Source organism: Shewanella sp. 10N.261.52.F9, from assembly GCF_041471165.1.
Classification (GTDB): Bacteria; Pseudomonadota; Gammaproteobacteria; order Enterobacterales; family Shewanellaceae; genus Shewanella; species Shewanella marinintestina.
In genome coordinates, this window is record NZ_JBFRNX010000032.1 from 1 (window position 1) to 57,671 (window position 57,671).

Sequence of the window (57,671 nt, forward strand, 5' to 3'; positions counted from 1 at the left end):
CGACCTTGGCCACTAAACACCGTTACTGTTAATGGGTCATTGTCGGCATCAGCAATCAGCCCGGCTGTCACTAAATCAATCGTCACTGGCGTATCGCTAGCCGTTGCTTGTGCGTAATCACTGGCTGTTGGCACATTATTAAGCACTAACGGGTTAGCATCATCAACATTGATAACGATACTCGCTAACGCCACACCGCCCTGGCCGTCACTCACCTCATACACCGCGCTGTCTGTGCCAATGAACCCATTTGGCTCATAATTAACGATGTTACCGCTTAAACTAAAGCGAGTACTGTCGCCCTGATTAATACCAGTCACTCGCACTGTACCGCCATCAGCGTCCGCAATTGAAGCGTTCAAATCAATCGCCAAAGCTGTTTCACTGTCTGTATTCGCCAGCACATTTTGCGCCGTAGGCGGCACATTATCCGTTACATTAATCGCAACCAAAATACGGTCTATTGTTGTACTCTACACCACCATCAGTTAATTTTCCTTTTGCAACGACCTCTGCTCCCATTGCATCAAAAAAAGGAGTTAACTCGCTAAAGAAGCACTTTGCGAAAAGGTTCTTTGGTAAAATATCGACTGAAAGAATAGCATCTAAAACTATATAGTTATGGTACATGAAAATATTTTTAGAGGAGCTATAACTTGTTAATATATACAAGGACTCCCCTTTCGGGAATTAAATATCTTGCTTGTTTTTGCTCGATAATGTGCCTTTAATAAAATCATTATCTACAATAATATACAAAAAATGGCCGAGCATAGCGCCAGTTTGCGACTTAAATTCATAAAGCCCAACTTTATCAACCTCTGAGTGCATTCTAGATAGCTCTGTAGGAGTTACTTCTACGTCATTGAATTTCTCTATGTAGTCACAATAAAACTCTAATCGTTCCTTAGGCACGCCCTCATAAAAGTTAACTATGACCTCAGGGCTGCTTACTCCGTATGGGTTATCACTATCTGAAAAATTGTCTTTGTAACGTTTTGACAAGACTTTATCGAGTCTACCGGATTGATTTTTGTCATCACTATAGAGCTTATTAAAGTCATCTAAGAAGTCGAAAAAAATGAGTAGCGCAATTTGTTTCCGGTTTGAAGGTTTAGTGTGACCGTTCTCCCAGCGAGACAATGTTATTTCATCAAGAGAGCTAAAGGACTCATGGACAGTTTGAATACGAGTGACCAGTTCAGCTTGTGTATAATTCATCCTTTCGCGATATCGCTTTATATAATCACCAAACATAGTTCATCCTCCGTTCAAGTTAAACCTGAGCATAAGTCGTTAATAAACTGTTGCAAACAAATCATTACAGTGCCTTTAGTGACTAGCAAAGCTAGCCATTATTAACTCTTTTCAGCTCAAGTCAATATGAGCAATTTCCGTTGTCTGAGCACAAAATTGGTAAATACATAGCGATGCATAGGCGGTAAGCTAAGTCCTCCCAATGTTACAAACTCTACGAGTTGAGCAAGAATGCCTATACTCAAGCTGTTGTTTAATTATATTTAAAAAGTCCGCTTAGCACATTAAAACCACAAAAAATAATAAATGCTATGTTGGTTACCTGCTTTTCAAAAGAAAATAGCGTTAGACATGAGAGAAGTGAATTACTTTTGGGCGGCACATGGAAAACGAACTATTTGCACACTTTGTTAGAGATTATAGAAAACGTAACAATTTAACTCAAAATCGACTGGTCCAAATCGTTACATCAGCCTCTGATGAGTTTTATGGCTTAGATACAGTAACCATAAGCCGGTGGGAAAATAACGTTACCAGCCCACAACTTTATCGAAAACTCAAAGTCGCAGATATTTTGGGGGTTGATTGGTATTCCCACACACTAGATAAACTGGATTTAAATAATGATAAACACATAGAAAATGATGATATTTTTTCGACCATAAAGGAAAAAATACCTTTAATGATCAATATTGATGAAGCTAGCTTTATAAATATAAGTGATCTTTCCGAACTAAAGGGTAAAGCGATTTGGCAAAGTATCAATGAGTTTATTTTCAAATTAAAAGAAGATTACTTTATCAATTTGGATTCTAGCGTTACAACATCTCTATACCTAAGCAATACTGGGCTTACAGGATACTACTCGGTTTGCCTAATGTGTAATAGGGATTTTTGGCAATATTTAGGGGAATCAAATCACCTACTTCCTCTTGTAAGTAATTGCAAAAATGATGAATGCAAGGATTCGTTGATTATTGGTGGTTACTATGGTCTCACTAAAAGCGTCAGTATTATTTGTCTTGCCACAATGATTAACGAGATTGTCAACTTAAATGTAAAGAGAGTCGCAATCATTTGCAAAAGTAAGCAACAGAAAGTAATTGCTGAAAACCTTGGTTTCAAAGAGTACAAAACAAAATCTGAATGTAATTTAGGAAAGTTTTTAAGCATTATGTACGCCGAAGTTGATCTTTTAAAATCATCGGGTCTTTTTTATCAATTGTTTATAAAAAAACAATTTCTTTAGAGGTTTACGTATGTTCAATATACTCATAATCGAAGACGATGATTTTATCAGAAATGTTTACCAAGCCTCGCTTGAAAATTTATCAAATGACATTACCGTTTATTGTGCAAACAATGGTGAAGTAGGTATTGAGCTATTAAAAAACATAAAGATTGACTTTATCATTCTAGATCTAATGATGGAGAAAGGAGATGGTGTTTATGTATTAAGGAATCTATCATCAATTGCCAACTCTCCATCAGTGATACTTTGCAGTTCTGTAGAAACTGGAATGCTATCCTCTATTAGTGAATTAGCAGCGATGTACAATGTAAATATACTCGGCATGGTGAAAAAGCCAGAATTACCAATTACATTAATTTACAATGCCATTACTGAGTCTAAAGGTTCTAGTAATATAGATGATGACATAAGCGATAAACATGATAAAACAGAGTCATCATCGCTTTTAGACATAAAGGAATATGTTCACAACAACCTTAATACTGCTTTAAGTGTGTTTTATCAGCCACAAATATGTTTGAAAAGTAAAGGTATTGTTGGTTTCGAATCTTTAGTCAGGTTGATGCACCCTAAATATGGTGTATTACTTCCTTATCAGTTTTTACCTTATTTGGACTCCGACGAGTTTGAGGAGCTTACATGGCAAGTCGTTAATAAAACCTTTAGACAACAAAAGTTGTTGAGAAAAAAAGGTTACAACCTTAATAGTTCAATTAATATACCACCGAAGATAATGGAAAATATAACATTTCCGGAAAAAATTCAAAAACTGGCGTTAAACTATGACTTGCCGCAAAAGTCGATTGTTTTAGAAATGCTAGAAGGAACAAATGTTGACAATAAAACATTATTAGATGTCTGTACAAGGCTTAGATTAAAAGGTTTTAACCTATCTATCGATGACTTTGGTGAAAATCAATCATCTTTTGATAGATTTAAACGTTTTCCTTTTAATGAAATTAAGATAGACCGTAAGTTTATAGTTAACCTAACTCAAGATGATAAAAAAGTTGCTATCGTAAGTTCATTAATAAAGCTAGGAAAAGAACTAAACATTCCTGTGATAGCCGAAGGTGTAGAGACTGACAAGGTGTTAGAAAAGTTAACTAATTTAGGATGTGACTTGGTCCAGGGCTATCTCATTTCTCCACCGGTAAATGACATAGAATTCATTGAATTACTGAATGCAATATAAGGAATTTGGAATGAAAGCAACTAGTATTGAATCTATAGTTAATAACTTTTCTGAAGTAACAAGTATAGATGATAGAGTAATATTAGCTGAGTTATTTAATCTGTATTTTATTACATTATTAGATGATTACTCCAAACTAACTAATGCACTTAACGATGACGATATAAACTCAATATCAGCCGTTAAACATAAGATGATTGGCGCAACCAACACAATAGGGATAGAACCAATACTTATTTTTTTGTCCCATGATAATGAATATTTGCAGGCTAACATTGTTCATTTGGAATGCTTAATAGATCAATACACAACTCTATTTAAGTTACATTTAGAGAACGTTTAGGCGAGGTCAGATGAAACTAATCAATATTTTCAAGAAAGTAAAGATGTCTCTCGGGGTATCCCTTATTCTGTTGATTTTTATAACATTCTATCAATTCCTGTCGCTACAAGCGCAAAACAACAACATAAAAATTCACTACAAGGTTATTGAAAAGGCCCGAGGTATATACAAGTTACGCCATGAACTTGAAGATGGATTGAACAGTCATTCTGTGAGTATTGATAAAGTTGAGAAGAACCTAGGACAACTCAAAACGATAGAATTCAATAGCCGTGAAAGACTCTTTTTGAGTAATGAAATATTGTCTTCTGTTTCATCGCTTAACAATGAAATAAAAGACCTTAAAGTGACAGCACTATTGAAAATAGCCTCATTCAAAGAAACACAGAGAGAAAGGGATAAAGAAAAATCCAGAATGATCTCTAGTGCTAAAAACACATATAAAAAAGCACTTTTTTTAAACAGGCTTGAAAACCGTTCTTATGAGAACGTAAATGGAATTTTATTATTTATATCAAACATCAGACAGTTAGACCGAGAATATCAGCTAATAGATAACAAAGAAGAAATTCAAAAGGTTAGGTCTGAAATTGATATCCTTTTCAAGAATGCGCTCACATTAGTCGGAAAGCAAGATTCTAGTGCTCAAAAAGGTTTATGGTTAGAAACAAAAAATGAGCTAAACCACTTCAGATTACATTTGAACTATTTTGTAACTAAGAATGAAAATCTTAAATCTGAAAAGATTGAACTCGTTTCCTATATCGAAACAACATCTGCAAAATTTAAGCAATCTGTAGATACAATACAGCGATTACTTGAAGGACGAAGTAACCTTATTCAGCTACTCACTTATCCATTATTAATCCTAGGATTAATATTTATATTAAACACAGCAATATTAATATCAATTTTTAAAAAGTTAAACGTACAAAAAGAAACGTTAAACATTAAGACTGAAGAAAAATCCAAATTTTTAGCTGCCATGAGCCATGAGATCCGAACGCCTTTGAATGGTGTTATTGGCACAGTTGAGTTAATTAAAGACAATAAAATTTCTGATTATCAATTGAAAATAATAAAACTTTCTAGCCAAACACTAAAAAATCATATTGATAACATTTTAGATATATCAAAAATCGAATCAGGAAATATGGAAACCTCTTCAACCACTAGGCTATTAAGTAGTGTATTTCAAGATCTTAAGATAATGCTAACTCTACTAGCAAAAGAAAAAAATTGTGATATTAAAATTAGAAACAGTATTTTTCAAGATGACATAGAGCTAACTCTAGACCATGTAAAATTAAAACAGATACTGATTAATATTGTAAGCAATAGTATTAAGTATGGAGATAATTTCAAATCAGAAAAATTTGTAGAGATAGAATACTATTATGTTTTAAAAAACAACCATATTGGCGAACTATTTATAAAAGTAATCGATAATGGTGTAGGAATGAATCAGGCGGAAGTAAATTATTACTCAAAGCCATTTAAACAATTTTCAACTAACTATGATATTGCAAGTTCTGGGTTAGGGGCAAATGTAGCAAAGGAATTTGTACATCTAATGAACGGCAGCTTTTCAATATCTTCAGAAAAGTTTATAGGGAGCGAAGTTAATCTAGTATTGCCTTTTGTTATCAAACAGGCCCATGAAGCGGTAAGCGATCTAGCTCAAACTAAAAAGAAAGAGTTAATTACCGCTACCATTAAGAAAAAGGTACTCACTATCTTGATTATTGAAGATCATCCGTTTAATCGCTACGTGTTAGAACAACAGCTTATGCAGTTAGGACACCAATATTTAAGTGCAGACAATGGGGTTGAAGCCGTTGATTTAATATCAAAAAGTAAGGAAATCGATTTAGTCATTACTGATATCAATATGCCAGAGATGAATGGTGTCGAATTTGCTCATTACGTAAGAGAAGAATTAAAGCTACACACACCGATTATTGCGCTAACAGCAGATGCGCTGAAACATGATCATGAAATATTTTTGCAAAACGGTATACATAGTGTTCTGACCAAGCCTATCTCGGCAACAGAGCTTAGTGAGGCGATACAAGAACATACTAAATAGTCAACACCGCACCATAAAACCAAATTAGATTTTATGGTGCTGCTAAGCACAAATAACTTATATTACGCGTAAATGGCTAACGTTATTTGGTAACTGTTTTTATGCTAGTTTTACGTTAATTAGTTTAATTTAACCTCGTTTCATCCAGCCTTGGCCTCCTTTCGGTAAGCATGTAATAAAGGTTCGGTGTAACCAGACGGTTGCTGCTTACCTTTAAAAATCAAATCGCAAGCAGCCCTAAAGGCGATACCCTCAAAACCTGGTGCCATATTGATATATTCACTATCAGTTTGATTTTGCTTATCAACCACTAACGCCATCTTTTTAAGTGATGCCATCACCTCATCTTTAGTGCAAACACCGTGGTGTATCCAATTAGCAAGGTATTGCGATGAAATACGTAAAGTCGCCCTGTCTTCCATCAAACCAACATTATTAATATCAAGCACCTTTGAGCAACCTACGCCTTGATCAATCCAGCGAACCACATAACCTAAAATACCTTGGGCATTATTATCGAGCTCAAACTGCTTTTGCTCGTGAGTCAGTTCGCTCAACTCTTGCATTAAAGGCAGGGTTAATAAGTCATCTAGACTTGCTCGCTTACGCTGCATTAACTCTTGCTGCACATCAGTCACTTTCACTTGATGATAGTGGGTTGAATGTAGAACCGCGCCATTGGGTGATGGCACCCAAGCCGTATTAGCACCCGCTTTGGGATGACCTATTTTTTGCTCTAGCATGGCTGCCATTTCGTCTGGCATCGGCCACATACCCTTACCTATCTGGGCAAGACCTTGTAAGCCACACTCAAGTCCAATATCAACATTCCAGTCTTCATAAGCTTTAATCCATGCTTGTTGTTTCATCACTGATTTTGCAACGAATGGACCAGCTAGCATAGACGTATGAATTTCATCACCGGTTCTGTCCAAAAACCCGGTATTAATAAACACCACTCGTTCACGCGCGGCGCGAATACACTCTTTCAGGTTCACTGTGGTGCGGCGCTCTTCATCCATAATGCCGACTTTGATGGTGTTGCGTGGCAGTTTGAACGCGTCTTCTATTCGGGTAAACAGCTCACAGGTAAATGCCGCTTCTTCAGGACCATGCATTTTTGGTTTAACAATATTTATCGACCCTTTGCGGCTATTACTGCGCTGGTTATTATTACCCTTTAGATCGTGGATAGCTGCAAAAACTGTCACCATGCCATCCAAAAAGCCCTCAGGCACTTCGTCACCGTTTTTATCAAGTACTGCATCGTTAGTCATCAAGTGACCTACGTTACGCACAAACAGTAGACTACGTCCGGGCAAAACAATACTCTTACCGTCTGCGGCGCAATACACTCTGTCGTCGTTAAGCTCACGCGTTATTTTTTTACCGTTCTTATTTAGGTTTGCGCTGAGGTTACCCTGCATCAGACCTAACCAATTACGATAGATCTCGACTTTATCTTCAGCATCAACCGCCGCAACTGAATCCTCACAATCCATAATGGTGGTGACAGCCGCTTCCACCAATAAATCTTTAACCCCAGCCGAGTCGGTTTGCCCAATGACACTTGAGCGGTCAATTTGGATTTCTATATGCAATCCATTATTGACTAGAAGTACTGCACTTGGGCTTGCAGGACCTCCATTAAAGCCGACAAATCGCTGTGGATGCAGTAACCCTGTTTGAGTGCCATCGTTAAATTTAACTTGTAGCTTTTGATCTTCAATAAAGTATTGCGTAACGTCTGCATGAGAACCGACAGCTAAAGGCGCTGCGGTATCTAAATGCTTTTTAGCGAAAGCAATCACTTTAGTGCCGCGGATTGGATTATAAGTTTTGCTTATCTCAGCGCCGTCATCGACAGAAATAGCATCTGTGCCATAGAGCGCATCATATAAACTGCCCCAGCGAGCGTTGGCTGCATTGAGCGCAAAACGGGCATTTTTAACCGGCACCACTAACTGAGGGCCCGCTTGAGAGGTAATTTCAGTGTCAATGTTTTCTGTGGTTATGGCAAACGGCTCACCCTCTTTAACCAAGTAACCAATGTCGGCTAAAAAGGCTTTATAGTCTGACAATACAAATGGTTTGCCTGCGTTACCTTGATGCCATTCATCTATTTGCTGTTGGATCTGTTCACGCTTTTGCAGTAAGGCCCTATTGACGGGACCTAATTGATTAACGATCTCTTCAAACTTACGCCAAAAGATTTGTGAACTAATCCCTGTACCAGGGCAAATTTCACTATCCACTAATTCCCAAAGTGATTTAGCAATTTGTAATCCACCGACTCGGATCCTTGCAGTCATAATATGCCCTTGTTTATCTAATTAGAGAGGTAAGTAATGGCGAACCATTGCCTTAATCCAACTACGTTATCGTTAACTAGCCTATACCACGCCAACATTATTTATGAAATTTATACTATTTATATCCAGCATTCACCATAGTTATCAAAAATGCATTTTTTGCGTAAATAAACAACAACGCTGTAAATTTGTTACTTTAATAAGCCTTCACGACCAAAACTGTCAGCAGTTTGTGTGATCAATTGACGCATCCACTTATGTGCAGGGTTATGCTGTAGTAGTGGGCTCCAGGCCATGGTAAGTGCGATAGGCTGAATGATAAACGGCGGCGGAACTATGCAAACTCGCTCGTTATTCTCGTGCTGCTTTGCCATTTTACTTGGTATGGTTGCGATCAAATCTTGTTGCTCTGCCAACAAACAAGCAGCTTGATAATGGCGAGTGAACACGGTGATGCGTCGCTGTACACCTATTTTTGTTAAGGCCTCATCAACCCAACCTAACCTTTGCACATCGCCTGGGTCCATTCCCACTCCCACACCCATGCCGGTTTTACTGACCCAAACATGATTCGCTTTTAAATAGCTGTCTAATGAAAACTTATCTAGAACCGGATTTGTTTTACTAATCAGACAACTAAAGTCATCACTCCATAACACTTTTTGATGAAACGACTGCGGAATACTATCGAAGCGGTTGATCACCATATCTACTCGACCTTGCTCTACATCGGGGAAGCTCACATCACTTGGGGTCATAATATCGAGGATCACATTAGGCGCTTCAGTACGCAACCTTGCGATAAGTGGTGGGATTAACGTAGCTTCTGCGTAGTCGCTAGCCATGACTCTGAACACTTGCTCACTTTGTGCGGCGTTAAACTCAGCTCGAGGTTGCACCGCTTTTTCTAAGCCAATGATTAGCTCACTAATTGTAGGCTGTAGCTCCTGTGCTCGCTCTGTAGGTGTCATGCCTTGGCTGGTTCTGATCAGTAAGGGGTCGTCAAATAAAGTGCGTAGTCTTTTTAAGCCATTACTCATAGCTGGCTGGCTGATCCCCAGTTGATCTGCCGCCTTTGTAACATTTTTTTCACGTAGCAACACGTCAAGATAAACTAATAAATTCAGATCGATACGAGATATATTCATAAAACAAATACCGGATATAGAAACTATAAATTAGACTTATTTAAACAAATCTTACTAATATTTTCAACGTAATCAATCGCCGCTAATCATATTGTTAAAGGAATAGACACATGACAAATTACAGAACAAACATCGATGAAGCTGCTACCTTGATTAATGGTGAAGGTAGTGCATGGAATGCAATCAACCCAGAGTCTGTAGCCCGTATGCGTCTACAAAACCGTTTTAAAACGGGTTTGGATATTGCTAAATACACTGCAAAAATTATGCGTGAAGATATGGACAACTACGACAAAGACTCGTCGCAGTACACCCAATCTTTAGGTTGCTGGCATGGATTTATTGGTCAGCAAAAAATGATCTCTATTAAAAAGCACTTGCTTACCACTAAGCGTCGTTATCTTTACCTTTCGGGTTGGATGGTTGCAGCACTGCGCAGTGAGTTTGGTCCCCTTCCAGACCAATCAATGCATGAAAAGACATCTGTAGCCTCGCTCATCAAAGAGCTGTATACCTTCTTGCGCCAAGCTGATGCCCGTGAACTCGGTGGTCTATTTCGCCAGTTAGATGCTGCAGCTGAATCAGAAAAAACGGCAATCCAAGCAAAAATTGATAACTTCGAAACCCATGTTGTACCAATTATTGCTGATATCGATGCCGGTTTTGGTAATGAAGAAGCGACTTACCTGATGGCTAAGCAGATGATCGAAGCCGGTGCATGCTGTATTCAGCTTGAAAACCAAGTGTCTGACGTTAAGCAATGTGGTCACCAGGACGGTAAAGTTACCGTACCCCACGTTGAGTTCTTAGCAAAAATCAACGCTGTTCGTTATGCATTCCTAGAACTAGGCATTGATGATGGTGTCATTGTGGCGCGTACAGATTCATTAGGCGCAGGCCTAACGCAAAAGATTGCCGTAACCAATGAAGCTGGCGATTTAGGCGACCAATACAACTCATTCTTACAAGTTGAAGCGGTAGATGCAGCCAATCTTGCTAATGGTGATGTGGTATTTCAGCAAAATGGCCAACTTGTTAAGCCATCACGTTTACCAAACGGCTTATTCCAGTTCCGTGCTGGCACAGGTGAAGAACGTTGTGTACTTGACTGCATTACGTCACTACAAAACGGCGCTGACTTACTGTGGATTGAAACAGAAAAGCCGCACGTTGCACAGATTGGCGCAATGGTAAACAAGATCCGTGAAACCATTCCGAACGCAAAGCTGGTTTACAACAACTCGCCATCGTTTAACTGGACGCTAAACTTCCGTCAGCAAGTTTTCGATTTAATGAATGAAGCAGGTCAAGACGTATCCGCTTATGACCGTGACAAGCTAATGAGCGTGGACTACGACAATACCGAGCTAGCTGTACAAGCTGATGAAAAAATTCGTACCTTCCAAGCTGATGCTGCACGTGAAGCCGGTATTTTCCATCACTTGATTACACTACCGACTTACCATACTGCTGCGCTATCGACTGATAACTTAGCGAAAGAGTATTTCGGCGACCAAGGCATGCTTGGTTATGTAGCCAATGTTCAGCGTAAAGAGATCCGCCAAGGTATCGCCTGTGTTAAACACCAAAACATGGCAGGTTCAGATATGGGTGATGATCACAAAGAGTACTTCTCTGGTGACCAAGCACTAAAAGCATCTGGTAAAGATAACACCATGAACCAATTTAGCTAAGTCGTCATTTAATCTTGAGTTTTTGAAGTGGACTTAAGTATTTAATGAGCTAATTATGAAAGGCCTGCTAGTAAGCAGGCCTTTTTACTATATGTGGCCTCTTCCTACTTAGATTGACGTTTTCCTTCTATAAAAAAGATATTTTAAGGTCTTGTAAAACAATAATTTATTGCAATAAAAATACCCGTCATTCTATTTGTATTGAAATTATTCAAACCAAACATATCACTTAATAACAATTAGATTTGTATTAACCAACAAAATAAATGTTTAACATATTTTATTGGGTTGCAATAAAAACTGTGACTAACTTAACGTTAGTGGCTATGTGTATCAAAACGTATCAATGACTACTTGTGATTGTAGCATGAGGACGTTAGTCTGCGGCGCATGTACCTGTAGCCAGACTAAACCATGCGATTAAATACCTTTTCAATCTTCCCCCAGCTTCACTTATTATGCTTTTTGCTAGTTCTTAGGATTTTTAAACATAGCACTGTTACAATTTTTCTCGATTCACCTAAGTCATTCGCAACAAAGCAAACACCAAATCTAACCGCAAATTGTTGCTTGTCATCAACTAAAAACAACGGTTTCACTCTAGTGGAGCTGGTCGTTGTTATTATGCTTTTAGGGGTTATTACGGTACTTGCTGTGCCTAAGTTTACAGGTTTTGGCCAAGAAGCTAGGATCTCACAACTTAAAAGCTTGGCTGCGAACATAAACAGTCAAAACCAGCTTGTTTACAGCAAAAGTGTACTCGACAATATTGAACAGCTTGAAGGCTGCAGCTATCAATGTGGTGGACACCCTAATTGGGATGTCATGGCTGGAGAATATTTTGTTGATGTTTCCGGAACTCGCCTATACGTGAGTCTAGGCTATCCACTGCCACCACTTTCTTATAGTCCTGCTGTCGAGCCTAATTATAGAATAGCATTTGGCTTACCAGAATCAGACTTTGCGTTCACTCAGGTTTGGCATCATGGTTCAGCAACCGCTATAGTCCCTGCTCAATTGCGCCATAAACTCAATGAAATTAAAGATGGTCGTTTTCAGTGCCATATTGAATATACTTCACCAACACCCACAACGAGGTACAAACTGCAGGTTTACTCACAAAATTGCTAATCTCTACAAATCATTTTGATTAGAGCGAGAAAGCATCACTTTAGTGCGCCCTAAACACAATACTGTGAAACTATATTTCAATGAAAGCAGTTCAGTACAATCTTATTTAGCAGAAGATGTAGCTTAAAAGTTATAAACAAATTACTAAATGAACAATGGCTTATAGTTAAGTGTGAGCTTACGCTCAATAACAAAATAACCTCTTTAAGCCTAGTAAAACGCCGCTTGTTAAGACTAAGAACAATCGATAGTCTTCGCACTTTTGCAAACTCAGACAGATTGTATGCGCGCACAAAACAAGCCTATAAGCGGCTTTACAATAATTGAACTGGTTATGGTCATCGTTATACTTGCGATAATCGCTGTAATCGCTTTACCCAAGTTACTAGCTTTAGGAAGAGACGCACAAATTGCTCAGCTTCAAAATATCGCGAGTAAAGTGAATGCTCAAAGCAAAATGATTTATACAAAGAGCGCGATCGAGAACATCCATACTCTTGCAGGCTGTTCTCTATTTTCTAAACATCCACATTGTCATCGTCTATTTGGTGAATACTATATTGAAGTGGGTGGTACTAAAGTCTTTGTTAGCAATGGCTACCCGCTTGCGCCAATTAAGACCAACAATATCATCAATAATAACTATCGCAGTGCTTTTGGTTTACCTAAGGAGGAATTCCTGATCGCTAGGGCTTCACTTCTCAGTTCCACCACTGCAGTGATCGTACCGATTAAATGGCAGAATAAATTAGCTGATATACGCAATCGACGCTTTCATTGTCATATTGAGTACCGTCAGCCGACTAAACAGCGTGAATACTCAGTCGAAGTGTTTAGCCAAGACTGTTGAACCTAAAATTATAAATAATTGAAAACCAATAAAAAGCCAGAACTAAGTTCTGGCTTTTTATTATATCGCGCAAATAAATGCTTGTTTACTTCTCAGTCCAGCGATCCATCCAACCAAGTACATTGTCGTACCATTGCTCTAAATTGTCTGGGTTTAGGATCCAATGATTTTCATCTGGGTAAATTAATAACTCAGATGGAATGCCATTACGCTGCATGTAAGTAAACGCCGCTAAACCTTGACCATAAGGAACACGGAAGTCTTTTTCACCATGGATAACAAGCATTGGTGTTTGCCAGTTTTCAACATAGTTTACTGGGTTAAACTTCTCATACAGCTCTTTGTTTTTATCGTATGTGCCACCAAACTCAAACTCTGGGAACCAAAGTTCTTCAGTTACGTAGTACATAGAGCGCATATCAAATAAGCCAGCATGGTTAACCAGACACTTAAAGCCGTCATTCCAGTTACCTTGGATCCAGTTCATCATGTAACCACCATAAGAACCGCCCAATGCACAGGCATTATCGCCGTCTAACCATTTTTGCTGCTTAGTCACAGCTGCTAGACCTTTTTGCAGATCTTCAAGCGGCTTACCGCCCCAATCTTGGGTGATTGAATCGGTAAATGCTTGTCCGTAGCCTGTAGAGCCGTGGAAGTCGATCATCACCACACCGTAACCGGCACCCGCCCATAACTGTGGATTCCAGCGACTGCTGAACGAGTTACCAAACGAGCCTTGTGGACCGCCGTGCACTAAGAAGGCAATTGGGTACTTCTCGCCCGCTTTGTAATTAGCAGGTTTGATCCAGTAACCGTAAACCTCTTCGTTATTCCAGCCTTTAAAGCTAAATTGCTGATACTCACCAAACTTAACCTTAGCAAGCTTATCTTTGTTGATGTCAGTAATGCGATTGACGTCCTGACCATCAAGGTTCATGGTGTAAAGATCGCCCGGCTCAACCAATGACTTATGGCTAAAGATAATCTTGTCGTTATTTACACCAACAATGCTGTTGCTACCTTCGTTATAGATAGTCTTTACATCACCAAATTGAGTGTTAACTTCAAAAATAGACACTTGGCCAACATCTTGCGCGGTAACATATAAGGTCTTATTGTCTTTACCAAATGCTAATGAGCTTGGGCTACGATCCCATAACGGCGCCACTTCTTTCTCTTGGCCTGTTACAGTGTCGCGCAGCATAATGCGGTAACGGTCAGCTTCAAAACCGGGCTTCGTCATCGCAAAGTACGCTAAGTAGCGACCGTCAGCAGAATACGTAGGGTGTGCATCCCACGCTTTATTCGCTTCAGTTAAGTTCTCAGCCTTGCCACCAGCCACGCTCACTTTCCATAAATCGTAGTTGGTGATCCAAGCTTGGTCTTTACCTGGTGCTTTAGCGGTATAAACCACATGCTTACCATCTGGCGTAAAGGTTACTTCTTCCATGCCCGAGAATGGCTTAGGCGGCGTTTCAGTATCAAGACCTGCGGTTACATCAACTGCATCAGTGACTTTAGTGCCATTTAATTGGGCGACAAACAGGTGGCTTCTTGAATGGTCGCTCCATGTATCCCAGTGACGCACCATTAACTGTTTATATTCGCGGCCCGTGGTGTCACGCTCAGCGTCTTCGGTAAACTTGTCTTTAGAACAAGCAAGATCTTTACACTCAGGGAACACACGCATGTTCACAACGGCTTGTTTACCATCTTGTGATAATTTAAAGCCTTCAACATCCAGAGGGAAATCGGTAACTTGAATCGCTTCACCGCCATCAAGTGCCAACTTGTAGATCTGACTTGAACCATCGCGCGCAGCTAAAAAATAGATACTGTTATCATTTGGACCAAAGGTCACGCTATGCTCAGTACCGGCTGCACTGGTGATCTGTTTTGCTTGAGCTGTAGAGCTTAAATCTTGCAGATAAAGGTCGGTTGTCGACTCTCCTTCTGCATCAATATTTTTCACGGCATAAACAATTTTTGTGCCGTCATTAGACAATACTGCTGAATGCAGCTTATTCATTTTAACTAAGTCTTGAACGGTAAAAGGCTTTGGAGATGCGGCTTGTGCGCTAAAAACCATGCCTGCAGACGCAAGCGCCATTATGATTGCAGTTTTTTTCATCGTAATTATCTTATTGTTATCGTTAATGGTGGTTATCGTTTTCAGTTCAATTTGTAACACACTGATTTATTTGTCAGTTGACCAGCACATTAGCCAAAATAGAGGGCTTAGGCAATATGCCTAAGCCTTTCTAGCAAAACCGACTGCAACAAATTATTTCAGTCGACTTAACGAATGGGCTAAATAGCAAGCCAAAAATTAAGCTTATCCTTGTAACTTAACCTTCCAAATTGCTGGACCGGTTTCATGGGCATTAACCCCGTCAGAATCAACCGCCACAGTTACGGGCATATCTTTTACATCAAACTCGTAAATTGCTTCCATGCCTAAGTCTTCAAACGCCACAACGCGTGCTTTCTTAATAGCCTTAGAAACGAGGTAAGCAGCGCCGCCTACAGCCATTAAATAACAAGACTTATGTTGTTTTATTGATTCAACCGTTGCAGGACCGCGCTCAGCTTTACCAATCATGCCCATAAGACCTGTTTTCTCAAGCATTAGCTCAGTAAACTTATCCATACGTGTTGCGGTTGTAGGACCTGCTGGGCCAACAACTTCATCACCAACCGGATCAACTGGACCCACGTAATAGATAAACTTACCTTTAAAGTCGACACCCTCAGGCAGACCTTCACCACTTTCTATTAGGCTTTGAATGCGTTTATGGGCCGCGTCACGACCTGTTAGCATTTTGCCGTTCAGCAATAAGGTGTCGCCACTCTTCCACTCTTGCATTTCGGCTTGAGTCACTGTGTTTAAATCAACACGGCGAACACTCTCACCCACTTCCCAAGTGATTTCCGGCCAATCTTCAAGTGAAGGTGGGCTAAGATCCGCAGGACCTGTACCGTCTAAATGGAAATGAACATGACGTGTAGCCGCACAATTAGGGATCATCACAACAGGCTTAGACGCAGCATGTGTTGGAGCAGATTTGATTTTGATATCAAGTACAGTAGTTACGCCGCCAAGACCTTGCGCGCCAATACCTAATTTATTTGAACGTTCAAAAATCTCTAAACGTAGTTTTTCATCTGTGGTCTCAGCCCCGCGAGCTTGTAGTTCATGGATATCAACGGGATCCATTAATGACTCTTTTGCCATTACAGCCGCTTTTTCCGCTGTACCGCCAATACCTATACCCAGCATACCCGGTGGACACCAACCCGCGCCCATTGTTGGTAGAGTCTTCTCTACCCAAGCAGCAATATCATCAGATGGGTTTAACATCACCATCTTAGATTTGTTTTCAGAACCGCCACCTTTAGCAGCAATAGCCACGTCAACATGGTTACCAGGCACCATCTCAACATGCACAACTGATGGCGTATTGTCTTTGGTATTCTTACGGCCACCAGCAGGATCGGCAACAATTGACGCACGAAGTGGGTTATCAGGATTGGTATAAGCGCGACGTACACCCTCATCAACCATTTCCTGTACGGTCATATCGGTTTTATCCCACTGAACGCCCATACCGATTTTAACGAAACAGGTTACAATACCCGTGTCTTGGCATAGCGGACGTTTACCTTCTGCAGACATACGTGAGTTGATAAGAATTTGCGCAATTGCATCTTTAGCGGCAGCACTTTGCTCACGTTCGTAAGCTTCGCTCATCGCATCAACAAAGTCTTTTGGGTGATAATAAGAGATATATTGTAGGGCATCAGCAACGCTTTCAATAAGATCGGCTTGCTTGATTACAGGGACTTCTTTGCTCACAGACACTTCCTTTTTAGCAGACACTTATAAATTGGCTGAAGTCACACGCAATGTTTAGTTGTTCAATTGCTCGGTGTTAATGACTTCAGTCGCCATTAAAGCTCACGTATTTTGTTTTTATTACTTGTGTAAGCAATATGATACTCTTTCGCGAGTTTTAGTTAAACATCACATTTTAGATAGGGTTAATAGATGAACAAATTGACGCAAAAAGCTGTTTTCACCAAGCGTCTTGATTGGAATTTGAGCACAACTGAAGTATTTGCGCTTTTTGAGGATACTCAGTGGGCAATTTTACTCGATTCCGCCAATGCAGATCACTGTGATGCAAAATATGATGTGATCTGTGCCGAACCTATTGCCACTATAGTAACTAAGCTTGAAACAACCACTGTTATTTACTCTCGTAACAGACAGCCCCTTTTTCCTATTGGACAATACAATCAAGCCTGCCAAGTTGAAACTCAGCTATATAACAATACTGATATTTCACCATTTACGCTGTTAAACCAATTACTAAAAGAGCTTTACCCAGAATCTAAAACCAGCTCATTGCCTTTTAGCGCTGGGGCGATGGGCAGTTTTAGTTATGATTTAGGTCGGGGTATTGAGTCTTTACCAATTATCGCAACAAACGATATTGCCTTACCTGAACTCAATGTAGGTTTTTATGACTGGGCGCTTATTTTTGACTATCAGGATAGCTGCTGGCATTTAGTTCATTATCTATCTGAGCAAGCAATGATAGAACTTGAAGTACGGCTGAATAAACTCACAGATACTTTTCAAGATGAATACCTAACTGAAAAAACTAACTGCACATTTAAATTGACTAGTCAGTGGCATAACCAATTCACAAAATTAGAATATCAGCAGCGTTTTGAGCAAGTACAAAAATATCTGTTAAGTGGTGACTGTTACCAGATAAACCTAACTCAACGCTTCAGTGCCGAGTATCAAGGTAATGAATGGCAAGCCTACAAAGCTCTTCGAGAGACTAATGGCGCACCATTTTCAGCGTTTATGCGATTGCCGCAACATGCATTACTATCTATCTCGCCTGAACGCTTTATTCAGCATCAAGATACTAAAGTGCAAACCAAACCGATCAAAGGCACTATGCCAAGATCTAACGAACCAGAGCGTGATATTGAGCTTGCGCAGCAATTACGTATTTCTGAAAAAGATCGTTCAGAAAACCTCATGATTGTTGACCTCCTTCGTAATGATATTGGCAAGGTTGCGGTCGCTGGTAGCGTTTCAGTACCTAGTTTATTCGACGTAGAAAGCTTTCCTGCCGTCCATCACCTAGTGAGTACTGTTACGGCAACGCTAAAACCAGAACTTAGCCCAACCGATTTATTAAAGGCCTGCTTCCCCGGAGGCTCAATTACCGGCGCACCTAAGATCCGTGCCATGTCGATAATTGAGGAGCTTGAACCCTCAAGAAGAAGTCTCTATTGTGGTTCTATTGGGTATATCAGCCAAGATGGCAATATGGATACCAGTATCACCATTCGCACATTAGTAGCAGAACGAGCAATAGTACAAGGCACGAATATAACCACAGGGATCATTCATTGCTGGGCTGGTGGTGGAATTGTCGCTGATTCCAAGCTTGAGTCTGAGTATCAAGAGACATTTGATAAGGTTAGCCGGATTTTACCAGTACTATCAAACATGGATAGTGCTTCATAACTAAAAGCCGTAATGGGTTAATTCTTAGCTGATAAGTTCCACATATTGGCTAGTATCATCAGTACTTACTACATAATAGGAATATAGCAATGGATTTGGCAGAGTTTAGGGCTCGATATAGTTTGAACACTTTGCCAATGCTGGACTTAATCGACGCTAACCCTAGCGACAACAAATTACGCCAAGCAGCTGTATTAATCGCTATATATGAAATCGATAACCAATTACAGCTTATCCTAACTAAACGGCCACCCCATCTCAGAGCACATCCAGGACAAATTAGCTTCCCAGGTGGTAAAGTTGAACATACGGATGCAAATTATCAAGCTACTGCGTTAAGAGAAGCCGAAGAGGAGATTGGTCTGGTAGCCAGTAATGTTGAGGTCATAGGCGCATTACCGGCACATAAAACATTTACAGGCTTTGAAATCACGCCTTTTGTGGCGATTGTTAAACGTAGTTTTGTGCCCGTTATTGATCCCGGTGAAGTCGATGAATACTTTACCGTACCGCTATCTTTCCTATTAAAACAATATAATCGTCATACACAGAGATTTGAGCGCAGAGGTATAAGTTACCCAGTTCACTTCATTCCATATAAAAAGCATTTTATTTGGGGAGCAACCGCAGCGATGATTGATTTACTTTGTAGGCAGCTGAGTCCCAGCCCACGATAAGCCTTATTTATAGATTGCTCTGCTAAGTGATAAATATGAAGAAATCTTGAGTACTCAGGGAATTCACTACACTACAAAGCGAATATACAAACCAGCAGCCAACGAACATAAAAATAATAACGGAATATTTACCCACCAGCCGAGTCTACTATGTTGGGCGATATAGAAGTTAAATGCTAGATTGACAAAACTAAGTCCCGCACAGATCCAAATGATATGTTCTAGTAAAACGGTTTTACTAGGATCCCATTCAAGCCTAATTTCAGCACCATGACTTTGGTAATAACCAATTGCGGTGTCTGGACGCGCTTGGTCAAATAGCATTAGTGCATAAATAGCCAAAGACCAGCCGATTATCGATAGTGCCGACAGTATAAATTGGAACAATTTTGCTCTATTCATGCAAGCCATCCGTAGTTTTTGTCATGATTGTCGTCAGAATAACAATTTAGGCACCAAGATACCCTACTTTCCACTTGAGAAAAGTGTTTATACAGGTAATATAAACCTCCAAATTATTTAAAAAAACGTTTCGTTGGAGAACTAAGCAACAATGAGCATTACATCTGTCGCTTCTGTGTTTAAAGGTGACTTTGCGATTGGTTCGCAAATCACAGTGCGTGGCTGGGTTAGATCCCGTCGCGATTCTAAAGCTGGGATCTCATTCCTAGCTGTTTATGATGGTTCATGTTTCGATCCTATTCAGGGTGTTGTGCCAAATAATCTAGAAAATTACACCAACGAAGTGTTAAAGCTTACTGCTGGTTGCTCTGTTGTAATGACTGGTGAAGTTGTTGAATCTCCAGGCCAAGGCCAAGCATTCGAGATGCAAGTGACTAAGGTTGAGGTTGCTGGCTTGGTTGAAGATCCAGACACCTACCCAATGGCAGCTAAGCGTCACTCGATTGAACATTTACGTGAGCTTGCTCACCTACGTCCACGCACTAACATTATTGGTGCAGTTGCACGTGTTCGTAACTGTTTATCTCAAGCGATTCACCGCTTTTATAACGAACAAGGTTATATCTGGGTCTCTACACCACTTATCACAGCATCTGATACAGAAGGCGCTGGTGAGATGTTCCGTGTATCAACTTTAGATCTTGAGAACTTACCACGTACTGACAAAGGTACTGTTGATTACGGTGAAGACTTCTTTGGTAAAGAGTCTTTCCTAACGGTATCAGGTCAGTTGAACGCAGAAACTTACGCGTGTGCATTATCAAAAGTTTATACTTTTGGCCCTACATTCCGTGCAGAGAACTCAAACACTAGCCGTCACTTAGCAGAATTTTGGATGGTTGAGCCTGAAGTGGCCTTTGCTAATCTAGATGATGCAGCAAAACTTGCTGAAGATATGCTTAAGTACTGTTTTAAAGCCGTACTAGAAGAGCGTCGTGACGATCTTGAGTTCTTTGCACAACGTGTAGAGAAAACCGCTATTTCTCGTCTAGAAAACTTCGTAACCAGTGATTTCGCGCAAATCGATTACTCTGATGCTATCGAAATTCTTAAAGCTTGTGATAAAGACTTTGAGTACGACGTTGAATGGGGTATCGACTTACATTCAGAGCATGAGCGCTACCTTGCAGAAGAGCACTTCAAGGCACCAGTTGTTGTTAAGAACTACCCGAAAGACATTAAAGCATTCTACATGCGCTTAAATGACGACGGTAAAACTGTAGCAGCAATGGACGTTCTAGCTCCAGGGATCGGTGAAATCATCGGTGGCGCACAGCGTGAAGAGCGTTTAGACGTACTTGACGCGCGCCTTGCTGAAATGGAACTGAGCCAAGAAGATTACTGGTGGTACCGTGACTTACGTCGTTATGGCACAGTGCCACACGCAGGTTTCGGTCTAGGTTTCGAGCGTTTGGTATCTTACGTAACAGGTGTTTCTAACATCCGTGACGTTATTCCATTCCCACGTTCGCCTAAGTCTGCAAACTTCTAGTTATTTTTGGCTAACTAAGGTTAGCGTCTAATGATTGTAAAAGCCTCTCATATGAGAGGCTTTTTTGTAGGATATAATCCTGTCAAATTAGGCCGCTAACATCAATGAATAGACTAATCGTTTAATCCTCGGCGAATAAGTAAATTATCAATATTGGGCTGCTTACCTGTGTAGTTGATATAATCTTGCATTAAATCTTGGCTATTTCCTTTTGAAAGAATCGCTTCTCGGAATTTATTACCATTTTCAAGAGAAAGCCCTCCATTACTATCCATATAAGAAAAAGCATCTGCCGCTAGTACTTCTGTCCATAAATAAGCGTAATAACCTGCTGAATAGCCGCCGCTAAAACTGTGACTAAAATAACTGGTTTTATACCTTGCTGGCACCGTCGCATAATCAATACCGTGCTTAGCCAATACTTTATGCTCAAAGTCTGAAACGTTTTCAATCGGCGTGTCTACGCTAATCGAGTGCCACTCAAGGTCAAGAAGTGCAGCAGCAAGGTACTCTGTTGTATCATGGCCTTGATTAAACTTATGTGATTTAAGCACTTTATCTAGCAGCGGTTTAGGGATAGGCTCACCTGTTTGATAATGTTTTGCGTAATGTGAGATAACCACAGGGTTGATATCCCAGTCCTCGTTAAACTGAGATGGGAACTCTACAAAATCTCTTGCCGTAGCAGTACCCGCAACACTTGGGTATTCAACCTTAGAAAACAGCCCATGGACTGCGTGACCAAACTCGTGAAACATGGTGGTTACTTCATCAAAAGTCATCAATGTCGGACTGCCAACAGAAGGCTTTGGAATATTTAGAGCGTTGTAAACAACAGGTCGATTACCTAACAAACCAGATTGAGTTACAAATTCGTCCATCCAAGCGCCGCCGTTTTTACCTGGCCTTGCATAGGGAGCTAAATAGAAAAGACCAATGGAGCTTGCGTCTTTATCGAACACTTCAAATGCCTTAACATCGTCATTCCAAACAGGTAGATCAGGACGAGGCTTGAACTCTATGCCATAAAGCTTATGCATCGCATAGAACAATCCATCATTAAGAACACGATTAAATTCAAAGTAAGGTTTCAACTGGCTTTCATCGAGATCAAATTTTTGTTGGCGTACTTTTTCAGCGTAAAAAGCCCAGTCCCAAGGCTGCAGTTTAAAGCTTGTCCCTTGCATGACTCTTTGTTGTTTGGTGATTTCTTGTTGTATATCTTGCGATTCTAACTCCGCTTTAGCGATGGCCTTTGGTACCAAGGAATCTAAGATCTCAAATACTGCAGCCGGTTTTTGTGCCATCTGATCGGCAACCGCATAAGCAGCCCACGTTTGGTAACCGAGTAATGTCGCTTTCTCCGCGCGAAGTTTCGCTATCTCGATAGCTAAAGGTCCATTAACATCTATCGCGCGATTAGCTGATGCATGCCATATTTGTTGACGTAACTCGCGGTTAGTTAATTGCGATAATATCGGCTGCCTTGTGGTGTTAACGAGGGTTATCATATACCCCGTTTTTCCTGCCGATGTAGCCGCTCGCTTAAGCGCCGCTATATCGTCAACAGAGAGTCCATCTAGCTGTCCAATATCACTAACCATAATCGCGTCATTTTCAAATGACTTGAGAACATTCTGTGAATATTCAGCAGTTTTATTGGCTAGCGCTGCATTGATAATACGAACTCGAGCTTGCTCATCGATGGAAAGCTTAGCGCCTGCTCGAACAAATTTATTATAGTAAATAGCTGTTAGTCGTTGCTGCTCTCGCGTTAATAATTGCTTTTTATAAACAGTTTCAATTCTAGAAAAGAGAGCTTGATTAAGATAAATATTGTCGGTATGCCGCGTCAGCTCTGGAGTAATTTGAGCTTGGATCTTCTGCATCTCATCATCAGAGTTTAATCCTAATAAGCCAAAAAAAATCCGCGAGACTTGATTCAGCTCTTGGCCCGAGGCTTCCATTGCTACAATGGTATTATCAAAATTGGCCAAGGATGGATTATTAATGATCGCATCTATCTGTTCATCATGCAGTTGCATACCCACTTTAAAAGCTGGTAAATAATCACTGTTATTAATTTTATCGAATTGGGGAGCGTGGTCTTGTAACGGACTTGGATAAAGCAACACGTTTTGGATTGGTATTACTGCAGTTTGGACCGCATTAGTTAGGTTTAGCTTCCTAGCCTTAACCGCATCAGTTGACTCTACAGTGCAGCCAGATAATACAAATGACATCCCTGTAGCCAGGGCAATCCCCAGGGTGATATGATTTTTACGCATATAGATCTCCTTCTTTTTTGAGTTATTCTGTCGTTATATTTCTTCTGATTACGCTCTCATAACTGACTCATTAGTAACGGGACACATCATGTATTCCCGTCCTAAAAATCAACTTAAGTAAGAACCCGTTTATGGGTTATTCCAGTGTTTAATGTGTGAAAGGCGTTTGCGCCACTTGTTGAAAATCCAGCGCCATGGTGATACTTAGCGCTGTTATGGTAAGAATTGAAAAACCAAAAACTTGTCTCGCCCACGTCTGTAAGTTAATTCCTTGCCGATAACCTTTTAGCGCCATCGCCAGCCACCATAAGCTGGTAGCACAAGTAACGGCCATAAAGGTTATTCCGGTATACCCAGTTAATGGCAGTAAGCTACTGACCAAAGCAAAAACTGCTATATAAAGCACAATATGCAATTTAGCTGTGGTCATGCCTTTAGCTATGGGTAAAACGGGGATTTTTGCAGCAAGGTAGTCGTCATATCGGAAAATAGCTATCGCATATGAATGCGGCATCTGCCAAAGACTAAACATCACTAACAAGATAACCGCGCCAATATCCAACTTACCTGTAACCGCGCAGTAGCCAACTACTGGAGGCACAGCCCCAGAGAAACTGCCGACTAATGTGCCGTAGACCGAACGACGTTTCATGTACAGGCTATAGAAACCCACATAAACTAGGTAACCGACGGCAGCAAACAATAAAGCGGTTGCATTGGTGAAATACGCCAAAGCCCAAAATCCTGCTACACCAAGTAAGCCAGCCAATGCCAATATGCTACCTAACGACGCCTCGCCAGTAGCAGTCACCCGATTACACGTACGCTGCATTTTTACGTCGATATCTCGGTCAATACAGTTATTCACCGCGCAACCTGACGCTACGACTAAAGACAATCCGATTAGAGTTGCCAGCATCAAGCCCACATTGACATCCCCTTTTGCTGCCAGCAAAAAGCCTCCAGCAACAGAAATTAAATTTCCAAGAATGATCCCAGGCTTAGTGATTTGGACATAACCTAATAGATTCGCCTTATAGCGAGTTAATACAGCTGGTGGCGTAGTCAACGGTGTTGATATCAACTGACTTATATTTTTCATTATCAATTTCTCGCTACATCATCAATGCATTCGCAGCGTAGATAATCCACACTGACAAGCCTACGACCATGACAATAACCAAGGCAGTAAATAGGAATGAGAATGTATTGAGGCGACCCTTTGTCGAAAAATCCAAATGCAAAAAGTACTTTAGATGCACAACGATTTGTACGATAGCCGTTACAAGCACAACCGCAATGGTGATCTGCTTATCAAATGGCGCCTTCATCACCGACCAAAAAGGAATGGCGGTTAAGATGATCGACAGCACAAAGCCGATTAAGTAGGACTTAATCTCCATATAAATTGAATCAACTTGCTCGATATTATTCAACTTTGATTGGCTCATGAAATAACCCCTAATAAATACACAAGCGTAAAGACGCAGATCCAAACAATATCCAGAAAGTGCCAAAACAGACTTAAACAATTTAAGCGGGTAATACTGCGATTATTTAGACCGGTTTTTAGTATTTCGACCATCATAATGGCCATCCAAATTAGCCCAGCAGTAACATGTAAACCATGCAAGCCAACTAGCGCAAAAAATGAGGATAAAAACGCACTCCGCTGGGGACCATGGCCAGCCATAATCAAATGGTGAAACTCATACACCTCCATACCAATAAATACGCAGCCCAACGCAAAAGTCACTAACAACCAACTTAAGGTGGCTATACGCTTATTGCGTTTGGCACAAATAAAAGCGAACCCAAAGGTAATACTGCTAAATAACAGGGAGAGGGTTTCAAATAACACAAAGTTCAATTCAAATATGTCTTTACCTGACACACCGCCATCTGTATTCATGTACAGCACTGCATACGTTGCAAATACTGACGCAAATAAAATGCAATCCGTCATCAAGTAAAGCCAAAAGCCAAACAGTTTTGTATCATCGCTATCATGATGCTCAACCGGATCAGCAGATAACACTTGTTGCGTCATACGCTCCGTTGCGATCTCCATATTCATACAGCCCCCTTTGCTACGGCATCTAAATGCGCAGCCTCAATTGCGGTGATCTCATCACCTTGAACGTAATAATCGTGTCCATTGCTATAAGCTCTAACGAGGAAAACGATAAAGGCGCCCATCAAACCAGCAATAGCTAGCCAGAGAATGTGCCACACAGCAGCAAAACCAGCGGCGGTCAGTGCGAGCGCGATTAACACACCACAAGCGGTATTTTTTGGCATATGGATTGGTTGGTATTGTGCGTAACGCTGGTAAGCGATGCCTTTTTCTTTCATATCTGTAAATGCATCAATATCAGAAACCGTTGGGGTTACTGCAAAATTATAGAACTGAGGCGGTGAAGCTGTTGACCATTCAAGTGTATGCCCGTTCCAAGGATCACCAGTAGTATCAAGGTTTTGCTCGCGGTCACGAAAGCTCACATAGAGCTGAACAAACTGCAAAACAATACCAGCAAAAATGATAAACGCGCCCACTGCGGCAAAGTAGATCCAAAAATTCCAATCCGGGTTATCGGTGTAGCTAATTCGACGTGTCATACCTAAGAAACCAAGGACATACAAAGGCATAAAAGCAACGTAAAAACCAACTTGCCAACACCAGAATGAGGCCTTTCCTAAACGTTCATTTAAGGTAAAGCCCATTGCTTTTGGGAACCAATAAGCAAATCCGGCTAAATAGCCAAACACAGCGCCGCCCACAATAGTGTTATGAAAATGCGCAATCAAAAACAGACTATTGTGCAATACATAATCAGCGCCCGGCAGTGCTAGCAGCACACCAGTCATGCCGCCAATGGTAAAGGTGGTCATAAAACCTAAGGTCCATAACACGGGTACTGTCACTCGGAGACGGCCACGATAAATGGTAAATAACCAGTTAAATAACTTCACCCCAGTCGGTACAGCAATAACCATGGTCATCACCCCAAAAAAGGCATTGACATTAGCGCTAGACCCCATAGTAAAGAAGTGATGTAACCAAACAATAAAGCCTAAAATAGAGATAGCACCGCTCGCCCAAACCATAGACTTATAGCCAAATAAACGTTTTGAGGTAAAGGTCGAAATTATTTCAGAGAAAATACCAAAGGCCGGTAAAATAAGAATATAGACCTCAGGGTGTCCCCATGCCCAAAATAAGTTGATGTACATCATGGCGTTACCGCCACCGGCATTGGTGAAAAAGTGAAAATCCATATAACGATCAAGCGTTAGCATTGCCAACAACGCCGTCAAAATTGGAAATGAGGCCACAATTAAGATGTTGGCCCAAGTGCAGGTCCAAGTGAAAATAGGCATTTGCATCAATTTCATGCCCGGAGCACGCATTTTCAATACTGTGGCAATAAAGTTGACGCCTGTAAGGGTCGTTCCTATGCCGGAGATCTGCAGCGCCCAGATATAATAATCAACTCCGACTCCTGGACTAAATGCCAATTCAGACAAAGGTGGATAAGCTACCCAGCCCGTTTTGGCAAACTCACCTAAACCCAGTGAGATATTGATCAAAACCGCACCAGAGGCGGTGAGCCAGAAACTTAAATTGTTTAAAAATGGGAAGGCCACATCACGAGCACCAATTTGTAGTGGCACCACTAGGTTCATCAGACCAATCATAAATGGCATAGCCATAAAAATGATCATAATCACCCCATGAGCAGTGAAGATTTGATCATAGTGCTCTGGTGGTAAGTACCCCGCCGCGCCGTTAGTGGCAAGCGCCTGCTGGGTTCGCATCATAATGGCATCAGAAAATCCTCTGATCAGCATGACCATAGCCAATACGATGTACATAATCCCTAAACGTTTATGGTCAACAGAAGTGAACCAATCATTCCATAGCACGTTCCACTTTTTATATTTAGTAATAAGACCTGCAATCACAATCCCAATAACGGCTACGGCTGCTAATGTCACCATAATAATAGGTTCGTGATACGGTATAGACTCTAAAGTGAGCTTTCCAAAAATAGACATGGTTACTTTGACTCCCCATGTTTAGCGGGCATATGCCCTGAATGTTGTGACATATCCATGCTGGGTTCCATGTACATATATTGCATAACGATATGGTTGAACATGCCTTTACTCGCGTGGCCATAATATTGAACGGGATTGTTTTCACTCGGTTTAGCCAACAGCTGGTAACTTTGCTCGTCCAGTTTTAGATCATGACCTTTCACCTTAGCAACCCAAGCATCGAACTCTTCAGGAGTCGCTGTGGCTATCGCTTTAAATTTCATTCCTGCGAAACCAGCACCACTGTAATTGGCAGAAATACCATTGAATGTCCCAGCTTCGTTGGCGATTAAATGCAGCTGAGTTGCCATACCCGCCATTGAATAAATTTGACTACCTAGTTGCGGAATGAAAAATGAGTTCATCGCGGTATCAGAAGTTATTTTAAAATTAACCGGAACATTGGCAGGAAAAGCCAATTCATTAACAGAAGCGATCCCCAGTTCAGGGTAGATAAATAACCATTTCCAATTAAGCGAAACCACTTCTACCTCAATGGGCGTAGCTTCGTGTTTTAATGGTTTGTAGGGATCAAGTTCATGGGTGGATACCCAAGTAATGACGCCTAAAATTACAACAATAACTATGGGGACGAACCACACGACAGTTTCTATCAGTGTTGAATGAGCCCATTTAGGCGTGTATATCTCGTGATCTCGACCGTCGCGATATTTCCATGCAAAAAACAACGTCATGAAAATAACCGGAATGACAACAATCAACATTAGCAGCGTGGCAATAACAATGAGGTTTTTCTCATCGATACCTATTTGTCCCTTAGGATCTAACACGCCGCCTGCGCAGCCACTAAGCAATATCGAAAATATTGCCAAAGTCGCTTTACTCAAACTTTTAATAAACAAAGGAAGATTCCTCTAACCTTAAAGCTTTATCTCTCTGTAGACAGGACAACACTTGCACTACAGCATTGGCTATTATCTTTATCACGCAGTTATAGCCATGCTTAATACGCACAGGTATGACCATGTATATTTATGATTTTATTTGATAATAGCTATGTGCTAAAAAACAAAAAGCCAAAGCGACTCTTAATCTTTTATCAACAAATTAAAGGTGTGTTTCTAAATAATAGAATTTACAAACACTGAGAAAAGTAAGGTGGAGCGCGGCAACCGTGTGCGACAGCCACTTGTGAGGAAGTTGGGGCAAGGTGCGTAATTGGCGTTTGCTTGTGGATCAGGAGATCGTTCAGCAGTTTATGAATATAGCGAACGAGGCGCCATAATTGTTCGACAACGATTGGGTTAGTCAGCAGTAAACTGGCAAAACTAACGCCCAAACATTCTAAAATAAAGCTGTCACCTAGCGCGATTAATTCACTAACATCAACCAATGCGCCAAGACTTTCTGAGAATAAAAGTAAAATCAGCCCATTTACAAACAGGGAATAACTAACTTTTTTTACATTAGATTCTTCTGTCAAGCGTGACAATGTCGTAATCCATTGCTGTGAAGAAGTTAATTTCAAACAATATCCTGCTTATTGAGTGCCGTTGATAAATGCGAGCAATTCGTTAATGCACTTGTAAAAATTGCACACTATACAGTCAACATTTCATTATTTAAGAGAGTAAGTACGAATCAAACTCATTAACCGTACCCTCGTAAATGTGGAGAGTAGCAAGAAGCAATCACAAAATGAAAGTCACTTTCTGCTTAAAATGCTTATTTATATTAAATAAACCTTAATAAACACACTCAAGATCCAACTCGTTAACGGATTTAACAAAATAAAAACTACTCAGCTCTCAAAAAAACCGACCAACCAGACCTAGGTCACCCCAAGCAACCAGCACAAGTCGACCACCTCACACTTTAATGAATTAACGCTCAAATAATAGCGCTCCATTACCTAGGCATTTAACAGATTAAGAACTTAAAACGATTTCAGCGACAGCTAAAAATCAATCAAAAATTGTGAGGTACATCACTTATTAAGCAGTTTTGGGTCAATTTGTCTAAGGGGATATTATTTTGATGATCCAGCTCAACTGCTTTAAACCTGCTTTGTGTACTATCCCACAAAGGTCCGTAAAGCTTGACGCATATCAAGAACCATCGCATTTATGAGGCCTAGACTGTTTTGGTTGAGCAAATTCCTTATAAATAAAAAAAGGTTTAACCATGGAAACACATGAAGCCCTTTATCAGCAAGGTTTAGCGCGAATAGAACAACTTCGCCAGCTAGAACCACGTGGTAGTGAAACGCTACAGCAAAAAATGCAACAAAACGGCATAACCCGTCGCGACTTTATGAAATGGAGCGCTGCAGTCACTGCTATGCTCGCTTTGCCATTGCCTTTTAGCACTTTGGTCGCTGAAGCTGCGGAGCTTGCTGATAGAGTGCCACTCGTTTGGTTACACCTCGCTGAATGTACTGGTTGTTCCGAATCTTTGATCCGTACCGATAGCCCCAATCTCGATACCCTTATCTTTAAACATGTTTCACTCGAATACCACGAAACCTTGATGGCCGCTGCGGGCTGGCAAGCAGAAGAAAACCTTGAGCATGCGCTAAAAGCCTATAAAGGCAATTACCTGCTTGCGGTTGAAGGTGCTGTACCAACCGCTAATAACGGTGCCTACTTAACGGTAGGCTGTAAAGGCCATACTGGATTACACATAGTTAAAGAAGCCGCAGAAGGTGCGGCAGCGATTATCTCTGTCGGCACCTGCGCCGCCTTTGGTGGTATTCAAGCAGCAGCACCGAATCCAACTGGTGCCAAAGGTGTTTACGAAGTTGTCGATAAAACCGTGATTAACTTAGGCGGTTGTCCACCGAGTGAAAAGAATATTGTCGGCACACTGATGTACTTCATTATGTTCGGCAAGCTCCCTGCCCTTGATATGTTTAATCGTCCTAAGTGGGCTTATGGGGCGCGCGTACATGATAACTGCGAGCGCCGGGGCCGCTTTGATGCCGGCGAATTTGTAGAAGAGTTTGGCGATCAAGGCGCTAAAGATGGTTATTGCTTATATAAAGTCGGCTGTAAGGGCCCGTACACCTATAACAACTGCCCTACAGAGCGATTCAATCACCACACCAGCTGGCCCGTGCTTGCAGGCCATGGCTGTATTGGCTGCTCAGAGCCAAGTTTCTGGGATGATATGGCTGACTTTGAAAAACCTTTAGGCAGACAATTACTGCATGGTTTAGATGCCACCAGTGACACCATAGGCGCAGTTATTTTGGGTGCCACCGCAGTGGGAATTGGCGCGCATGCTGTCGCCAGTATTTTTGCCAAGCCTGAAGAGGAATAATCATGAGCAAACGTGTAGTAATCGATCCTATCACTCGTATTGAAGGTCACCTTCGTGTAGAAGTCGAAGTTGACGAAAATAATGTCATTCAAAAAGCTTGGTCTTCTTCAACGTTATGGCGCGGTATTGAAGTGATTCTCAAAGGCCGTACGCCTATGGATGTCGGGCTAATCGTGCAGCGTATTTGTGGTGTCTGTACCTATTCTCACTACCGCTGCGGTACTGAAGCCGTTGAGCATGCGTTAGGGGTAAAAATTCCACTTAACGCAAAGTATTTACGTAGCTTGATGCAAACATCCTTGTATATGCACGACCATATTGTGCATTTCTATCACTTACATGGCCTTGACTGGGTAGATGTGGTTTCAGCGTTAAGTGCAGACCCAGCATTAGCCGCCCAAGAAGCAATGAAGTACACCGAAAACCCTATTGCTGCAGGTGAAGGCGATCTCAGAGCGGTACAACAAAGGGTTAAAGGCTTAGTTGAAACCGGCAAGCTTGGTCCTTTTGCTAATGCTTATTGGGGTAATGGAACTTATAAGTTCACACCAGAACAAAACCTCATTGCGCTATCTCATTATCTAAAAGCACTTGAAGTTCAACGCGTCGCTGCAGAGATGCTTGCTATCTTTGGCGGTAAATCACCGCACCCACAATCAATCGTAGTGGGTGGTGTGACGTCTGTCCGAGATATGTTAAGCCCCGCTCGCTTACAAGAGTGGAAACAAAAACATGAAATGGTGCATGACTTCATAATTCGCGCTTATAAAGCGGATATTGTTATGGCTGCAGCGGCATTTGGTAGCGAGCCGAGTGTACTGGGTGGCGTCAATATCAAAAACTTCTTAGCTTGTGACGACTTTTTACTTGGAGATAACCAGTACCTGTTTAACCAAGGTGTGATCATGAATGGCGATCTTGCCAATGTCAGCGATCTTAACCCAGACATGATTAAGGAAGATGCTACCCACGCTTGGTATAAAGCGGATGCACCGCAGCATCCATATGATGGAACAACCGTCCCTGATTACACTGGTTTTGTTGAGCGCGACACCGTATACGGCAAGCTGCCTACCGTTGATGGCGACGGCAAGTACACTTGGGTTAAATCACCGAGATACAATGGGGAACCTGTTGAAGTTGGGCCTTTAGCTTGTCTATTAGTTAGCTATGCCCGTGGCAATCAAGTCGTCGTTGATGCAGTCAATGGCTTACTTGAAGCAACTGGCTTACCCGTTGAAGCACTGTTTACCACCTTAGGCCGTACAGCTGCGCGTATGCTACAGACCGTCATTGTCGCTGAAGAAGGGTTAAAGACTTTCGACGCCATGCTAACCAACATGCAGTCTGATGAAGCGACCTACGTTAAACCTGAGATTGACTCAAGCAAAGAGTATGTTGGCCACGCCATGATTGAGGCGCCGCGCGGCATGCTTAGTCATTGGATCCGTATCAAAGGCGGTAAAGTTGAAAACTATCAAGCAGTCGTACCCACCACTTGGAATGCTGGACCTGTCGACGCACAAGGCAAAATGGGTCCTTATGAAGCATCGCTGATTGGTTTGAAACTTGAAGATCCAACTAAGCCTTTAGAAGTTATCCGCATCATTCACTCTTTTGACCCTTGCATGGCATGTGCAGTACACGTCATGGATTACAAAGGCCAAAACTTAGGTGAATTTAAAATTGATCCCAACGGATTTTAACCAAGGGGGATAGCATGACAACTCAATCTGCGCCCTACCATAGAGAACTGATCTTTGGTGCAGCAATAAGGATATTCCATTGGCTAAGAGCATTAGCCATTTTGGTACTCATCATCACAGGATTTTATATATCCTGGCCATTTTTAGTGGCTCCTGATAACTCTGATGTATTAGTACAAGGCTATATCCGCGCTGCGCATCAAGTTTTTGGTTTTTTACTGGTAGCTATCACCATAGTACGTGCTTATCTATTCTTTTTTGGTAAAAGCGACATCGAACGCCGCTCCTTTAAAGATGTGATGAGTGTAAAGAGCTGGATCACCCAGCTTAAATCATATCTATGGATGGGACATTTAGACAAAGCTGGAGTATATGGCCCACTACAGTTCGTGACTTACCTAGCAATATCTGTCGTTGCATTATTAATCTGCATTACAGGGTTAGTCTTGTATGCCAATGTATATCACGAAGGTCTAGGTGGCTTATTAGCGCCAATGGCTAATTGGTTAACGGCTTTGATGGGTGGATTAGCACCAGTGCGGATCTGGCATCATTACCTCACTTGGGTATTTATTATATTCGTGGTGATCCACGTTTATATGGCTGTTTGGTCCGGCATTCGCTTTAAGCATAATTCTGTTGACTCTATTGTCTCAGGTTACGATTACCATAAGAAAAAATAAAAGGAAAACATGAAGGTATTGCTACTTGGTATTGGCAATGTCCTGTACGCCGATGAGGGCATCGGCGTACACTTCGTCAATTACATCCAAGAAAACTACAACTTCCATCATCCTATCGAACAACTCGATATTTTGGATGGTGGAACACTTGCCCAAGGTTTAATTCCCACTCTTTGCCAATATGACTACCTAATAGTGGTCGACACGGTTAACGCTAATGGCGTAGCACCAGGTGAAGTGTACTTCTTTGATTTTGACAAGGCTCCCGCTGAAATTGACTGGCAAGGCAGCGCTCACGAAGTTGAGATGCTGCAAACCTTGATCATGATGGACATGGTTGGCGACCGGCCTAAAACTTTTGTGCTAGGTATTACACCTACCGTTCTTGAACCCATGACATTAGGTTTAACCGAACAGATCCTTAGCGCCGTGCCATTAATGGAAACCACTTTATTACGCCATTTAGACTCTTTAGGTTTTACTCACCAACGTATTGCACATATCGATATTAACAGCCTTATTCCCGATTCATACAAACGTGGCCTTACTGCAGATGAAGAATATTAGATTTGAGTTTAACTGTAATCGAGAAGTGCCCTTTTATGGGCACCTATGCAACCAATACCTACACAGCGAACAATTTGATCTTTGCATTGGTCAACAAGGCAACCTTTACTTTATTGAAGCCCAAGGTAGACAAACAGAACTAGAAAACCTTGCAGATACCATTGCCAGTGACTTTTTATTGTCAACGTCGCTTGAACAGCCTCAAATACGCGCTATCGAAAATATGACTGGCACTAAAACCTTATTGCCGCCAAGTGTATTAGATTTAGAATATTGCCAACATTGCCAGCCAAAGTTTGCCGACAATCAGTCAGCCAATTTTGGCGATGTTAATTATCCTTGCCAATGCTGCAACGCGCATCTTCGCTTACCTGCATCGCTCAAAGAAATGAAGCTACAAGGGGTTAAAAACCTCGTTTGCCAATTAGAAAAACATGGCGAATTAACCATAGAACACTATGGCATAAAGCAACGCATTAGCTTTAAGCCGATAGCAAAAGACAACACCGAACAACGATCTTGTTTAATGATTTGTAATCCGAATAATCTAAATGCGCATTTTTCGGTGACCAACCAACAAGTGTTAGCCCTATCAAGTATCGAAAAACCACTTATTACAGCACGCCCTATCGCTAAGCACCCTCGCCTAGAGCAAGCCTTATATGAAATTTGTTTTGCTAAATCTCGACTACTATTGGTGATCTGCGAGATCCTGCGGCAAAAAGGTATCGACTTTGTTTATGTCGAAAATAGCGATAACCCACAAATGGTGCAAATAAATGGTCAGTGGGTCGCGCTGAACGCTGCAGTTGCAAACAGTGTTCATCGTTACCCTGCACACAGAGAGCCTTTACATGACAATGCACAGCAATACTCTTTTGACTATATGGGCGAGGTAAGTTGTCTAGCCAAGTGCAAAAACGATGTTATCGAAGTCAAAGTTATGCACGACAAGCAACAGCGAAGCTCCAAACAACAGCAAAGCCAAGATGCTGCTGCGTGCGCGTTACACGCGAGTTGTATTAAGCAGAAAAAGCCAAAACATAAAGCCGTTATCTATTTTAGTGACAAATTTAATAATCAGATTGTTACCTTGGATGACAAACAAAACACCGACCTCTTTTTCGAGTTCCCTGTTTTACCTAATAACGGTTATGAGATTGTCCACCAGCTTGAACTCTCGCCACAAAAGGCCCTAATAGAGAAATTTAAGCAACAGTTTCCCGAAGATTACATCAATCTCTTATCGTTAAAATTAACGCCACCGACAAACAACGTACAAAGCCTTTGGGCGATTGCCGCGATATTCTTGGGAGCTGTGACTGCAAAGCAAGATATAAACACCCTATCTAAGCAGCAATTAAGTGATTATGTGATTGCAAAGGGTATGTGCCACAAAGGTGCTAACGCGCCTAGAATTGACTTCCCACTAACCCGAGGAGAAGCGTTCCGTAGTTTAAATTGGTGCAAAACATTGGGCAGTATTATTAGCTTCCGTCTTGCTGAAGGCGACAATATCGAAAAGCTGGCTTTTGGGATGCATGACTCCCTTGCTGACTTTATCTGTAACTGGATTGAACATCTAGATCAAAACATTAGCATTAAAACGGTATTGTTATCAGGAAGCGGCTTTGCAAATGAGTTGCTAGGACAACGATTATCACTACGACTCGGGAAAAACTTTTTATTGGAGTGTAATCCTGAGCAAGATCTAGAAGGCGTAAACCTTGCTGTCGGTGCGTTATATTTAAAACGCCGTAGGCACTAATGAATGACGCTTAATAACTTAGTCATGCGTCAACGCATAAAGATTACCGGCATCGTTCAAGGTGTCGGTTTTAGACCGTTTGTCTATCGTCTAGCAACTGAGCATCAGCTCTTTGGCAGCGTCTTAAATAATAGTGAAGGCGTAACCATAGAGGTGCAAGGCAATCAAGCCAGCTTAAACGCCTTCATTAAAAACCTTGAGCATACGCCGCCGCTTGCGCGTATCGACAATCTACACATTCAAACTATTGAGACGGAGCATAACAGTAACCAATTTAATATCATCCACAGTGAAACCAATGCCAAAGCCCATGTTGCCGTATCGAGTGATAAATCGACCTGTGCAGATTGCTTCAAAGAGATTAATGATCCGCATAATCGCCACTATCAATACCCGTTCACCAATTGTACAAATTGTGGACCACGCTATACCTTGATTAAGGCTCTACCCTACGATAGAAAAAACACCTCCATGGCGAGTTTTACTATGTGTGATGCTTGTAGCGCTGCGTACGGTGATCCCTTGGATAGGCGCTACCATGCCCAACCTGTTAGTTGCCCTAGTTGCGGGCCACAACTTAGTTTTAAAACACCCACATTAGCCGTTATTGAGAATAACAATAACGCATTGACCCAAGCCGTAAACCAACTAAAAGCCGGCAAAATCCTCGCGATAAAAGGGTTAGGTGGCTACCACCTTGTTTGCGATGCAACCAATACAAATACCATAGCAATACTAAGACAACGAAAAGTGAGGCCTGCAAAACCTTTTGCAGTCATGGTGGCAAGCAGTGACATAGCAGCGGAACTGGTTAGTGGTAATAGAACCGAATGGCAAACGCTGGCAAGTGCTGAACGACCTATCGTATTAATGCAAAAATTGTCAGCGTCACAATCTTTACCCAATGCTAGTCAAACTTGTTCCATCGGAACACTGAGTCCGCTCGTTGCTCCTGATATCGATAGGCTTGGGGTGTTTTTACCCTATACGCCATTACATCAATTACTGTTAGATGCGCTGAAACGTCCACTTGTTATGACCAGCGCCAATTTAAGTGGTGAGCCGATCATCATCAACAGTGAGGAGATAAGTTCAAAGCTAGGACATGTTGTTGACTACATACTCGACCATGACCGCATCATTTTAAATGGCTGCGACGACAGCGTGGTACAGGTTATCAACGACAAGGTACAAGTTTTACGTCTGGCGCGGGGTTACGCGCCTTTGTCGATCCACACACCTAATCCCATTAAACAACAGACTCTCGCCATTGGTGCACAGCAAAAAAATAGTCTCTGCTTTGGTGTAGAGAACAATCTTTTTCTAAGCCCTTATATTGGTGATATTGTTTCTGTAGAAGCTGAAGATTATTTTCATAAGACCCTGGCGACCTTCACCCGCCTATATCAATTTTCCAGCCGGCATATTGTCCATGATCTACACCCTGACTATATAACCAGTCAATGGGCTGCTGAACAGGCGGAATCGCAAACAGCTAGGACTATTCGCTTAACCTCTGTTCAGCACCATTACGCCCATATTCTTAGCGTCATGGCAGCAAACCAAATGACCACACCAGTGCTAGGTTTTAGTTTCGATGGCACCGGACTTGGCGATGACCACACCTTATGGGGTGGTGAAGTCATCTTATGTGATGTGCATGATTACCAGCGTGTAGCACACATCAAACCGTTTCAATTAATTGGCGGCGAGCAAGCAATAAAACAACCTTACCGAGTGTTACTTAGCCTTTTGCTTGAAAAATACTCAAAGCAAGAATTAACACGATTACAGCTGACCCCATTAGTAAACATCAATTCAAACGAGCTCAATAACCTCACTGCGATATGGGCTAAAAACACCAGTATTAAATGTTCCTCTGTCGGTAGATTGTTTGATGCTGTGGCTGTGCTACTTGGCTTAGTAACGGATATTCAATATGAAGGCCAAGCAGGTATATTGATAGAAACAGCAGCTAACCGTGTTGTTGATGAAAATGATATCAATTTTTATCACAGCAAAAATAGCACAGCGAATGACATTAACTACGCTAGCAACAAGCTATCGATGACTCTGCATTGGCAGGCTAAAGATAGCGTCTGGGACGCATCAGATTTGATAGCGCAACTTGTAGACCACGTCGTCGCCGAGCCACTGACCGAGATACGCACCGCGCTGCTTGCTAAAGCCTTTATGGATGCGATTAGCAATATGGTGTGTGATTCTACAAGGCAACTTAATCCGCTTCATTGGCCTAAGCCCCTAGCAGAGCTGAGCCAGCAAAACCACGTTCCCTATCCCATAGTACTAAGCGGCGGCGTGTTTCAAAATCGCTACTTATTATCGCGTTGTGAAAACAAGCTAAAACAACTGGGTTATGAAGTGCTTAGTAGCCACAAGGTGCCAATCAATGATGGCGGTATCGCTTTAGGTCAACTCTGGTTCGGGATCCACAATCCACCGCCAGCGAATCAAAGCGCTTTTACCTAAGATGAAATCGTTAACGTGAGCAATATCACCAGTTAAGCGATTCAAAGCTGATTTACATCAATGTCGACCACATAAGTGTGATCGACAATGAATTCCTATTTCATAAACGGAGTTATTTATGTGCCAAGACTGCGGCTGTTCGATCACACGCCATGATCACCTTTTAACATCGGGGCATTCTCATTCAAAAACCGATGACAACATTGCCAGTAACCCTCAATTAAACGACAAAACGACGCTCTCCGTTATACATAAAATTCTTGATAAAAATGATATAGAAGCGCAACATAATCGCGACCATTTTAACGCCAAAGGGATCACCGCTTTTAATTTAATGAGCAGTCCTGGTAGCGGTAAAACCACTCTACTTGAGCATTTATATCAACATACACAACAGAAATATGCGGTTATTGAGGGTGACTTAGAAACCTCAAGAGATGCCGATAGATTAAAAGCCAAAGGCATCCCTGCTTACCAAATACAAACTGGGGCCGCCTGCCACTTAGATGCCTTTATGGTACACAGTGCGTTACATCATATTGACCTTGACTCTATCGACATTTGCTTTGTAGAAAATGTAGGAAACTTAGTTTGCCCTGCCAGTTACGATGTAGGTACCCACAAAAATATTGTCTTGCTATCAGTCCCTGAAGGTGATGACAAAATCGAGAAATATCCAGTGATGTTCCGCCGTGCTGACTTAGTATTGGTCACTAAAGCAGATTTGATTGAACACTTTGATTTTAGTATTGAAGAAGCAAAAGCCCAACTTCACAAACTCAATCCCAATGTAGAGTTAATGACAGTTTCCGTTAAACAGCCTGAGTCGTTATTACAAGTCACGGACTGGTTATTAACCCAATGCCAAATTCACAGCAATAGCATTAAAGCACCCAATAACCCTATTACGGATAAAGATAAAAGCGGAGCATTAGCTTAATGTGTTTATCAATCCCTTCTCAGGTCGTCGAAATCCACTTAAACGAGCAAGCTGTAACCGTTGATACCATGGGCGTGAAACGCAAAGTCAGCAGCCACTTAATGACTGAGCCGCTAAGTCTTGGTGATTTTGTGTTAATCCATATTGGATTTGTGATGAACAAAATCGATACTGAAGATGCTATGGCTAGCCTAGCTTTGTATCAAGAAATTGTGCAAAAACTCGAAGCTGAAGAGCGGGAGTCCTAATGATAAATCTTAAAGATCTCTATCAAGGCTTTCGCAATCCTGAAGTAATCAAATCACTGGCTACCGAAATAGCCCTGTTAGCAAAGCAGCTGCCAGATAAAATCAATATTATGGAGGTGTGTGGCGGACATACTCACACCATTATGAAATATGGCTTATCGCAGCTTTTACCAGACAATATCGAGTTTATCCATGGACCGGGTTGCCCTGTCTGCATTATGCCTAAAGAGCGAATCGACCACGCGGCAGCACTCGCCAAGAGGCCGAATACTATTTTAGTTACGCTAGGCGACATGATCCGTGTACCGGGATCAAATGGCAGTTTGTCGCAGTTTAGAGCGCAGGGCTGCGATATTCGGCCAATCTATGATCCGCTCGATACCCTCACAATTGCCAAAGAAAACCCCGATAAACAAGTTATTTTCTTTGCTATCGGCTTTGAAACATCTACGCCAATGACGGCGGTATTAGTCGAGCAAGCCGAGCAACAAGCTATCGATAACCTGTTCTTTCATATTAACCATGTGTTAGTCCCACCCGCGATTGATGCAGTGATGGCTGATGAAAAGGTCAAGGTGAACGCCTTCATCGGTCCCGCGCATGTCAGTGTAATTAGTGGTGCAAAAGTGTATCGAAGTGCGGTCGAGCGTTATCATACCCCGGTGGTGATCTCTGGATTTGAACCTGTTGATGTCATGCAGTCTATTTTAATGATTGTTAAGCAGAAAGTAGATAATAGCGCCAAACTTGAAAACCAATATAGCCGTTCAGTCACTGAAGAAGGTAACTTAGGCGCGCAAGCACTGATTGACCGCTACTTAAGCGTCAGGCCATCTTTTCGCTGGCGTGGGCTTGGTCCTATCGCAAACTCAGCATTAATGCTCAAACCTGAATTTAGCCATAGAGATGCCGAGATACTATTTCAGCAAGACCTACCTCATCAAGAGATAGACGATCATAAAGCCTGCCAATGCGGCGATATTTTACGGGGCTTATGTAAGCCAAAAGATTGTAAAGTATTTGGCCGCGGTTGCTCCCCAGAAACACCGTTAGGTAGCTGTATGGTCAGTTCAGAAGGTGCCTGTAACGCTTATTACCGCTATAACGGAGTCGCATAATGCAGAATAACAACGCGAAACAAGTGCAATTAAGTCATGGCGGTGGCGGCAAAGAGATGAACCGCCTTATTAAAGAGATATTTTTTAACGCCTTTGATAATCCAATTTTACGCAGCGAAGAAGATGCAGCAGTATTGCACTTTGACGGCAATCTAGCCTTTACTACCGACTCTTTTACCGTTGCACCACTGTTTTTTGCTGGTGGCGATATCGGTAAGCTTTCAATTGCTGGCACTGTTAACGATCTCGCCATGATGGGTGCAGAGCCACAATACTTAAGTTGCAGCTTTATTATCGAAGAAGGCTTTGCCATCGACAGTTTAAAAACTATCGTTAACAGCATGGCTTTAGAGCTAAAGAAGTCCTCTGCACGCATTGTCTGCGGAGACACTAAAGTTGTACCTAAAGGCTGCGCCGATGGCGTATTTATCAATACCTCCGGTGTAGGACGTATTTTACACACGGGGATCTCAGTAAAAAACCTACAACTAGGCGATAAGATTATCGTCAGCCGTGATGTAGGCCGTCACGGCGCGGCAATTTTGATGGCGCGTGAAGGCTTAGCCCTTGAGTCTGAATTAACCAGTGATTGCGCAACCCTATGGCCAATAGTCGAGCAGCTGATTGCTGCGAATATCGATATTCATGCCATGCGTGACGCAACCCGAGGCGGATTATCGGCAGTGCTCAATGAGTGGGCAAGTGCATCCGAAGTCGGTATTGAAGTCATTGAAGACGCTGTACCTGTATGTGATGCAGTAAAAGGTCTATGTGAATTGTATGGCTTCGAGCCATTTGATCTTGCTAATGAAGGTACCTTTATCCTCGCCGTCCCCAATGCCAGTGTTGAAGCGACACTAGAAATCATGCAGCGCTTTTGTCACTGCGAACAAGCGGTGGTGATTGGCCAAGTGACAGATACCCGCCAAGGTAAAGTCGTTTTACAAACCCCATGGGGAAGCCAGCGCTATTTGGATGTACCTCAAGGCGAATTATTACCGAGGATTTGTTAGTGCACGAATATTCAATAGTGACCGCTTTAATTGAACAATGTGAGCAACTTGCAGCAAATAATAATGCCACGGCAATTACTCGGGTAGAGATTAAATTGGGTATCTTAAGTGGCGTTGAACCGAGTTTGCTCGCAACCGCATTCGATACGTTTAAACTCGAGGGGATCTGTCGTGATGCCGATTTAGTGATGCAGCTGCAAGATCTCGTGATAGCCTGCAATGATTGCGGCAAACAGACCGAGCATAAACAACGGAATGTACTCTGTGGTCATTGCCAAAGTAGCAATACACACGTACTCGATGGCGAAGATATGATGTTAATGCAACTTGAGCTTGAACAGCTTTAGTTAATACCAAACAGCATAAGCATAAATATTATGGCTAGGCTAGCGGATCAAAAATAGGATTGACCAAACGCCAGAAATCTATAACCATTGCTCGCAATATATCGGTATGAGCAAAGATTATGTGGTTACAACAAACAATTTCCTTAACAGCTAAAAGCCGTGGTTTTCATTTAGTCACAGATGAAATTGAGCAAGCAATCTCAATTGCAAAGATAAATGTAGGCGTAGCACATATTTTACTTCAACATACATCGGCGTCTCTAAGCCTGAATGAAAACGCGGATCCTAGTGTACGGGATGATTTTGAGTCCTACATAAACCGGTTAGCACCAGAACGAGCGCCCTATTACACCCACACCTATGAAGGTGACGTAGGTATGCCTGCACACCTTAAATCAAGCTTGTTAGGTGTTAGCTTAACGATTCCTATTACTAATGGACGGTTTAACCTAGGCACTTGGCAAGGGATTTATTTAGGCGAGCATCGTGATCATGGCGGTAAGCGCAGGCTTCTCGTCACCATCAATGGCGAGTAAAACGAAAAGGCACAGTCTAAATTGATTAACTAAACACATAAAAAAAGAGCACCTAAAGTGCTCTTTTTATTGGATTAAAACTGAGTCCATTAAACTTCAGCAATTCGCTCTAGTTTAGCAAGATAGAAGCCGTCAAAGCCTGTTTCTGCAGGGCTGATGGTTTCATCTTCAATAAATCTAAAATGTTTGTTTTCAGCTAAAAACGCATCAACTTGGTCGCGGTTTTCTTCAGGCATAATAGAACAGGTTGCATAAACAAGCATACCGCCCACTTTTACCATGCGGCTATAGCTTTGCAAAATGTGCTTTTGTAGCTCAACTAACACAGGTAAACGCTCTGGCGTATCGCGCCATTTAGCATCTGGGTTACGTTTAAGTACACCTAAACCTGAACACGGCACGTCTAATAGCACACGATCACAAGTTAACTTTAAGCGCTTAATGGTTTTGCTGCTGGCAATAATACGTGTTTCAACGTTATGAGCGCCTGCACGGCGAGCACGTTGCTTAAGGTTATCAAGTTTCCATTGCTCAACATCCATCGCAAGTAAGCGACCTTTACCTTGCATTTGCGCTGAAATAGATAAGGTTTTACCACCTGCGCCAGCACACGCATCAATAACGCGCATACCTGGTTTTGCATCAAGTGCTAATGCCACTAGCTGAGAACCTGCATCTTGCTGCTCAAACCAACCTTTTTTAAAGGTTTCGGTTCTAAATAGAGCTGAATCAGAAACCACTTCAAGCGCAGTATCAACACTCGGCACAGTAACAGTTTCAACACCTTCTTTACGCAGCGCTGTTGCAAGCTCTTCACGGGTACACTTTAAAATATTCGTACGTAAAAAGCGTTTAGCCGGCTTATTAAGTGCTGCACGTTCTGCAGGCCACTTATCTCCCATTTGCGCTTGACCCATTTCGTTAAGCCAATCAGGACAGCCATCCCATAAAACTGGTTGGGCTTTAGCTTCTTCGATACGAGCTGCTAATTCTTGCTCATTCACTTGCAGCGCATACTGCATTTTCGGTAGCGGCAAATTGTTGAATAGATGCCAGACGTTAAGCAAACGCGTACCTAAACGAGCCATTTCTTCAGGCTTAACATCAGATAGGAAACAGTAAAGGTTCAATCTTCGTAAAATATCACCCACTACGAATGTGATGCGACCTTGTTCTTTCGGCTCTAATTTTAGTCCCGAAAAGTGTTGTGAATAAGCACGATCTAACGGCTTACCCTCAGATAAAACAAGATCAAGAATACTGATCACTAGTTCGTTAGAGCTAGGAGATAGCGAAGATTTCAACATTAAAAAATTACTCTGATTAGAAAACGCTGCGATCATAGGAGTAAAGACGACAATACGCAAGCTTAGCCCGACTAAATACCGTAAGAAATCAGTATTAAATTGACTTACTTCCAGTAAACAGACGCAAAGCTAAATGAGTGGCAGAAAGGCACGCTTATTGAGAGGAGCAATCAAGCTCAATAAATGCGATGGGATATTGAGCCACAGACTCATAAGCATAATAAAAAATACCGCAACTGATTGCGGTATTTAATCATTAGGATAGCGATAGACTCGCTTGTATTCCTTTAATAAACTTTTAGTCCTTTAATAAATAGTCACTACCATCTTTGGCGGTAAACACTTGATCTTGCATCGAACTCGCAATCACTGAACGCTCAATATCGATTAAACTAATCCAATATTCATGCCCTTCTAGCTGAATATCTTTAATATTAGCCAAATCCTGGCAGTCATTTTCTTTATTACGCTCAAAAGTGAGCTCGACATGAGTACCATTATCTTTAAGCAAAATCGCCGTTGGCTCACTTTTATGACCATTCAGCGCTACAAACTGCTTAGGGATACGTAATCCCGTTTGCGTACCATCAGCCATAAAGATAAGCAGTTGCTGGTAATACACTACATAGCTGCATGCATCTTTATGCGAGCCATTTGCGAGGGGAAACTTAGCGTCTAAAAATGCTTTTGCACAAGGGGCCGTTGTGTCTTTAGTTGCCTTTTGGACAACATTCACATCAACAAGATCGGCACCAATAAAGTTATTATTTAGATTTACTTGAGTACTATTGATTGTTGATAGTTCCATGGCCCTGTCCTCTTACTGTCGATTTCGGTTCAGCTATTGCTTGTTAACGTCGCAACCAAAATTATTTCCGTTTTCTGATTGCTTGATTTGTAGTCTAGTGTAATTTTCACTACAATTTCACAATAAAAATTTTACATTGTGAATTTTACAAGATGAAAAATAATCAGAGCTTGATCAGAAAGTCACATTTCTTAGGGACTAAGATTAGAAACCTGCGTAAACGTAACCATCTCACAATGGAAGATCTTTCAGCGAGATGCGTACGCGTTGATGCAGAATCCGCGCCATCAGTTTCCTATTTATCTATGATTGAACGCGGCAAACGCGTCCCAAGCGCAGGCATGCTTGCCGTGATTGCTGCAGTGTTTCAAAAGGAAGTCGATTGGTTTTTAGATGATGTTCCCGAAGGCGATGCTATTACACCTGAGAAAGGCCGCCGCGGCGGAATAAGTGGTATGGCGTTAGAGCCTAGCTTTTTATTTTCTAACGATATTTTGCAGATAGCGATCCCAGAAATGTTATCGCAAACCGGCACCACGGGAAGAGAGTTTGCCCATTTACTTATTCGCGCTCACCAAGAGCATCATCAGAACCACTTTCCCGATCTTGAACGTGCAGCTGAAGAAGTCGGTCACAAACGTTTGCCTTTAGCCCTCGACGATTTAAAAGATATTGCTAAATCTCTCGGACTAAAACTTAAGTGGGTTGATAAAACCCCGCAAGAAGTGGTTGATGAGATGGGCGTCAGTACAGCCCATGTGGTGACTTCATTTTTTGAGCCGCCATCAACCATTTATTTAAATAAAATGCTTAAGTCCTACCCCACTCGGCTAAAATATGATTTAGCCGTGCATATTGGTCACTGTGTTTTACACAATAAAGATGGACTTAAGTGCGTATTAACCGCTGGCCGACGCCATACAGCCTCCCATGACGATAACGCAGCACCGGCTTCCTCAACCCTAAATGCGCAAGATATTTTACATGCATGGCGAGATTTCGAATCGAGCTTTTTTGCCGGTGCATTGTTGTGTCCTAAAGTGGCTTATAGGCAATTACTTGACCGTCACGGTTATGAAATTAACGTCAGTAAAACCATTGGGGTTTCAGCCTCCGTTGCAATGCGGCGTATGACGGTTGTCTCTCCCTACCCCCATTGGCACTACTTTGATGCTTATGCCCCTGGCAAGTTAAAAGCCGTTTATCGAGGTAATGGTATTCCACTGCCTTGGGGAAATATGCGCGTAGTAGAAGATCCCTGTCAGCACTGGGCAGTATTTAGAATGATTAATGAGCCTAAAGCCGGTACCTCAGCGCAAATATCCATTTTGGATGTCGCTGATGAGCCAAGGATCTATTGCTGTGAGTCGATTAAAGTAGAAGACATGGCGGGCAATAATCACGTGCTTTGTGCCGGCATTGATTTAAATCCAGCGATTGATGCCCAAGGCGGCGACGCAGCAGCGATTGCAGCGGATTTAAAACAGTCATGCGCCACCAATAGTGGCTCAGTGACTATGCCTACGCATGCTAAGAAAAACCTCATAAGCGTAGCGAAAATTCTCAATATTAATTGGATTGAACGCGGCATAGAAAACGACGCTCGACTTATTTGTGCTCGCGGTGCAGTCTGCCCAAGGCAACCGAGTTGTTACCAAGCTGGCCGCGCCTTATGTAGTGAGGAGCAATAACTAACTCAACCACACAGGTAGCAAGTATGATAGGCTAGTGAAAGCACAAGTCAGCAGGCAAACTGCCTGTGACTGTCTATTTTTCGCAAACTGGTGTTCACTATAACCCAAGGGATTTAGCTAACATCTAATCACCCACTTACAGTACTTTAGGTTTGTGATGCGGCGATGTGCTTAGCTATTTGTGTAGTAAAACCCTTGGTGAAGCTACAGCAATAGAGAAAACTCTTGCTAAAAAAAGCGCTATGCAAAAGCTTTTAAGAAGAAATTGGCTGCTTATTCAGTTTGGGCAACGCCATAGGCGATACCTTCAACATTAATGCACTGCTCAGAGTAACCGATACCAAATGTTAATCCGTCATCTATGGTTACATCAGTCAAAATCTTAGTGCCTGCTATGACGCTTTTTGCCGCCGCAATCGCTTTAGGAGAAGACACACTGTCGCCAACGGGTAAGACATATAAAAACTGCACCTGACAGCTATGGCCTAATACGGGCCCTAACCTTACCAATTCTTCAGTAACACTTTTATCTTGGTAGGTTTGGCTAACAAAAGAACCATGATTGGCGATATTACATCCTGCCAATAAAGCCGTTACGATAATCAACATGCTAGCTTTAGCCACTGCGGCTGTTTTTGTCATATTTGCCTCTTAAAGTGATAATGACTGATATTGCTTACATATAGCCATAGCAATACTAATCTATAGCAACGATTTCAAATTCTGTTTGTTGCTGCATTACATTAAGCACGAACTCTTCACCTAGTTGCCTGTTCATCATCGCTTTTCCAAGCGGAGATGCTGGAGTGACAACCATAAAACAATATTCATCGGATTCAACTTTCAGTCCACCAGCGCTAGGGCCAATAAAATAGAAGTGACTTTTATCATTGTGATCTACCAACTCAACCAGACGCCCTAAAGCCACCTTATCTGCTTTTGTTGGCAACGAAGCCATTGTTGTAAACATCGCCTCAAAGGCATCAATGTCAGCTTTACATTGAGCGACTCTCACAGATTGCCCGTGTGCTAGATATGACGCTTCTAAACCAAATGTTTCGTACTTACTTTTGGCGACACTCTCTTTACTCGTTGCTGTTTCATGCGCTCTTTTAGCTGCTGCAATCGCATTTTGATGCGTATTGTTCAACGCTTGCATAATTAACAATCTAATTTCTGTTATTGCTACCACTAAACCTAAGCCTGCTGTTACCTATAGCTGACAGCTTAACAAAATAAACTCATTAAGCCTTGGGTTATTCTACTTGAGCACGCACTTAATTCTTGAGTTTAAACAAAATATTGTTAACTTAAAGTAAAGACATAATAGTAAATGTCTTTATAGTCATTATTGGGGGATTTTAGATGGCGTTAAACATTTTAAGTAGTGGTCCTCCTTACAGTAAAGCAAACATTCATTGCAGTGCCAAAAAGCCACTTTTAAAAGACGGCCACAAAGCCTATACAACAACGACAAAACTGCCAAAAAGAGTCATCGCTACCGCCGTCAGTTTGTTACTCAGTCATTACGGTATGGCACAAGAACTAGAGCCGCGCAGTTATACTAACATTCCTATTGGTATGCATTTTCTTGCTGCCGGGATAGTTCATTCTGAAGGTGATTTATCACCTGCTCCAACCGCACCGATTAGTAATGCAAACCTCAATATTGATGCGGGGGTTATAGGCTATGCCCATACTTTTGACTTAATGGGCGACTCATCTAAATTTGATATCACTGCGAGTCGAGTCTGTTATCAAGGGGTGGCCGAGCTTAACGGTGAAAAAGTCAGTGCCGATCGTTGCGGCTATGGCGACCCAACAATGCGGCTAACTTGGAACTTTCATGGCGCACCCGCCTTACAAGCAAAAGACTTTGCTAGCTGGAAGCAAGGTCTAGTGGTAGGCACCAGTTTGCAGATAACCATGCCTTTAGGAAGCTACGATAAAGATAAACTGTTAAATTCAGGCAGTAACAGATGGGTGTTTAGGCCAGGTATTGGCTTGTCTCATCGGTTAGGTAATTGGTATTACGACGTTATGGCTTCAGTTAGGTTTTACACCGACAACAAGCAATATTTGGTTGATACCAACTTACAGCAAGACCCCTTATTTACTGTGCAAGGCCATCTTATCTATAACCTTAATCGAGGACATTGGCTTTCATTAAATACCAACTTGTTCTTTGGCGGTGAAACCAGTAAAAATACCGTTAACTCTCTTGATGAACAACAAAACTCTCGACTTGGCTTAACCTACTCTTTTCCGATAAATCGAAAAAATAGCATTAAGTTAAATGCCAGTACCGGCGTGATAACCGAGTTCGGAAACGATTTCAGTACCTTTGGTGCACTCTGGCAATATCGATTTTAATCAATAAAAAAAGCTCAGCCTACGTAAGTAGCTGAGCTTTAGTAACACTCGCTTTATCTATTCGATAAAACCGTATTATTCTACCTCTTCGAAATACCAATAACCCGCATTAACCCACGCAGTGATAGTATCCATAACCTCTTGGTCGTCAAACCAATCGGCTAAATCAGCTTGCGATAATGTTTGCTGATCACATAAGGCTTGGATCAAGGTCGTTTTACCTTGGCTAAACTTAGCTTGTTCACCATTGATATACATCACACCAGAATCAAGGCTATTCGCAAAGTATAAACAACGCAGGCCGCCTAAACGCATTAGGGGCTGTTCGGTAATAATGTCTGCAATATCTTCAGCTTGGAAATCTAGCACCTGCTCAGGCAAATCCAATTCGCATTTAGATTGGGTTAGATAGCGTCCACTAAACTCGCTGACCAGTTCGTCATCTAGCGTATCCACTAACTGCTGCTTTAATCGAGCTAAATCTTGTTCGCTGACTAAACCAGATTTGTGGCTAAGTGGGCGATCAGGATCGTTGATTTGACTTGCACCAAGGTCGTTATCAATCAAGTGATCCGCAAGTGCACTCACCATATCTTTAGTCGATGCTGTACGATAACCCACAGAAAAACTCATTGACGGTTCAAGTGTGACGCCATCATGTGGGAATCCTGGCGGTAGATATAAAATATCACCCGGCAGTAATTCAACATCAATAATCGGCTCAAAAGCTTCGGTATGCAATAGCGCTGGGTGTGCGGCAAACTCTTTATGTGGACCTAAATCCCCAACGCGCCAGCGGCGGCGACCAGAACCTTGGCAAATAAATACGTCATAAAGATCAATGTGTGGTCCCACTCCGCCACCAGGTACTGCGTAGCTCACCATTACGTCATCTAAACGCCAGCGTGGAATAAAGTCAAAACACTTAAGCAGATCTTCCGCTTCTGGTACCCAGTTATTTAACGCTTGAACAATTAAGGTCCAGTCATTTTCACCAAGGTGATCGTAAGATTCAAATGGACCAAACTCTGCCTGCCAGTTACCTTTATCACGGTACACTCGGCGAGACTCAACCATCTCTTCACAAGCAAGGCCAGCCATTTCATCGGGTGTTAGCAAGTCTTGAAAGTTTTTAAATCCTTGACGGATCACTAATGGCTTTTTTTGCCAGTATTCATTAAGAAACTGCTCAGGCGTTAAGCCATTGATATCTAATTGCATGTTATTAACTCACTAAAATTTGGCGCGATTCTAGCAAATAAACAACAAAAAAAATCTGGGTCAGATCATGAAACATGCTTATTGTGTGCAGCAATTAAGAGGAAAACCTATAGGCAAAGTAATTTGATTGACTGTTATAGGTGGATCAATACAATATCGGACAAATAAACTATTGACCCAAAAAATTGACTCACACTACTCACTCAACGCTATCACGCCCCGCCGACACGGTAATTGTACTCGACTTTGAAACTACAGGTTTATCACCAACCCAAGGCGATAGAGCCATTGAAATTGGTGCCGTCATGCTAAAAGATGGCAAAGTGATTGATACGTTTCAACAGCTTATGAACCCAGGCTTTAGAGTTAGCGGATTTATTGAAAACTATACAGGGATCAGTAATGAGATGTTGCTAGATGCTCAGTCATGCGAAACAGTGATGAGTGAGTTTGCTGACTTTATTGGTGACTACAATTTGGTTGCCCATAACGCATCATTTGATCAACGCTTTTTGGATGCAGAGCTGAATCGAATACATTGCAACTATACAGGACAATTTGCTTGTTCGATGCTCATTGCACGTAGACTTTATCAGCAAGCGCCGAACCATAAGTTAGGCAGCTTAATTGAATATAAGAATATTCAACATGATGGCGTGTTTCACCGAGCATTAGCCGATAGTGAAATGACAGCAGATTTGTGGTTGACCATGCTTGAAGATTTACAGCAAGATTTTCAAATCGCTCAACCTAACTTTGGTTTATTGCAAGCTATTGCGAAACAAAGTAAAGCCAATGTAAATAACTATTTAAGCAAGCAGCGATAGCAAGTTTCTCATCAATCCAGATACATTAAACATCTGGATTGAATATTTTCCGATTAGTAGCTTGTAGGCATAAAACGGAGAGAGACAACAACGTACTTACCCTCAGCGAATATTTAAAACCGATAACGTAAATACAAGTAACAAACGGTTAAATTAACTCTACCAAATAGCAAAATATGGCTAAAACAGATAGCTATCTATAAACCAAAAAATGAACCTATTGTTACAAACCTAATTCACTTAATAGATCATCCGCATCAGTATTTTGTTGAGTCACTGCTACTTTGTGATCTTTTTTGTCTTTCGCATCAGATGCCAGTAACTGTCCATGCTCGGCAAGTAACTCATCTAAATCAAACTCGTCGTCACTTTCAAACTCGCTTAATTTGATAAATTCGGTTTTATCCATCGCAAATTCAAGATAAAAAACGTGATTACTTTGTGTCTTAAACGAAACCCTTCGTGCTACGCCTTCATCTAAATTAGTGTCTACAGAAATCGTTAACTCTTTATTTATCGTTAACATTTTCGGTTGGCTTTGACTAATGCTCGTTTGAAGTTCTTTGCTGATCTTATTGATGAAATCACCCAAAATCTGGTTCATCAATTCACCCATAACATTAGCAACCTCATCAGAGGTGTGGGAAATAGCTAATTCAGCCTCGGGCATGCCCATATTAAGCATATATTCACGATAGATCTCTAAGGCTGAAGGTGCTGAAAAATTAATAACAACGAGACCAGAAAATCCACCATCAAAAATTGAGAAACAGCCAAGATCTGGTTTTAAACAGGTTTTAGTAATCGACTGCACCATACCTGCATGGGTGATTTGGCTATGAGTAGTATTAGATAACACGTGTGACACAGAGTGGCATAACTTCAACAAAATATCGTCAGTTGTAACAGACACAGTGCTTTGCATATAAATAACCTTTTGAAAATATTGCTACCATACTGCCCTAAGCAATTAATAAAACATAGTAAAATAGCCAAGGGAATTAGTATCCCCCTTGCAACATCCCATATATTCAAACAAGGTTATACGTCTGGAGGAGATGAAACTTTAGCATCTTATGTGGCGAATAAAATATCAGTTAACTTGTAATAGAATAATCACCTGCTCAATGACAGAGCTATCAACTCAGCAACTATTGATTGAGTTAACATTTTAAAAATAAACATAAAGTTATTGTTTATGTATAACCTTTAAAAAGGTAGGGTTAAGCCATGTATTTGTTGCCAAAAGAACCTAATATGATAGCGCTACTAAGACAATTTACAATTCTACAACGCCTAATACTAATGCTCATGCTGGCAGCCATAGGTACTGTATGTTTCGCTAGCTTCTCCATTAATGAACAATACAATAATTTAGTTGAGCAAAAATGGCAGCAGAACGACGCTCAAATAAGTACAGCTATTGGCTTAATCGATGCCAATAAGCAACTCTCTGATAGTAATATCATTACATTATCTGAAGCTAAGTCCGCAGCAATCCACCTGTTCAATCAAATTCATTTTGATAACGACGGTTACTTTATCGTATTAGATCGCGATGGAATAGTTATTGCCAATGGCGCAGACCAAAGCTCAGTATCAAGCAAAGCAAGCGTATTATTTAATACTAATGATGCCGTCAATCTTGGCATGCTTATCGATAAAGCAAAAGTCCAAGAGTCTGCTAAAGCTGAAATTAACTTTCCTAACCCTGCCACAGGTAAACTGGAAGCTAAACTTGTAGAAGTAAAGCAGTATCAAAACTGGGGCTGGTCAATAATTACCGGCAGTAATATGAGTGATGTAAAAGAGGTCATGTACTCAATGGCCTTTGATTACCTCGTTATTATGCTTATGATTTCTATCCCTATTTTTTTATTTTTTCTTGTATTAAATATTTCGATTACGGCTCCATTAAAAGAAGCAATTGCTGCCATGCGAGATATTGCGCATGGCGAAGGAGATCTTACTCAAAAATTGCCCACAACAGGCAAGGATGAAGTCGCCGATCTTGCTAAAGCCTTCAATCTATTCGTTATTAAAATCAGAGACATGGTCGCTGAACTTCAGCCTATGGGAAAAAACTTAGATAATGATGCCCAGCGACTCCTTAATGCCGCAGGAGAGTCAAATGTAAGTGTTGAACACTTACATCGTGAAACAGCAAGCGTGGCGACTGCTATCAACCAAATGTTATCGACAACGCAAGAGATGGCTAACAACACTAACCAAGCCGCCGATGCAGCCAACAGTGTAAAAAGCCAAGCAGAACAAAGCATGACAATGATGAATGCGACTCTTGATAATACTCAACATCTTGCTGATGAACTAAAAAACGCCCAAAAAGTAACACAAGCTTTAGGCCAGTCATCTTCGCAGATCGGTAGCATCTTAGAGGTGATTAGAGGAATTGCAGATCAAACAAACTTACTCGCGCTAAACGCTGCAATCGAGGCGGCAAGAGCTGGGGCTCATGGTAGAGGCTTTGCAGTCGTCGCAGATGAAGTCCGAGCTCTTGCAAATCGGACGCAAGACTCGACTAACGAAATTCAAAACATCATTAAAGATATTCAATCAGGCGTAAACCTTGTTGTAGCCAGTAATGAGCAAAATCAAACTCAATCTCAAGAAGTACAATCTCAGGCAAGTGAAGTAAGCGATGCACTGACAGACATACTAAAACTTGTCGCTCACATAAGCGATATGAATACCCAACTAGCGAGTGCAACTGAAGAGCAATCGATAGTGACAGAAGAGATAAATCGTAACGTTTGCACTATTACTGAATTAACTGAAGTCTCAGTAAAAGCTAATGAAAGCAATCATAACGCGGCAATCTCTTTGCAAAAAATCAGTAAAGATTGTGCGCAAACACTAGGCCAGTTTAAAGTCAATTGAGCCAAATAACGGCATTAAAGACGAATATAAAATCTATAGGCATGGGAGGTGTAATTGCCCCTCCCTGTATAAATAAACTGTGATAAGCTAAATTCACTTAAGGGATTTTGAAGGAGTGAATAGATCTTATGGCTCGCATGACATTAGCTGTCCATCCGGCGCTTTATACTATCCATAGTTTATTACCTGATAGCCATATCGCCGCTGAAGTCTTCAAACAACCCATGTATTTTATCGGAAAAACCAAAGATGAAATTTCTGTTGTTATCCCCTCAGCTCTATCAATAAATAGCATCGAACAAGAAGATAACTGGCGCTGCCTTGAAGTCCTAGGCCCTCTAGGATTTTCCATGACTGGAATCTTAGCAAATGTCTCTGGCACACTTGCAGATGAAAAAATCAGTATCTTCGCTATATCGACCTTTGATACCGATTACATTTTGGTTAAAAACGATACATTAAATGCCGCGACCAAAGCCTTGAAAAAGAAAAACTACCAAATCATTGATTATTAGTATAATTATTCATAGATTTACCTGTAATCTACAAAGTGTACCTATCGACTAAAGAGCGACATTAGTATGCATGAAAAAACAGTAACCATAACAGCCAAGCATGGTATTCATACGCGGCCTGCAGCCCTTTTAGTCAAAAAAGCTAAGTCGTTTGACTGTGATATCATTGTTGAGTGTGACGGCAAGCAAGCCAGTGCGAAAAGCCTGTTTAAATTGCAAACACTAGGGCTCAACCATGGTGTTACCGTAAAGGTTATTGCAAAAGGTGAACAAGCAAAACAAGCCATCGAAGAAGTGTCTGAATTACTCATTACATTAAGTTAAGGGGCATAATATGTCTGTCACCGGGGTTGTGGTTTCATCAGGTATCGCATTTGGGCAAGCATTGCACCTTAATCTGCATCAGCAAAAAATCGATTACCGACTCATTCCACAATCCGATATTGCTGATGAAAAAAAGGCCTTAGAAAAGGCTTTTAATCAGCAAAAGCTTTATTTAAACCAATGCTTGAAACAATTAGAGCAAGAGTCAGAACATTTTGAACTCATTGAAGCAGATTTAATGATTCTAGAAGATGAGGATCTAGTTGAGGAGATCGCAGATACCATCTCTAAGCTGCAAATCAGTGCGGCTGTTGCGATTGAACGTATTTTTTCCCATCAAGCATCGGAACTTGCCCAATTAGAAGATCCATATTTGGCTAATCGAGCTCAAGATGTGCTGTCCTTAGCAAGCCGTTTAATCGCTCGGCTGAACGGGGCGCAACATTTAGATTTAAGTCAGTTAAAAGAAGACACCATCATTTTTGCCCATGATTTGACACCCGCAGAGTTTGCCATGTTACCGCGAAGGCATATAACCGGGTTAGTGCTTGAAACCGGCGGAATGACCAGTCACACAGCTATTTTAGCTCGCAGTGCCGGGATCCCTGCACTATTAAGTTGCCAATATGACACAGCTGAAATTGTTAATGGTACAGAAATCGTACTTGATGGCATGCAAGGACAAGTCTTTATCGCACCACTCACAGAGGTTCGTAATCAGCTCTATGAGCTCAAACGGCTAGATGAACAGCGAAAACAGCAGTTGCTCACTCTGAAAGATTTACCTGTACAGACATTAGATGGCCATCAAGTATCATTATTAGCCAATGTTGGTAGTCTAAATGAAATTAGTCACCTAGCAGATGTCGGTGCTGATGGAATTGGATTATTTAGAACCGAATTTATGCTAATGAACACCCAAACCTTGCCAGATGAGAAAACTCAGTATCACTTTTACTGCGATTCACTTCATCTTATGGCAGGAAAAGTCTTCACCATTCGAACATTAGATGTCGGCGCAGATAAAGAGCTACCTTGCCTACCAACAATCATCGAAGACAACCCAGCATTGGGTTTACGTGGGATCCGTTACAGTTTGGCCAACCCAGAGCTTTTTAAAACACAAGTCAAAGCCATTTTACGTGCAGCAAATCATGGCCCAATAAGATTAATGTTTCCTATGATCAATCAAATTGAAGAGCTTGACGTTTTATTTGATTACATAGAAGAATGTAAAACAAGCTTGTTAGATGAAGAAAAAGGATTTGGTGAACTAAGCTATGGCATCGTAGTTGAAACCCCCGCAGCAGTACTAAATCTAGAATCAATGTTAACTCGCCTTGATTTTATTAGTATAGGTACCAATGACTTAACTCAATACACAATGGCTGCAGATAGAACTAATCCAGCATTAACGGGTCAATATCCATCATTAAGCCCTGCCGTATTAACCCTTGTTAATGCAACGATAACACTTGCGAAGAAATATAATGTTAGTGTTTCACTATGTGGGGAGTTAGCAAGCGACCCAAAAGTTGCACCGCTATTAGTTGGTATGGGAATAGACGAACTCAGCGTCAATCCCTGTGCGTTGTTGGAAGTAAAGTCTGCTTTGCGCAACATTCAATATCAAACATGTTTAGCCATTGCTAAACATGGATTAAAATTAACAAGAATCGAAGAGTTAAACCTTTACATTTATGGTCAAGACAAATAAAGATAGGACCATGATGTTTAATAAGAATAAATATAATTCTAAAGGGGCCATTTAATGGGATTTCTTAGCCGTATTAGACGCCTGATCTCAGGACAAACTGAAATCGCAGGTGTAGTAAACGTGTACGCTCCTGTTTCAGGAAAAATTGTCGCCATTGAGAAAGTACCAGACCCAGTCTTTTCTGAAAAAATTGTGGGTGATGGCTTAGCCATTGAACCTAAAGGCCAACTAATTAAAGCACCAATTGATGGCACCATAGGTAAAATCTTCGAAACAAACCACGCTTTTAGCATTGAATCTAATCAAGGCTTAGAGATTTTTGTTCACTTTGGTATTGGTACTGTAGAGCTAAGAGGTAACGGTTTTAAACGCTTAGCTGAAGAAGGCCAAGAAGTCAAAATGGGCGATGTAATTCTTGAGTTCGATATTGATTATTTGAAACAACATACCGATAGCTTACTCACGCCAGTCTTAATCGCTAATATGGAAGATATTCAAGGTATCGATAAAAAAGAGGGAAACCTCGAAGCCGGTAAAGATATTATTTTTTCTGTCAAACTGTAGCGTAAAACCAAAGAAAGTAAGCTGAGATCATTGAGTCGGATATGCCTTATCGAGGTAAGCATGTCCGATTAACTACCATCTTTTGCTGACCATCATGCCTTCCCTCAGAACCTATCAAGCAGGTTTGATAACTCAATTACCCCACTCTTTGTTATATCCTAAATGATTTAAAACTCGATAAAAAACGACTTTAAACTTGAAGTTGACGAATAATGCTGTAAATAAAAACATCAATATCTCTGAATATAATTGTTAACTTTGCAGGTTAAAATTAAACACTTTTTTACAAACAGGCTAAGTCCGCTATAAATCTCTTGAATAACACTCATCATCGCTAAGATCGCTACAATTGGACCTTGAGCAGAAACAAAACCAATGACACAATGCCAACAACATATAAAAAGAAAGCGGAGTACCCTTTTGACACTTTTCGGAATAAAAAATTGCGATACAGTTCGTAAAGCACGTAAATGGCTAGCAGCTAATCAACTCGACGTCGCTTTCCATGATTTTCGTGAAGATGGACTCGCAACAGAACAAATTGAGCAATGGGCTAGTGTCGTTGGCTGGGAAGCATTATTTAACAAACGCAGCACCAGTTTTAGAAACTTAACTGACACCGAAAAAAGTGACATTAATGAAAAAAAAGCCATTGCTTTAATGGCTCTTTATCCAACATTAATTAAGCGACCGGTATTAGTGAAAGATGGACAGGTTCAAGTTGGATTTAAAGAAACTGATTACCAAAACTGGTTCAATCTATGAGCCCGTTATCTGATTCCGATGTACTCCATTTAGCTAAAGAATTGATTTCTCGCCCATCAGTGACCCCTCTTGATGAAGGCTGCCAACAACTAATGGCTTCACGCTTAGCAGC

Annotated in this window: 53 protein-coding genes (1 of these 53 running past the window's edge); 32 read left to right on the top strand and 21 right to left on the bottom strand. The window is 41.4% G+C overall.

Translation table 11 applies throughout. The features are described from left to right. From AB4298_RS19195 to AB4298_RS19205, 3 genes are all read right to left on the bottom strand, one after another. A partial coding sequence (locus tag AB4298_RS19195; protein WP_371987966.1) for an Ig-like domain-containing protein occupies positions 1 to 452 on the bottom strand: 452 nt, incomplete at its 3' end. Continuing rightward, positions 439 to 672 carry a hypothetical protein gene (locus AB4298_RS19200; protein ID WP_371987967.1) on the bottom strand — a complete coding sequence of 78 codons (234 nt, stop codon included), beginning with the start codon at positions 670 to 672 and terminating at the stop codon, positions 439 to 441. The genes AB4298_RS19200 and AB4298_RS19195, both read right to left, overlap by 14 nt. A gap of 18 nt (positions 673 to 690) precedes the next feature. Continuing rightward, positions 691 to 1,221, bottom strand: a complete 531-nt coding sequence (locus AB4298_RS19205) for a hypothetical protein (RefSeq protein ID WP_371987968.1) — start codon at positions 1,219 to 1,221, stop codon at positions 691 to 693. A 418-nt stretch (positions 1,222 to 1,639) separates the two neighbouring features. On the opposite strand from AB4298_RS19205, the gene AB4298_RS19210 reads away from it, so the two are divergent. The 4 genes from AB4298_RS19210 to AB4298_RS19225 are packed head-to-tail and all read left to right on the top strand — an operon-like array spanning position 1,640 to position 6,136. After that, positions 1,640 to 2,506: a helix-turn-helix transcriptional regulator gene (locus AB4298_RS19210; protein WP_371987969.1), complete on the top strand. Its 867-nt coding sequence runs from the start codon at positions 1,640 to 1,642 to the stop codon at positions 2,504 to 2,506. A gap of 10 nt (positions 2,507 to 2,516) precedes the next feature. Then, positions 2,517 to 3,704, top strand: a complete 1,188-nt coding sequence (locus AB4298_RS19215) for an EAL domain-containing response regulator (protein WP_371987970.1) — start codon at positions 2,517 to 2,519, stop codon at positions 3,702 to 3,704. Positions 3,705 to 3,714: 10 nt separating this feature from the next. After that, entirely contained in the window at positions 3,715 to 4,047 is a 333-nt protein-coding gene (locus AB4298_RS19220; RefSeq protein WP_371987971.1) for a hypothetical protein, read from the top strand. A 10-nt stretch (positions 4,048 to 4,057) separates the two neighbouring features. Beyond that, positions 4,058 to 6,136, top strand: coding sequence for a response regulator (locus tag AB4298_RS19225; protein WP_371987972.1), 2,079 nt, complete (start codon positions 4,058 to 4,060; stop codon positions 6,134 to 6,136). Between the two features lie 140 nt (positions 6,137 to 6,276). Here AB4298_RS19225 and AB4298_RS19230 read toward each other — a convergent pair whose 3' ends face one another. Together AB4298_RS19230 and AB4298_RS19235 are read right to left on the bottom strand one after the other, a co-directional pair. Beyond that, positions 6,277 to 8,448, bottom strand: a complete 2,172-nt coding sequence (locus tag AB4298_RS19230) for a malate synthase G (protein ID WP_371987973.1) — start codon at positions 8,446 to 8,448, stop codon at positions 6,277 to 6,279. A 191-nt stretch (positions 8,449 to 8,639) separates the two neighbouring features. Next, a complete protein-coding gene (locus AB4298_RS19235; RefSeq protein ID WP_371987974.1) occupies positions 8,640 to 9,596 on the bottom strand; it encodes a LysR family transcriptional regulator in 957 nt (318 codons plus the stop codon). A 110-nt stretch (positions 9,597 to 9,706) separates the two neighbouring features. Here AB4298_RS19235 and AB4298_RS19240 point away from each other — a divergent pair, with 110 nt between their 5' ends. The 3 genes from AB4298_RS19240 to AB4298_RS19250 all read left to right on the top strand — a co-directional run bounded on the left by AB4298_RS19240 (position 9,707) and on the right by AB4298_RS19250 (position 13,271). Further along, on the top strand, positions 9,707 to 11,290 hold the full coding sequence (locus tag AB4298_RS19240) for an isocitrate lyase (protein ID WP_371987975.1): 1,584 nt from the start codon (positions 9,707 to 9,709) through the stop codon (positions 11,288 to 11,290). A 570-nt stretch (positions 11,291 to 11,860) separates the two neighbouring features. Beyond that, the gene (locus tag AB4298_RS19245; RefSeq protein ID WP_371987976.1) at positions 11,861 to 12,421 is read left to right on the top strand and encodes a type II secretion system protein; all 561 of its coding nucleotides are present in this window, start codon (positions 11,861 to 11,863) and stop codon (positions 12,419 to 12,421) included. Positions 12,422 to 12,704: 283 nt separating this feature from the next. After that, on the top strand, positions 12,705 to 13,271 hold the full coding sequence (locus tag AB4298_RS19250; RefSeq protein ID WP_371987977.1) for a prepilin-type N-terminal cleavage/methylation domain-containing protein: 567 nt from the start codon (positions 12,705 to 12,707) through the stop codon (positions 13,269 to 13,271). 85 nt (positions 13,272 to 13,356) lie between these two features. On the opposite strand, the gene AB4298_RS19255 is transcribed toward AB4298_RS19250, so the two are convergent. Both AB4298_RS19255 and AB4298_RS19260 read right to left on the bottom strand, forming a co-directional pair. Next, a complete protein-coding gene (locus tag AB4298_RS19255; RefSeq protein ID WP_371987979.1) occupies positions 13,357 to 15,405 on the bottom strand; it encodes a dipeptidyl-peptidase 5 in 2,049 nt (682 codons plus the stop codon). A 204-nt stretch (positions 15,406 to 15,609) separates the two neighbouring features. Then, positions 15,610 to 17,130, bottom strand: a complete 1,521-nt coding sequence (locus tag AB4298_RS19260) for a fumarate hydratase (RefSeq protein WP_248997205.1) — start codon at positions 17,128 to 17,130, stop codon at positions 15,610 to 15,612. 192 nt (positions 17,131 to 17,322) lie between these two features. Here AB4298_RS19260 and pabB point away from each other — a divergent pair, with 192 nt between their 5' ends. Both pabB and AB4298_RS19270 read left to right on the top strand, forming a co-directional pair. After that, positions 17,323 to 18,828, top strand: a complete 1,506-nt coding sequence (gene pabB / locus AB4298_RS19265; protein ID WP_371987980.1) for an aminodeoxychorismate synthase component I — start codon at positions 17,323 to 17,325, stop codon at positions 18,826 to 18,828. An 89-nt stretch (positions 18,829 to 18,917) separates the two neighbouring features. After that, the gene (locus AB4298_RS19270) at positions 18,918 to 19,505 is read left to right on the top strand and encodes a CoA pyrophosphatase (protein ID WP_371987981.1); all 588 of its coding nucleotides are present in this window, start codon (positions 18,918 to 18,920) and stop codon (positions 19,503 to 19,505) included. Between the two features lie 66 nt (positions 19,506 to 19,571). On the opposite strand, the gene AB4298_RS19275 is transcribed toward AB4298_RS19270, so the two are convergent. Then, positions 19,572 to 19,907 carry a hypothetical protein gene (locus tag AB4298_RS19275; RefSeq protein WP_248997208.1) on the bottom strand — a complete coding sequence of 112 codons (336 nt, stop codon included), beginning with the start codon at positions 19,905 to 19,907 and terminating at the stop codon, positions 19,572 to 19,574. A gap of 151 nt (positions 19,908 to 20,058) precedes the next feature. On the opposite strand from AB4298_RS19275, the gene asnS reads away from it, so the two are divergent. Beyond that, positions 20,059 to 21,459 (top strand): asparagine--tRNA ligase, encoded by a 1,401-nt coding sequence (asnS, locus tag AB4298_RS19280; RefSeq protein WP_371987982.1) that lies wholly within the window; start codon positions 20,059 to 20,061, stop codon positions 21,457 to 21,459. Between the two features lie 113 nt (positions 21,460 to 21,572). Here the strand turns inward: asnS and AB4298_RS19285 are convergent, their stop codons facing one another. The 7 genes from AB4298_RS19285 to AB4298_RS19315 form a co-directional block, all read right to left on the bottom strand. Beyond that, the gene (locus tag AB4298_RS19285) at positions 21,573 to 23,747 is read right to left on the bottom strand and encodes a M3 family metallopeptidase (RefSeq protein WP_371987983.1); all 2,175 of its coding nucleotides are present in this window, start codon (positions 23,745 to 23,747) and stop codon (positions 21,573 to 21,575) included. Positions 23,748 to 23,895: 148 nt separating this feature from the next. Further along, complete coding sequence (gene cyoE / locus AB4298_RS19290; RefSeq protein WP_371987984.1) at positions 23,896 to 24,849, bottom strand: heme o synthase; 954 nt, start codon at positions 24,847 to 24,849, stop codon at positions 23,896 to 23,898. 13 nt (positions 24,850 to 24,862) lie between these two features. Continuing rightward, entirely contained in the window at positions 24,863 to 25,198 is a 336-nt protein-coding gene (gene cyoD, locus AB4298_RS19295) for a cytochrome o ubiquinol oxidase subunit IV (protein ID WP_220781625.1), read from the bottom strand. Continuing rightward, positions 25,195 to 25,818 (bottom strand): cytochrome o ubiquinol oxidase subunit III, encoded by a 624-nt coding sequence (gene cyoC, locus AB4298_RS19300; protein WP_371988069.1) that lies wholly within the window; start codon positions 25,816 to 25,818, stop codon positions 25,195 to 25,197. Before cyoC ends, cyoD begins: the two co-directional genes overlap by 4 nt. A 2-nt stretch (positions 25,819 to 25,820) precedes the next feature. Then, positions 25,821 to 27,806 carry a cytochrome o ubiquinol oxidase subunit I gene (gene cyoB / locus AB4298_RS19305; protein ID WP_371987986.1) on the bottom strand — a complete coding sequence of 662 codons (1,986 nt, stop codon included), beginning with the start codon at positions 27,804 to 27,806 and terminating at the stop codon, positions 25,821 to 25,823. A gap of 2 nt (positions 27,807 to 27,808) precedes the next feature. Further along, complete coding sequence (gene cyoA, locus AB4298_RS19310) at positions 27,809 to 28,711, bottom strand: ubiquinol oxidase subunit II (RefSeq protein WP_371987987.1); 903 nt, start codon at positions 28,709 to 28,711, stop codon at positions 27,809 to 27,811. Between the two features lie 233 nt (positions 28,712 to 28,944). Continuing rightward, a complete protein-coding gene (locus tag AB4298_RS19315; protein ID WP_220781622.1) occupies positions 28,945 to 29,337 on the bottom strand; it encodes a hypothetical protein in 393 nt (130 codons plus the stop codon). A gap of 656 nt (positions 29,338 to 29,993) precedes the next feature. Here AB4298_RS19315 and hyaA point away from each other — a divergent pair. From hyaA to AB4298_RS19375, 12 genes are all read left to right on the top strand, one after another. Next, complete coding sequence (gene hyaA / locus AB4298_RS19320) at positions 29,994 to 31,130, top strand: nickel-dependent hydrogenase small subunit (RefSeq protein ID WP_371987989.1); 1,137 nt, start codon at positions 29,994 to 29,996, stop codon at positions 31,128 to 31,130. Positions 31,131 to 31,132: 2 nt separating this feature from the next. Beyond that, positions 31,133 to 32,836 carry a nickel-dependent hydrogenase large subunit gene (hyaB, locus tag AB4298_RS19325; RefSeq protein WP_371987991.1) on the top strand — a complete coding sequence of 568 codons (1,704 nt, stop codon included), beginning with the start codon at positions 31,133 to 31,135 and terminating at the stop codon, positions 32,834 to 32,836. 14 nt (positions 32,837 to 32,850) lie between these two features. Then, on the top strand, positions 32,851 to 33,519 hold the full coding sequence (cybH, locus tag AB4298_RS19330; protein ID WP_220783235.1) for a Ni/Fe-hydrogenase, b-type cytochrome subunit: 669 nt from the start codon (positions 32,851 to 32,853) through the stop codon (positions 33,517 to 33,519). Positions 33,520 to 33,528: 9 nt separating this feature from the next. Then, positions 33,529 to 34,086, top strand: coding sequence for a hydrogenase maturation protease (locus AB4298_RS19335; RefSeq protein ID WP_371987992.1), 558 nt, complete (start codon positions 33,529 to 33,531; stop codon positions 34,084 to 34,086). Next, positions 34,073 to 35,854: a Kae1-like domain-containing protein gene (locus AB4298_RS19340; RefSeq protein ID WP_371987994.1), complete on the top strand. Its 1,782-nt coding sequence runs from the start codon at positions 34,073 to 34,075 to the stop codon at positions 35,852 to 35,854. The genes AB4298_RS19335 and AB4298_RS19340 overlap by 14 nt, the downstream gene beginning before the upstream one ends. A gap of 3 nt (positions 35,855 to 35,857) precedes the next feature. Beyond that, the gene (gene hypF, locus AB4298_RS19345; RefSeq protein ID WP_371987996.1) at positions 35,858 to 38,344 is read left to right on the top strand and encodes a carbamoyltransferase HypF; all 2,487 of its coding nucleotides are present in this window, start codon (positions 35,858 to 35,860) and stop codon (positions 38,342 to 38,344) included. A 118-nt stretch (positions 38,345 to 38,462) separates the two neighbouring features. Then, on the top strand, positions 38,463 to 39,284 hold the full coding sequence (hypB, locus tag AB4298_RS19350; protein WP_371987998.1) for a hydrogenase nickel incorporation protein HypB: 822 nt from the start codon (positions 38,463 to 38,465) through the stop codon (positions 39,282 to 39,284). Further along, positions 39,284 to 39,532 carry a HypC/HybG/HupF family hydrogenase formation chaperone gene (locus AB4298_RS19355; RefSeq protein ID WP_371988000.1) on the top strand — a complete coding sequence of 83 codons (249 nt, stop codon included), beginning with the start codon at positions 39,284 to 39,286 and terminating at the stop codon, positions 39,530 to 39,532. Before hypB ends, AB4298_RS19355 begins: the two co-directional genes overlap by 1 nt. Next, positions 39,532 to 40,650: a hydrogenase formation protein HypD gene (gene hypD, locus AB4298_RS19360; protein ID WP_371988002.1), complete on the top strand. Its 1,119-nt coding sequence runs from the start codon at positions 39,532 to 39,534 to the stop codon at positions 40,648 to 40,650. Before AB4298_RS19355 ends, hypD begins: the two co-directional genes overlap by 1 nt. Next, positions 40,650 to 41,663 carry a hydrogenase expression/formation protein HypE gene (gene hypE / locus AB4298_RS19365; RefSeq protein ID WP_371988004.1) on the top strand — a complete coding sequence of 338 codons (1,014 nt, stop codon included), beginning with the start codon at positions 40,650 to 40,652 and terminating at the stop codon, positions 41,661 to 41,663. Before hypD ends, hypE begins: the two co-directional genes overlap by 1 nt. Further along, the gene (locus tag AB4298_RS19370) at positions 41,663 to 42,010 is read left to right on the top strand and encodes a hydrogenase maturation nickel metallochaperone HypA/HybF (protein ID WP_371988006.1); all 348 of its coding nucleotides are present in this window, start codon (positions 41,663 to 41,665) and stop codon (positions 42,008 to 42,010) included. Before hypE ends, AB4298_RS19370 begins: the two co-directional genes overlap by 1 nt. A gap of 119 nt (positions 42,011 to 42,129) precedes the next feature. Beyond that, positions 42,130 to 42,546, top strand: coding sequence for a secondary thiamine-phosphate synthase enzyme YjbQ (locus AB4298_RS19375; protein WP_371988007.1), 417 nt, complete (start codon positions 42,130 to 42,132; stop codon positions 42,544 to 42,546). An 89-nt stretch (positions 42,547 to 42,635) separates the two neighbouring features. Here the strand turns inward: AB4298_RS19375 and AB4298_RS19380 are convergent, their stop codons facing one another. Next, complete coding sequence (locus AB4298_RS19380; RefSeq protein ID WP_371988009.1) at positions 42,636 to 43,853, bottom strand: RsmB/NOP family class I SAM-dependent RNA methyltransferase; 1,218 nt, start codon at positions 43,851 to 43,853, stop codon at positions 42,636 to 42,638. Between the two features lie 298 nt (positions 43,854 to 44,151). Beyond that, positions 44,152 to 44,661 (bottom strand): aldolase/citrate lyase/malate synthase family protein, encoded by a 510-nt coding sequence (locus AB4298_RS19385; protein WP_371988011.1) that lies wholly within the window; start codon positions 44,659 to 44,661, stop codon positions 44,152 to 44,154. 152 nt (positions 44,662 to 44,813) lie between these two features. Here AB4298_RS19385 and AB4298_RS19390 point away from each other — a divergent pair, with 152 nt between their 5' ends. Further along, positions 44,814 to 46,352, top strand: a complete 1,539-nt coding sequence (locus tag AB4298_RS19390) for a DUF3612 domain-containing protein (protein ID WP_371988013.1) — start codon at positions 44,814 to 44,816, stop codon at positions 46,350 to 46,352. Positions 46,353 to 46,628: 276 nt separating this feature from the next. Here AB4298_RS19390 and AB4298_RS19395 read toward each other — a convergent pair whose 3' ends face one another. Both AB4298_RS19395 and AB4298_RS19400 read right to left on the bottom strand, forming a co-directional pair. After that, positions 46,629 to 46,997: a hypothetical protein gene (locus AB4298_RS19395; protein ID WP_371988014.1), complete on the bottom strand. Its 369-nt coding sequence runs from the start codon at positions 46,995 to 46,997 to the stop codon at positions 46,629 to 46,631. Between the two features lie 55 nt (positions 46,998 to 47,052). After that, the gene (locus AB4298_RS19400; protein ID WP_371988016.1) at positions 47,053 to 47,514 is read right to left on the bottom strand and encodes a GreA/GreB family elongation factor; all 462 of its coding nucleotides are present in this window, start codon (positions 47,512 to 47,514) and stop codon (positions 47,053 to 47,055) included. Positions 47,515 to 47,720: 206 nt separating this feature from the next. Here AB4298_RS19400 and AB4298_RS19405 point away from each other — a divergent pair, with 206 nt between their 5' ends. Continuing rightward, positions 47,721 to 48,728, top strand: coding sequence for a transporter (locus AB4298_RS19405; protein ID WP_371988017.1), 1,008 nt, complete (start codon positions 47,721 to 47,723; stop codon positions 48,726 to 48,728). A gap of 75 nt (positions 48,729 to 48,803) precedes the next feature. Here AB4298_RS19405 and AB4298_RS19410 read toward each other — a convergent pair whose 3' ends face one another. Next, entirely contained in the window at positions 48,804 to 49,949 is a 1,146-nt protein-coding gene (locus AB4298_RS19410) for a ribosomal protein uL16 3-hydroxylase (RefSeq protein WP_371988019.1), read from the bottom strand. Between the two features lie 185 nt (positions 49,950 to 50,134). On the opposite strand from AB4298_RS19410, the gene AB4298_RS19415 reads away from it, so the two are divergent. Next, positions 50,135 to 50,776 carry a 3'-5' exonuclease gene (locus AB4298_RS19415; RefSeq protein ID WP_371988020.1) on the top strand — a complete coding sequence of 214 codons (642 nt, stop codon included), beginning with the start codon at positions 50,135 to 50,137 and terminating at the stop codon, positions 50,774 to 50,776. 223 nt (positions 50,777 to 50,999) lie between these two features. Here AB4298_RS19415 and AB4298_RS19420 read toward each other — a convergent pair whose 3' ends face one another. Next, entirely contained in the window at positions 51,000 to 51,701 is a 702-nt protein-coding gene (locus AB4298_RS19420) for a DUF3334 family protein (protein WP_248997247.1), read from the bottom strand. A 332-nt stretch (positions 51,702 to 52,033) separates the two neighbouring features. Between AB4298_RS19420 and AB4298_RS19425 the strand changes: the two genes are divergently transcribed. From AB4298_RS19425 to dapE, 7 genes are all read left to right on the top strand, one after another. After that, the gene (locus tag AB4298_RS19425) at positions 52,034 to 53,674 is read left to right on the top strand and encodes a methyl-accepting chemotaxis protein (RefSeq protein WP_371988021.1); all 1,641 of its coding nucleotides are present in this window, start codon (positions 52,034 to 52,036) and stop codon (positions 53,672 to 53,674) included. Between the two features lie 128 nt (positions 53,675 to 53,802). Then, complete coding sequence (locus tag AB4298_RS19430; RefSeq protein ID WP_248997249.1) at positions 53,803 to 54,189, top strand: ACT domain-containing protein; 387 nt, start codon at positions 53,803 to 53,805, stop codon at positions 54,187 to 54,189. A 66-nt stretch (positions 54,190 to 54,255) separates the two neighbouring features. Continuing rightward, the gene (locus AB4298_RS19435) at positions 54,256 to 54,513 is read left to right on the top strand and encodes an HPr family phosphocarrier protein (RefSeq protein WP_248997250.1); all 258 of its coding nucleotides are present in this window, start codon (positions 54,256 to 54,258) and stop codon (positions 54,511 to 54,513) included. Positions 54,514 to 54,523: 10 nt separating this feature from the next. Then, positions 54,524 to 56,230: a phosphoenolpyruvate--protein phosphotransferase gene (ptsP, locus tag AB4298_RS19440; RefSeq protein ID WP_371988023.1), complete on the top strand. Its 1,707-nt coding sequence runs from the start codon at positions 54,524 to 54,526 to the stop codon at positions 56,228 to 56,230. Between the two features lie 54 nt (positions 56,231 to 56,284). After that, the gene (gene crr, locus AB4298_RS19445; RefSeq protein ID WP_248997252.1) at positions 56,285 to 56,794 is read left to right on the top strand and encodes a PTS glucose transporter subunit IIA; all 510 of its coding nucleotides are present in this window, start codon (positions 56,285 to 56,287) and stop codon (positions 56,792 to 56,794) included. Positions 56,795 to 57,214: 420 nt separating this feature from the next. After that, positions 57,215 to 57,559, top strand: coding sequence for an ArsC family reductase (locus AB4298_RS19450; protein ID WP_527251188.1), 345 nt, complete (start codon positions 57,215 to 57,217; stop codon positions 57,557 to 57,559). Beyond that, positions 57,556 to 57,671, top strand: partial view of a succinyl-diaminopimelate desuccinylase gene (dapE, locus tag AB4298_RS19455; protein WP_371988027.1) — the start only. Its footprint extends 1,030 nt past the window's final position; the window shows 116 of its 1,146 coding nt (coding positions 1-116); the start codon lies at positions 57,556 to 57,558; the stop codon falls past the right edge of the window. Before AB4298_RS19450 ends, dapE begins: the two co-directional genes overlap by 4 nt.

Bases quoted from the DNA above. Each gene is read 5' to 3' on its own strand.
- AB4298_RS19235 (WP_371987974.1), bottom strand. From the start codon at position 9,596: ATGAATATATCTCGTATCGATCTGAATTTATTAGTTTATCTTGACGTG.
- ptsP (WP_371988023.1), top strand. From the start codon at position 54,524: ATGTCTGTCACCGGGGTTGTGGTTTCATCAGGTATCGCATTTGGGCAA.
- cyoC (WP_371988069.1), bottom strand. From the start codon at position 25,818: ATGGAGATCGCAACGGAGCGTATGACGCAACAAGTGTTATCTGCTGAT.
- asnS (WP_371987982.1), top strand. From the start codon at position 20,059: ATGAGCATTACATCTGTCGCTTCTGTGTTTAAAGGTGACTTTGCGATT.
- hypD (WP_371988002.1), top strand. From the start codon at position 39,532: ATGATAAATCTTAAAGATCTCTATCAAGGCTTTCGCAATCCTGAAGTA.
- AB4298_RS19285 (WP_371987983.1), bottom strand. From the start codon at position 23,747: ATGCGTAAAAATCATATCACCCTGGGGATTGCCCTGGCTACAGGGATG.
- AB4298_RS19275 (WP_248997208.1), bottom strand. From the start codon at position 19,907: ATGAATAGAGCAAAATTGTTCCAATTTATACTGTCGGCACTATCGATA.
- AB4298_RS19385 (WP_371988011.1), bottom strand. From the start codon at position 44,661: ATGGAACTATCAACAATCAATAGTACTCAAGTAAATCTAAATAATAAC.
- AB4298_RS19435 (WP_248997250.1), top strand. From the start codon at position 54,256: ATGCATGAAAAAACAGTAACCATAACAGCCAAGCATGGTATTCATACG.
- AB4298_RS19240 (WP_371987975.1), top strand. From the start codon at position 9,707: ATGACAAATTACAGAACAAACATCGATGAAGCTGCTACCTTGATTAAT.
- AB4298_RS19405 (WP_371988017.1), top strand. From the start codon at position 47,721: ATGGCGTTAAACATTTTAAGTAGTGGTCCTCCTTACAGTAAAGCAAAC.
- hypF (WP_371987996.1), top strand. From the start codon at position 35,858: ATGACGCTTAATAACTTAGTCATGCGTCAACGCATAAAGATTACCGGC.
- pabB (WP_371987980.1), top strand. From the start codon at position 17,323: ATGAACAAATTGACGCAAAAAGCTGTTTTCACCAAGCGTCTTGATTGG.
- AB4298_RS19270 (WP_371987981.1), top strand. From the start codon at position 18,918: ATGGATTTGGCAGAGTTTAGGGCTCGATATAGTTTGAACACTTTGCCA.
- AB4298_RS19375 (WP_371988007.1), top strand. From the start codon at position 42,130: ATGTGGTTACAACAAACAATTTCCTTAACAGCTAAAAGCCGTGGTTTT.
- AB4298_RS19410 (WP_371988019.1), bottom strand. From the start codon at position 49,949: ATGCAATTAGATATCAATGGCTTAACGCCTGAGCAGTTTCTTAATGAA.
- AB4298_RS19255 (WP_371987979.1), bottom strand. From the start codon at position 15,405: ATGAAAAAAACTGCAATCATAATGGCGCTTGCGTCTGCAGGCATGGTT.
- hyaB (WP_371987991.1), top strand. From the start codon at position 31,133: ATGAGCAAACGTGTAGTAATCGATCCTATCACTCGTATTGAAGGTCAC.
- AB4298_RS19335 (WP_371987992.1), top strand. From the start codon at position 33,529: ATGAAGGTATTGCTACTTGGTATTGGCAATGTCCTGTACGCCGATGAG.
- AB4298_RS19430 (WP_248997249.1), top strand. From the start codon at position 53,803: ATGGCTCGCATGACATTAGCTGTCCATCCGGCGCTTTATACTATCCAT.
- AB4298_RS19250 (WP_371987977.1), top strand. From the start codon at position 12,705: ATGCGCGCACAAAACAAGCCTATAAGCGGCTTTACAATAATTGAACTG.
- AB4298_RS19395 (WP_371988014.1), bottom strand. From the start codon at position 46,997: ATGACAAAAACAGCCGCAGTGGCTAAAGCTAGCATGTTGATTATCGTA.
- AB4298_RS19425 (WP_371988021.1), top strand. From the start codon at position 52,034: ATGATAGCGCTACTAAGACAATTTACAATTCTACAACGCCTAATACTA.
- cyoD (WP_220781625.1), bottom strand. From the start codon at position 25,198: ATGAGCCAATCAAAGTTGAATAATATCGAGCAAGTTGATTCAATTTAT.
- cybH (WP_220783235.1), top strand. From the start codon at position 32,851: ATGACAACTCAATCTGCGCCCTACCATAGAGAACTGATCTTTGGTGCA.
- hypE (WP_371988004.1), top strand. From the start codon at position 40,650: ATGCAGAATAACAACGCGAAACAAGTGCAATTAAGTCATGGCGGTGGC.
- AB4298_RS19390 (WP_371988013.1), top strand. From the start codon at position 44,814: ATGAAAAATAATCAGAGCTTGATCAGAAAGTCACATTTCTTAGGGACT.
- AB4298_RS19380 (WP_371988009.1), bottom strand. From the start codon at position 43,853: ATGTTGAAATCTTCGCTATCTCCTAGCTCTAACGAACTAGTGATCAGT.
- AB4298_RS19225 (WP_371987972.1), top strand. From the start codon at position 4,058: ATGAAACTAATCAATATTTTCAAGAAAGTAAAGATGTCTCTCGGGGTA.
- AB4298_RS19230 (WP_371987973.1), bottom strand. From the start codon at position 8,448: ATGACTGCAAGGATCCGAGTCGGTGGATTACAAATTGCTAAATCACTT.
- AB4298_RS19400 (WP_371988016.1), bottom strand. From the start codon at position 47,514: ATGCAAGCGTTGAACAATACGCATCAAAATGCGATTGCAGCAGCTAAA.
- hyaA (WP_371987989.1), top strand. From the start codon at position 29,994: ATGGAAACACATGAAGCCCTTTATCAGCAAGGTTTAGCGCGAATAGAA.
- hypB (WP_371987998.1), top strand. From the start codon at position 38,463: ATGTGCCAAGACTGCGGCTGTTCGATCACACGCCATGATCACCTTTTA.
- AB4298_RS19420 (WP_248997247.1), bottom strand. From the start codon at position 51,701: ATGCAAAGCACTGTGTCTGTTACAACTGACGATATTTTGTTGAAGTTA.
- AB4298_RS19220 (WP_371987971.1), top strand. From the start codon at position 3,715: ATGAAAGCAACTAGTATTGAATCTATAGTTAATAACTTTTCTGAAGTA.
- AB4298_RS19215 (WP_371987970.1), top strand. From the start codon at position 2,517: ATGTTCAATATACTCATAATCGAAGACGATGATTTTATCAGAAATGTT.
- AB4298_RS19210 (WP_371987969.1), top strand. From the start codon at position 1,640: ATGGAAAACGAACTATTTGCACACTTTGTTAGAGATTATAGAAAACGT.
- cyoB (WP_371987986.1), bottom strand. From the start codon at position 27,806: ATGTCTATTTTTGGAAAGCTCACTTTAGAGTCTATACCGTATCACGAA.
- AB4298_RS19205 (WP_371987968.1), bottom strand. From the start codon at position 1,221: ATGAATTATACACAAGCTGAACTGGTCACTCGTATTCAAACTGTCCAT.
- AB4298_RS19355 (WP_371988000.1), top strand. From the start codon at position 39,284: ATGTGTTTATCAATCCCTTCTCAGGTCGTCGAAATCCACTTAAACGAG.
- cyoE (WP_371987984.1), bottom strand. From the start codon at position 24,849: ATGAAAAATATAAGTCAGTTGATATCAACACCGTTGACTACGCCACCA.
- crr (WP_248997252.1), top strand. From the start codon at position 56,285: ATGGGATTTCTTAGCCGTATTAGACGCCTGATCTCAGGACAAACTGAA.
- AB4298_RS19340 (WP_371987994.1), top strand. From the start codon at position 34,073: ATGAAGAATATTAGATTTGAGTTTAACTGTAATCGAGAAGTGCCCTTT.